The organism is Sulfurimonas lithotrophica, assembly GCF_009258225.1.
Classification (GTDB): Bacteria; Campylobacterota; Campylobacteria; order Campylobacterales; family Sulfurimonadaceae; genus Sulfurimonas; species Sulfurimonas lithotrophica.
Window position 1 is genome coordinate 2,243,001 of sequence record NZ_CP043617.1, and the last position, 57,503, is coordinate 2,300,503.

Here is a 57,503-nt window from a genome sequence, read left to right on the forward strand (position 1 = left end):
CATCTACCTGAGCCCAGGTCTTAGCTTCAAAAACTTTAGTTAATCTTGCTTCATTCTGGTTTGTGGAATCCATAGGAAGTAACAATAGCATCTATTTTACCTTTTTAAGATCTAACTTTAAGTCTTTATTACTCATAATTCCAATTCCTTTTTTAAGGACATTTTTTGCTATCTCTTTGGCATCTGTTAATGAATGCATTTTATAAGTTCCGCACTGATACTTGTTAAGTTCAGGTATATCTTTTTTTCTTTTTACTTTTAAAATATCTTTCATAGACGCTTCCCAAGCCTTAGCAACTCTCTTTTCACTCGGTTTGCCTAATACGGACATATAAAACCCCGTACGGCAACCCATTGGAGATACATCTATAATCTCTACTTTTTTAGAGTTTAAATGCTCACGCATAAAACCTGCAAATAGATGCTCAAGTGTATGAATACCTTCGCTAGATAAAGTAGCTTTGTTCGGTTTTACGAAACGTAAATCAAAAACCGTAATAGCATCTCCGCTTGGACTTTTCATACCCTTTGCTTTACGCACTGCAGGTGCCGGCATTATTGTATGATCTACTGTAAATGAGTCTAATAATGGCATAGTATATTTCCTTAATTTTATTTCTATTTGTTATGGATATTTTATCGTTTTTTTGATTTGTTAATTTTAAAGAAGGAAGTTAATTAAAAAGTTTATATATAGTTAGTTTATAAATATCTAAAAGTTTTAGATTTTATGTAGTTTGTGTTTAACTCAGATAAAGGCTAGACTTAAAGTCTGCCGTATCTGAGTTAGATGCAAAATGCGTGAAAGCTAAAGCTTATACTCTAGCTTCTTCACGACGATTTAGATACGCCCAATTCTCATCAATACGCTCTTGCCACTCTTTTATAAGATATTTATACTCATCTTTAAATAAGTGCTTAAAACGTCCTTGTGCTGCTAAATACTCTTCAACAGGCACAACATTTTTAGGTCTGTAAGTGATGTTTAACTCACGACCGTCAATGATTTCATATAGTGGGAATACTAATGAATCTGTAGCTAAATCAGCTAAGTGCATTGTATCTTTTGGATCAAATTTCCACTCAGTCGTACATGGAGATGCAGCATTTATAAATACTGGACCTTCAACAGAAAAACCGTGTTGAATTTTCTTAACCATGTCTTTCCATTTATTTGGAGCAACTTGTGCAGAATATGGGATATGGTGACTAGCCATAATAGATACCATATCTTTTTTATTTTTCTTCTCTCCGTAAGAGTGAGTTCCTGCTTGAGAAGTCGTAGTATGTCCACCTATTGGAGTAGAGGATGAACGCTGACCACCTGTATTTGCATATACTTCGTTGTCTAATACAACGTGCATGATGTTATGACCACGTTCCATACAACCTGAAATCCACTGAAAACCGATATCGTAAGAAGAACCGTCACCCGCAAAAGATACAAATTTTGGGTTACGATCAGGTTGCTTTAGACGACCTTTTTTCTTTAATGCTTTATGCATAGCTTCAGCACCTGCAACTGCAGTTGAACCGTTCTCAAATCCAATATGAATCCAAGAAGCATCCCATGATGTATATGGGTAAACTGCCGTACAAACTTCTAAACAACCGGTTGATGCAGAAAGTACCATATCATCGTTAGTTGCATTTAAAACTTCACGAACGATAATAGAGTGAGCACAACCTGGACAAAGAAGGTTAGCTCCCTCAAACCTGTCTGCAGAAGTTGAGAACTCTTTTAAATTTTTAATTTTTTTCATTTCACTCATAAGTCACCTTCTTATAAAAATGATAGTTTCGGTCCGCGAACACCGATAAACTGCTGTAGAGGAGTTGTGATTTTTCCTGCATCTACATTTGCTTGTAATTCTGTATAAAGCTCAGTTAAATGAACTTTAGTTAAATCACGTCCACCTAAACCATATACATAACCTGAAATCATCGGACGAGTATCTAAGTTATACATACAACCCGCAATCTCGTTAAATAACATACCTACCGTACCGTTAGGGTTTGAACGGTCAAGTGTAGCTATAGCTTTTATATTTTTTAATGAATCTGCAAGTTTATCAAAAGGGAAAGGACGGATTACACGAATACCTACAACACCTGCTTTAATTCCTTTTGCTCTCATTTCAGTTGCAACTTCACGAGCAGTTTCAACGGATGTACCCATACAAACAACTGCTACATCGGCATCATCTGTATCATACGTCTCAACCATGTTATATTTACGACCTGTAAGTTTTTCAAAATCATCAAATGCAGCTTGAATTTTTGGGAAAACTTTAGTCATAAGATCACTATGTTGGCGTGCTTTATGCTCAAAGTGCCAATCTTCTTCTGTTTGTACACCGTGAGTTACAGGATGGTCAAAATCAAGCATATCATTCATTGGTTGATATTCACCAACAAACCCATATGCAGTATCATCATCTAAAGTATGTACACCTTGAGCAGTGTGAGAAGTCATGAAACCGTCTTGATGCACCATAGCAGGTAAACGAACATCATGGTCTTCTGAAACTTTAAACGCAATAAGGTTTAAATCATACACGTCTTGAGGACAATATGAATCAAACTGTATCCAACCCGAATCACGACCTAGGTACATATCCGAGTGGTCACCGTTAACGTTAAGCGGAGCAGCTAGTGCACGGTTTACAACATTAAGTACAATCGGTAAACGCATACCTGATGCTTGGTAAAGAGTCTCTACCATTAAAGCAAAACCTTGTGAAGATGTTGCAGTAGCTACACGACCACCTGCAGCAGCAGCACCTATACAGCCACTCATTGCAGCATGTTCAGATTCAACCATTACAAATTCACCCTCAATATAGTTGTTTGCTAAAAATCCAGCATAGTTTTCAACTACAGGTGTTGATGGAGTAATCGGGTATGCAGCAACAACATCGATTTGTGCTTGACGCATTGCCTGGCTTGCTGCCATATTCCCGTCCCAAACTTCAACATCTCTTAATTCCATTTTATCAAATGCCATTATTATTTCTCCTCATCTTTCGCAGGCCACTGAGCTATCTCAGTTTCTTCATCTGCTTGTTCAGCGAACATTAAAAGTGATTTAGGGTTTGTAGGACAAACCTCAACACAGATACCACACCCTTTACAGTGATCCATATCCACACCAACCATTTTTTTATCACGTGAAATGATTGATATATCCGGACAATATACCCAACAAAACTGACAATCAATACAGAAGTCTTTGTTAAATACGGGTTTTAAGATTCTCCAGTCAGCAACACTTGCCGTAAATGAATTACTTTGTGAATAACTACGGTCTTCTTGGTGAGTTGTAGCGATTACCTCTGCAGCCTTACCGTCAAATGAGCGAAGCATAGCTCCTATTTCAAATTCATCCCATCCTTTATTTGCCATCATCAGCCCCCTATTTCACTTCATCGTATGCGCGTTGGATTGCAACCATATTCGCATCGATAATTTTTTGTGGTAGTTTTTTAAGGATTCTTTGCATACTCTCTTTAAAGAATTCCATATCATACATACCCGAAATTTTCATAAATGCTCCAAGCATCGGCGTATTTGGAATAGGACGACCAATAGTTTCTTGAGCGATTTTAATACAATCTACCGTATATACTTCTTTACCTTCCAACTTAGGTTGTTGTTTCACCAATTCATCTGTCGATAAATGAGTCGTAACTATGTACTTAGTTGTGTCTTTATGATTGATAGTTACATCAGAAGTAAATACTAAAGCAGGATCAATTACGAAAACATAATCCGGCTCCATATATTTTTCATGATTCATAATAACTTCATCATCAACACGATTATAAGCTGTCATAGCAGCTCCACGTTTTGCAGACCCGTAAAATGCGAATGCTTGAACATGTTTACCGGTTGTTGAAATAACATCTGCCAACCCCTTAGCACCCGTTACAGCACCCTGCCCAGCACGGCTATGCCATCTAATCTCTAGCATAAATTCTCCTTAAATTCTAGGAATTCTCTCTAATTTAGTTTATGTATTTTAGGGAAGTTGGTCTTAAAGTAAGCTTTTTGATTGGGTAGATGGGGATTTTGGAATACAATTTATAAAAATGAGCCCTTTTATAAAATAAAAAATAATTTACCGTTAATAGTTTATAACACAACTTAACTATCAAGGCTTTATTTAGTCCATTTTTCTGACAAATTTTACCCGAAATTACTCAAATATTTCACAGCTTCGTATGAGTTTTCAAAAAAGTTTGACGTGTATTGATTTAAATTTTCTTTAGTTCCGTAACCGCATAAAACCGCCAAAGATTTTACACCGGCATTTTTAGCCGAAAGTAAATCAAGTTCCGTATCGCCTATCATCCATATGTTATCATCTTTTGGCATCGATTCAAGTGCTTTAAGTATAGGTTCTGCATCGGGTTTTGGTTTCTCTACATGTTCGCGACCTATCAAAACTTTAAAGTGATGCATTAATCCAAAATGCTCCATTAATTCTTGTGAATAAAGTCCCGTCTTGGTTGTTACGATGCCAAGAGTTGCAAAAGAGCTTGCCAATTCAACAGCTTCTCTAGCTTTCGGAAGAAGTTCGGTTTTTATTTTTGAGATTATGCGATATCTTTTTTTATATGCATCTACATAATCCCAAACTTTTTCCTCCTCAACTCCAAGCTTTGCAAACATTACATCAAGCGGGTAACCTATAAGAGCCTGTATCTCTGCATCGGCAGGATTTAATCCCCCACAAACATTAAAAGCATGATGAAAAGTGGATGTTATTGCTTCTGTCGATTCTATAAGTGTACCGTCCAAATCAAAAAGTATTATCAATTATTTCTCCCACTTGATGTAGTTATGCCAGATGCCGCTTGGAGAGTTCTCTACGTTTTTTATATTTTTATTTATAACCGTTATTGAGTTTGGTATATATAAAAACAGATACGGATTATCATCAACTATTATTTTAAACATCTTTTTCCACATTTTTGATAACTTATTTTTATCTACTATGCTTTGAGACTCTTCTATTAACCTATCCATTTTTTCATTGTGGTATCCGACTATGTTAAAACCGCCTTTTGTATCGTTATCACTGTGCCAAAGCATATACGGATCCGGTGCAGGCGACAAATTCCAGCCAAGGAGTATGCTATCAAACTTTTTTGGAAAAACTACCATATTTAAAAATGCCTGCCACTCCATTACGCGCAAATTCACTATGACGCCTATTTTTTTTAGTTGATATTGAATTATCTGTACGGCATATGGACGAATTGCAGATGAGTTTGAAGTAACTATTTCAAATGTAAATGGATTAGACTCATCGTAACCTGCTTCTTCTAAAAGCTTTTTTGCTTTTTGCAAATCTTTTTTTGGAACCTTGACATCTTTGTTGTAAGCGATTGAACTTGGATGAAAAGGTCCTGTGCAAACCTCGGCATGTTTAAAAAATAAAATTTTTACTATCTCTTCTCTATCTATTGCACTTGATAGTGCTTCTCTTACTCGCGGGTCTTTAAATTTATCGCGTCTGAGGTTAAACCCGAGATAAGCGTATGAAAGAGATATTTTCTCATAAATATCAAACATATCAAAAAACTCGGGTGTAAGTTGACGTTCATACTGCATAGACTCAATTCCCCCAACATCAAGTTGCCCCGATTTTAACATCAAAAACCGTGTCATCGGGTCTGCTATAACGTGGTAAGATATCTCATCTATTTTCGGTCTGCCTTCAAAGTAATCCTCATTTGCTCTTAATATAATATTTTTAGAATGTTCAAGTTGATGTAGTTTATACGGTCCCGTTCCAATCGGGTTTGTATTGAACTTTGAGTTCATAAGATTTTTTTCATCTTTTAAAATATGTTTTGGGATTATCCCCATCATCCAAGTCTCAACAGCTTTAAAGTAAGGCTTTTTATAGTGAACTTTTAACTTATACTTATTTACTGTTTCTACTTCTTTTACAAATCTAAACCCTGAACTGTAAGGTGACGATATTTTGTCCGAGATAAGAACTTTGTATGTAAAAAGAACATCCTGACTTGTAAACTCCACACCGTCATGCCACTTTACACCTTCTCTTAATTCAAATACCAATGTTTTGTCATTTTCAAAGTAAAACTTTTTAGCCAAGTCCCCTATAATTGTCTGGGCATCTTTATCGTATTTTAAAAGTCCATTGAAAATATGTTCGGATATATCGGCTGAGCCTGAGTCGGTTGCCAAAATAGGATTTAATCTTGCAGGATTTGAACTAGTAGCCAGATGCAAGGTAGAAGCATAAAGGTTAAGAGTTAAAAATACTAAAAAAAATATACGCAAAATCTATCTCACTCTCTTATCGTTTACGCTAATTTTAGAGTTTTTCATTTTTATATTATATACCAAATCGTTTCCCTGCTCTTTTGCATAACCTTGTGAGAGTGCTATTATAGGAGCAGATTGAGTTATAGCTACAAACATAGGTTTTGATATTTGTAAAAATATATCTAAATCTATTTTGTCTAAAAGTTCCATAGGTCTTATAGTGTTTGAATTTAAAGCCATCTGAGGCAATTTTATATTTGCCTTTAAAGTAATGCCTTCTAAATCTTTAGTCTTATTTATCTTCATATTTTTTACTGAAAAATCTTGAACTTTTAAGTCAAATCCTCTACTGATTAACTGTTGAGTAAGTTTTTGTATTTTTAGAGATGTTTTAGCATCTATATCTTGTTTTACCAAACTTAGAAGTTTACTCAACTCTTCAAAACTGTCTTTATCGATATCTTTTAAATCAACATCATAATTGAAACTTGATATCTCCAGTTCTTGTTGTTTTGTTTTCAAGTATAGTTTTTCAAAAGAACTTTTTGAAATAAACTCCGCTTTTATGCCTTTAGTGTCAGATGCAAAATTTAGTACAGGGTTTTGAATATTTAACTTGCTCTTACCTGTCTTATCATCATCTATATCAAAACTAAATGAGTCCATTTTCATATTTGTTTGATAAGTCGTTCGAGATTCAAAAGAAGATAAAAGATTAATATTTTGAAAATCTACTTTGATATGATTAGTTTTGTTAGTAATATCCAAATATATACTTTTTGTTTTTGAATCTATTTGTTCGGGTGCTACCAAAAGACCTTTTCCGCTAAAGACAGAACCTTGAAGTCTGGCATCTAGCTTTTGTCCGGATGCGAAGGTGTAACTTTCCTCTATATCTTTGATATGACCGTTAAATTCTTGATTTACCACGTTATAATCTATATGATATTCTAATCCGCCGTTTTTTAAAAATTTTTCCAAATACAAAGCAAAATCTGCATCGTCATTTTTTATCTCATCCATAGCTTTTTTTGAAAGTGAGATTGGACGGATATCTACAGAAATCGCTTTGCTAATAGGGATATTAGAGTACTTTAAATCCACACCTAAAGTTGTTCCGTCTAAAAATTTATTTATATATGGAGCTATTTGAGCGTTTGAGAATTTTGAGAGGTACTCTATAAACTTGTCCGCATCTGAGACTACAAACTCATAATGCTTTTTTGTATCAAGATATTTAAAATGAGTTATCTCTTTTTTTGTTTGAACTCCGTATGAGTTTAATGTTTTAAGTTTAGTACTTAGTTCAGATTCTACTATTTTGTTTCCGATAAGCGGTAAAGAAGCAAGTGCGACTAAAACCACAGATGCAATAATGATAAGTTTTTTCATGAAATGTATTATATATAAATAAGTTTAATGTGGAGTTTTTAAAAAAGTAGAATATTTTACCAATGCCAAAGGCACTGATAAAAGAGTACAGTAACGATTAACGTTTTCTCGAAGAGAAGCTTAACGCTTGCTAAATTGGCGAGAACGACGAGCTTTACGCTTACCTGGTTTCTTACGCTCAACAACACGTGAATCACGAGTCATCATACCCTCAGGTTTAAGGATAGCTTTTAATTCCGGGTTGAATTTTACTAGTGCACGGCTGATTCCGTGACGTAGTGCATCAGCTTGACCACCGAAACCACCACCTAAAGTAGTAGCTACGATATCAACTGAAGTATCTTGTTTAGTTAAAACAAGTGGTTGCTTAACACGAAGTTTCTTAGCTTCAAGTCCACCAAGCCAAGCATCGATAGAAAGACCGTTTACAGTTATGTTACCAGATCCTGGAGTTAACCATACTTTTGCGATTGACGCTTTACGACGTCCTGTTGCATATGTTTTGTTTGCCATCTATCTATCCTTACTTAGCTATTTGTGCAGTGTGAGGGTGTTCAGCACCTGCATATACTTTTAATTTTTTAAGCATTTTAGCACCAAGCTTAGTTTTAGGAAGCATACCGCGAGTAGCTAATTTGTATAGTTTCTCCGGGTTTTTCTCTAAAAGCTCAGTCATTTTAACACTCTTAGTTGAACCGAAGTAACCTGAGTGTGAAAAATACTCTTTATTGTTAATTTTACCAAGACCGTTAAACTTAGCCTTAGAAGCATTGATGATAACTACGTAGTCACCACAGTCAATATTTGGAGTAAAACAAGCTTTGTTTTTACCGCGTAGAGCTGTAGCTACTTCAGTAATCATACGACCGAAAGTTTTACCTTCTGCATCGATTAGAATCCATTTTCTATCGATTTGTTCTTCAGTTGCAATTTTAGTAAATTTCATTGAACGAACCTTTCTGTATATTTAAGTGGTGGAAGTATAGTCACATAAACTTATAAACGACTTAATTTAAGTCATTTTTAATTAAACTTTACTGAATTTATGTTTTCTTTAAGGTTTTAAAATGCCAGAAGATTTATAAACATCATTATACCAAAACCAAACAGTAAAAAAGCAGAAATTACACTAATCCAATAAGATACGTTTTGAGATATTTTATGCTTAGCTTTATGAACTAAATAAGGCATGACGGTTATCCATAAAAGTATAGCACCAAGCATCCCAAATATCGTAAAAAAAGTATCTAACTCTTTAGCTGCAACATAACCGGATGCACTTAACCAAAAACCTATAGTGTATGGATTTATAAGCGTTAGAGTAAAGCCCTTTAAATAAAGCGTAGAATTTTTGGGATGTTTTATTGTCTCCTGCGGAGTCTGTATTTTTGCATCTTTGTTTTTAAATATTAAGTAAGCAAGATAGATTAAAAAACTACCTCCGAAAATAGACAAAGCATCTAAGACTATCGGTTGATTTACGAAACTGATTAATCCAAAAACTATAAAAAGCAGGTACAGCATATCTGCACTCATTGCACCAAGACCTATAAGTACACCGTTTTTGTATCTTTTTACAGCCTCGTTCATTATAAGAATATTTATGGGACCAAGTGGAACAGCCGCTCCAAGACCTAGTAAAAACCCTTCTACAAAAGATAAAGCTATCATTTAAACCTTAACGATCTTAACTTCATTTTTTAGTAAGTAACACAGATACCCTTCAGCCGTCTCCCCTGTAATCTCTTCAACTGCGTCTATATAGCTTAAAACTTGTTCAACATGATGTTCAGAGTATTTTGTAGAACTTTTATAGTCTATGATTTTCCAAATACCGTCTTCATGTTTTATAAGCAAGTCTATATACTTCAGGTTATTGTTATGTCTAAGAGATTGTTCTTTAAAACACTCACCTCTGCTTAGGTCTAAGAACTCTTTGTTTTGTACCAATAAACTTATACGGGATACGATATCTTCTATCTCATCATCTTCCAATATATGACCGAATTTGTTTAACATCATATCTTTTGCGTCAGATACATACTCGTTTGAGAACTCGCTTAGCATCTCCAACATAAAGTGAAGTGCCGTACCGAAATTTTGAGCTTTTATATCTGCTTCTATCTCTTCTTCTACTTTGACTATGTCACTTTGTGCCCCGTAAAACTCCTCTTCATACTTGAGCGTGTTTAAATCTTTTTTAACTATCTGCTCTTTTTCTTTTTCTACTTTTAAAGAGCCAAAACTTCCTACAGATAAGTCCAATATATCAAATGTAGAATCTTTTGATTTTTTTATAACAAACAGATTCTCTCTTGCTCTTGTAAAAGCAACGTATAGTGCATTCAGCGAGTCTTCTAGTACAAGCTTTTTCTCTTTTTTAAGTGCATTTGCATAGTTTGCGTCCAAATCGTCTCTGCCTTTTATGCGAAGATATATATTTTGCAGTCTGATGCCCTCATACTCGTAGATGATTGCATCTTTATTCGGCGGTGCCTTTTTAAGTCTGTCCATAACTATAACGTGTTCATATTCAAGGCCTTTAGACTTGTGTACCGTAAGGACTCTCACACCGCTTAGCTCACTTGCGGCAGCCGAAGTGTCGATGCGTTCATATTCAAAAAGAAGTGCTTCAATATCTTTGCATCTATCAACCGTAGTTAAAAAACGAAGCAGATTTGCATCTGAGTCAAAAAGTGAATATTTTTTTATAACATTTTTAACTATATCCAAAAGACTTAACTTGTTAAAATCAACAGCATCGATTTTTTCTACATCTCTCTCTATCAGGGCAAAAAAATTATAACGATATATATCTTCATTAAAATAAAGATATTTTAAATACTCCAAAACAGCTTTTATACTTCTTTGGTTTATAAGCTTTGTAGTAGTCTCTGTCACGACCTCTAAACCAGCGTGTTCAAGGTGAAGTTTAACTTCTTCTCCGTCACCGTTTGTGGCACAAAGTATAGCTATCTCATCTGCGACTGCGCCTAAACTCAGTAGCTTTTGAACCTGTTTTAACACCTCATCCAAAAGCATATCGCTTTGTATAACTTCAACATAACCCGCATCTGCTTCAGGGCGTACAAGTTGGGCTTTATAGTCTTTTATTTTATGCTCAAACACCCTATTTACAAACTCTATCACCTCTTTTTGGGAGCGGTAGTTTGTAAGAAGCGGCTGGGTCAAAGTTCCATTTTCATGTGCGACTTCACCAAAAAGAGCACTAACACCACCGCGAAAACGATAGATGGATTGTTTAACATCCCCAACAAAGAAAAAACTTCCGTTCTCAAAAACACCTTTACCCGATGTTATCTCATTTATTAACGGTTTTAAAATCTCATACTGCATTATTGAAGTGTCCTGAAACTCATCTAAAAGCATATGTTCTATTTGGGAATCCAAACGAAAATATAAAAATTCACTGTCTATTCGTTCTTTTAAAAGATAATGTACAAGCACTGTAACATCGTTAAAGCTAAGCTCACTATCATCCATATAAAGTGCTTTTTTACTCTTCTCATATATATCTACAAGCTCGTTTAACGAGTAAAAAAAGTTTTGCTCACGTGCACGGTTATACCCTTTTATAGCATCTTGTATAGTAGTTAGATGCCTGTCCATCTCTGGTGTAAAACACTTTTTAAAAGTGGAATACTCCATAGTCTCACGACCTATCCAAGCTTTGGATGCCACATCTTCAAAACTCTCACCCGCCACACCTTTTAGTGCAGTGCTCGATGCAGCTTCACACGAGTTAACTATGTTTTGCAACTCCAAAAATGCTTCAAGTGCTACTTGTTCATACTCATCAAGCGGTTGTTTTCTAAAAGAGATGTGTGAGAGTTCCTGACGTTTTGTATAGAACTGATCTAAAAGTAAAAATATATCGCTTAGTCTTTTTTTTGACTGTAAAGATAGCGTTATAAGCGTCTCTTTTTTTCCTGAGACCTCTACCTCTTTTAAAAAGCGTGATAATAATTTCAGCTCATGCTGGCTACTCATAGTAGAGAAGTCTGGCATAAGAGATGCATAGAGTGAGAACTTGCGAAGTATCTGAGTAAAAAATGCATCTATGGTCATAATCTTTGTATTTGAGTTTAAAAACTCCGTCAAGATTTTACTACGCTCACTCAGTAGATGCTCTTTTGAATAACCGGTAATATCGACAATAACATCCAACTCTCCGCGAGATTCCAACTCCTCCAGAGTTAAGACTACACGCTCTTGCATCTCAGCTGCGGCTTTGTTTGTAAAGGTAAGTGCAAGTATCTTAGATGCAGATGCACCCGAAAACAAAAGGCTCAGATAACGAACGACAAGCATAAATGTCTTACCGCTTCCCGCCGATGCTTCGTATGCTAGGTTGTTTATAAATTTACTCATTTGTCACTTTTACCTATTCTTGTTATAATTGTTCCATTGGATTGCGGATTCGCGATCGGCACTAAGCTCTGGCGGATTCGCCGGGGCTTTTTTGCTTTTATGGGTATATTTTAAGCCCAATATTATAAACTTTATTCTTTTTTTAAGCAAACTTATTTTTCAAATCATTATTTATATTCATACAACTTGCTTCTAAGAACTTATTTCTTTTTTCAAAATAGAGAGCAATTTGTGACTTCTTATTTGTATAAGGCATTTCAAAATATTCAATAATTTTTTCAAATGGATTGTGAATCATAATTTCGTAATCAACAACAGAAAGAATCATAACATTGTCTAAAAAATCATACTTACTTTTATGTTTAAAAAGTCTTATAAAGTTTTCCAATAATGGCATATGTGTATGAATAACTATCACAGCATATTTATTTTGAACATCTATTTTTTTAAAGCATGAATCTATCTGCTCAAGAGCAGAGAATATTGTGTTTTTAAACTTTTTTTCCAAATCAATAGCACTTGCATGTAGTATTATGTTTTCATCTATATGTAATAGCTTGGACTCTATTAGTATGCTAGTGTTATCTTGCACAATATAAAACTCTGCTTTTCTATTTCCTTCTTCCTTAACAAGATCATCACATTCATAAAAATATTCACTATGTGAAGATTTTGTTAAATTTCTCAAATAATTTTCAAATGTATTTCCAAAACTTTGTTTGAAATTTTCTGAGTTTTTCACCTCTTTATGTAAAATTGTAAATATTTTATAACTTAAAGCTTCTAACAATATATTTTTAGATGCTATCAGATAATAATCGTTATTTAGTTTTATAATTGGATATTGCTCTATTAAGCGTATAGATTTCATAGTGTTCTTTGTTATTCCAAGATCTCTAGCTTCCAAACGATAATCTTTAATACTTTTAGAAAAAGTATCAAGAAACTTTTTTAATTGAGTCTCTGTTATTTTATTGTCATAATCTTTTATCAATCTAAGCATATTAGTAAAATCAAATGGTTCATATATATTGTGCTTTGCATTATTCAAAGTAAAAAAATATAATATTTGTTTTGGAGTTAATCCAAAAAATTCTCTAAATAATGGTTCTTTTGTGCTGTATAGTTCTATCAATCGACCCATACTATTTACAGGAGGGGCATAATGTTTATTTTGTTCATATAAATATTTTGTGAATGCTAAATCTAAAGAGTAATCTAAATCTGCTTTAAAATTTGATTCACTGTCATAGCTTTCCAAGTATAATTTTATAAATTTTCTATAGTCTTGTGTTTTTGGTAACCTATCAAGTATTACCCTTGTTTTTTCATAATCTGATAATCTTAAAGCTAAATCTAATAACTTTGAATACCAATTAGAATTCTGTAGATTATATCTTTCCATCTGATTTGGTTCTATCTTTAATAACTCTTCATCTGATGTATTTTCTAATGCTTTGATAAATACTAACCATTCAAAGGTTGTATATTTTTTAATATGTTCAATTAGTAATTTATTAGATTTAGGTTTCATATTTTTAACGATTCTGTCTATGTAAATTCTCTAAATTCATAAAGCTTATAGTTCATACATACTTTTTTCAAAACCTTTGTTATTTTACTTTCCCATTTCCATAATGTTTAAACAGGTACTCGACTATAGCTTCTTCATCGGCTTTTGTTATAGGTGCTTTATACACATCACGCATCTTTACTACAGATGCCCTCCAAAACTCTTGGGATTGCTTTCCTTGGTTTGTTATATATCCAAAAGAGTGACACCACTGGCAGTTTCTCTGCATAACCCTAAAGTTTTTATCATATTCCAACGGGTAGGTGATGCTTGGAACTTTTACGGGTTTTGAATACTCCGCATTTAAAGTGGAAAACATAACTGCCGTTACTAACAATGTTTTTAAAATTATACTTTTCATTTTACCGCCTCAAATGTCACACTATCGATGCCGTTGTATTTATAGCCGCCTTTATTCCACAGCATCTGATGTGCAAAAGGCTGTTCTTCTCCCAAGTTATTTACCGCTTTTGCCATAAGCGTAAATTTTCCGCTTTGTTTTGCTTGGAAGTTGTATTCGAACTCTCTAAAGGCAAATTTTGAAAGCTCTTTGCCTAGTGTAGATTTCTTCCATGTTTTACCTTTGTCTGCTGAGATTAAAACCTCTTTTATACCGCTTCCGCCATCAAACGCCACACCCTTTAGTGTTACATTTTCATTGACTTTTATTTTAGTATCACGAGTAGGAAAACCTATGTAAGATTTTATGTTCATCGTGGTTATAGGTTTTCTTTTTTTGGCAGGTTTGTCAGGTGTTTCACTCTCTGTTTCATTATCTGCAACCGTATAAGCACTGTCCATATAGTAAAGAGGACGGTACTCTTTTGTTACCCTTATCTCAGTAAGCATCTTTATCCAACTATCGGAGTACCAACCCGGGACAACAAGACGAACGGGATAACCGTTTAGGTAAGGCAAATCTTCACCGTTCATCTCATAAGCTATGATAATGTCATCTTCTATCTCATCTATTTTTAACTCGCGAATAAGTCTTGGGGCTTTATGAAAAGCAGCCTCATCACTACCGTTAAAGTTTATCCATTTAGCATCTTTGTTAAGTCCTGCCTGTTTTAAAACATCTTTTAGTCTTGCACCCTTCCATTTTGCACAACCCATAGCTCCGCTTCCCCATTGGATGCCGCTAGTTGTCGGAATAAATGCACTTCTTGAGTTTCCGCCGCATTGTAGAACTGCCGTAATCTCAACAGGCTCAAAATCCTCTTTTAAACTCTTAAGTGATAAGTATAACGGCTCGTTGACTTCACCTGTTATGGCTATTCTATATCCTGATATAAAAGTATGAGTTTTTATCTTTGGCGAGTGCCATCTTACAAAAAAATCTTTGTTTGAAGTTATAGCGGATGTAAAAACATTACGCGGAGACTCCAGCAGAGGCGGTCTGTCAGAATGTGCTATGAGTGGGTTTTTCTCAGGAAAAGCATACTTACTTACCTTGTAGTAATCTAAGGGTTGTCGTATCTGCGATGCACTAAGTGGCAGTCCAAGCAGTACCGTAGATGCGACTAAAGAGGTTTTTAAAAATTCTCTTCTTTGCATGGTAAATTGACCTTTTTTATAAATTTTTTTTATTATAGCCTAATCTCTTGAGCAAATTATTTTGTAATCGCAATATATACAATTTTTCTCATCTTCACATTTTTCAAAGTTAAATTCATCGCGTGCAAGTATATCTTTTATGTTTGATTCAAGTACACCTAGTTTTTCTTCCAAAAAAGGCTCATTTACAAGTTTGTTTTCATTTAAATCATAATAAGCACACTTAATTTTTTCTGCTTTATCTTTAACTAAAAGGTAGTAAAACTCTAACTGAAAATCCGTTGCTTGGGTAAAATTATTTTTGTTATATATAGGGTAATTACCTGTTTTATAGTCAATAACGTAGAGTTCATTATTTTTTGCATCGAGTCTATCTATCTGACCGACAAGATTCATTCCTGCAAACTCACAAGTCATACTTTTTTCACATTCCTTTACTACCCAGCCTTCGTTAAATCTTTCAATTTCAAGACTGACAAACTCCTTCATTTTAGCTTTTTGTAGAGCTATGAAATACCTTTGTATTTCACTGTTTTTATCTATTTTATCATCCAGTGCTTTTTCTATATCGGCTTGCAACTCTTTTGCATCCGTATAACTTGATTTGCTTGTATATACATCATATAGTGCGGTATGGACAATATTTCCTATTTCATACTGTTCTATCATATCAGTTGGAATATCATGAGAGAACAGATGCACTATATATTTGTAGTAAAACTTCCTTTTACACGTTAAAAATGTCTTTAGTCTGGATGCAGACATAGGAGTTGTTTTGAAATCATACTTTAGAATTATCTCTTTTTCTTCTCTATCTTGTTTTTTTTGTATTTTTTCAAAAAGTATATTTGAGAGTTCTTTTTCATCATAGATGCTTTGCTCTTTTATGCCAAGCTGTTTTAAAAACCTCGAAGCTGAACTATCCTCAGAACTTACATAGGAGATGGCTACCTCTTTAGAGTTGTTTATAAGCATCTCGTAGTAATGTTTTTGCAGATTTTGCCTGTCTATGGTAGTTGGCAGATTTGCCATCTCTCTTATGTGAGTATTTAAAAACATATCTTTTTGGCTTTTTTTAGGCACGTTTGAATCATCAAAATCAACTATTATAACAGCATCAAACTCTATGCTTCTGCTCTCTAAAACTCCCATAACCGTTATTTTACCGCCACGTACATCATCTATGCTTCTACTTGATAGACGTTGTATAAATACGGATAAAACAGACTTTACGTTCATATCTTGCATAACAGATATCACTCTGCTAAAATGGAACAATTCGTCTTCATATATTTTTAAAGCTTCACAATCGTCGATATAATCTTTTAGTCCCTCTAAATACTTTATTAAATCAACTTCTGAAGCTTTTTTGTAAAATATTTTGTGTAAGTCTGCATATAGTTCTTCACCTATGCGTTTGAGCCTTGCAAAGTTCTCTTTTGAATCCTGTTCTATATAATCTATAGTAGCTTCAAGTTTTTTATAAAAAGCACTTTTAGAAAACCCGTAACCCATAGCAAAGTTAAAGTTACCTATGTTGTCAAAACTCTCTAGCATTGTGGCAAAATTTTCATCAGGGACTATGACAGCTACATTCTCTGCTTCATAACCTTTTGATATAAACTCGTAAATTTTTTGTTTTACAAAAGCAACCTGCAGAACCTGCTCACTAAAAGATTGACAGCTTATGTTTTTGTTGTTAATAACTTTTTCTTTTGATACGACTTTATTTTCATTTATAGATATTTCATATTCATATCCCACTTCCAACTCTATCCCCAATTCTGCAAACTTATTTTGCATCTTGGAGTTAAATCTTGTAGTTGTAAATATTATATTTATTTCACAAAACTCTTTTGCCTGATTTAAAAGTTCAAACTCAAAGTTAGTCAGATGCCCGTCTATTTTTATATCTATTTTTTTTAGAGACTTTGCATAATTTTGATTAAAAGTATATATTTTTGGTAAAAATATCTTATCAAGTATCTTTGCATCTAGACATAACTTTTCATAACGCTCATATAACAATGTCAATATCTCTATATGCTCTTCATATTCAGCATATATATCGTTAGATGCAAGACTGTTTATGTCATATCTTTCTGCACTTAATTCTTCAAAAAATTTAAATATATATGAGCTGTTTTTTGTAAAAGTAAAAAAGTTTCTCTCTATTTGTAAGTTCTCAAAAGTTTTAAAATCAGCCGCCTTTAACAAAAGAAGGACACGTGTATCATCATCTATGGGTTTAAAGTCTTTTACAATAGTTAGTTTGGATATAAACTCGCCCATTGTTACATAGTTTGGCAAGAACAATGTCTTGTTTTGTATTTTAAGTCTGGTCTCTCTTATGGCACGAGATGTTGGCAGGATTATGGTTGATTTTTTCATTAGCGTTATTATAACACTTTGGGATATAATTTCATCATGACATACGATTTTTTGATTATAGGAGCCGGAGCTGCCGGAGCTAACTGTGCATATACCCTAAAGCAAGCGGGTAAAAGTGTAGCTGTTGTAGATAAAGAGGGCATCGCAAAAGGTGCAAGCGGAGCTGCGGGTGCTTTTCTATCACCGCTTCCGGGTAAAAAAAACTCCTATAATTCACTGGTCAATGATGCCCTTGCTTATTCTATAGATTTTTACGAAAAACTAATGCCGAAACTTATAACTAAAAAAGGTGTGTTAAGAGTATCAAACGATAATTTTGACAAGACAAAACTAGATGGTAATGCACTAAAACATAAGGTCTTAAAGTTTAAAAATATCGAGGGTTATTACTATGCAGATGCAGCTATAGTAAACCCTGTTGATATTTGTAATTATCTACTTAAAAACTGCGATTTTTATCAAGAAGATATACAAGAGTTAAACTTTAAAGACGGGTATTATATTTTTAAGAACTTTAAAGCTAAAAATATCATCTTGGCTCAAGGTGTAAACAGTCCCTTAGTTAACTACCCTTATATAAATATATCTCCTATGTTTGGAGTTAAAATAGATGTTAAAACATCTACAGAGATTCCTTTTAACATACACAAATCCATATCCATATCTACAAACAAAGCGGACGGCACGGTAGCAATAGGTGCTACACAGCAAAACCACTCAATGACACAAGGCGAGTGTAATACTACTTGCGACAAATGTCCTTTTTATATAAATACGGACGAAGAAGATGTTAAATCACTTCTAAAGCAAGCAAACGAGCTTATAGACTTAGATGATTTAGAAGTTATAAAAGTCTCAAAAGGTGCGAGGGCTACTATAAAGAGTTATTTTCCCGTACTTGGAAAAATTATAGATTATGAAAAGTCTTTAAAAAAATATCCATCAATAAAAAAAGGAACAAAGATACCAAGCGATTTACTAGAATATTATCAAAATATTTATAGCATAAATGCCTTGGGATCAAGAGGGTTTGTTTTTGCTCCGTATTTGGCAAAAAAATTAAAAGAAAATATTTTAGATGGAGTTGCTATCCCTAAAGAGATATCCTTAGAGAAGCTTTTTTACAAATATGCCAGAACTAAAGGAGTTTAATACTCGTAAGCCTCTTTAGCTCTAGTATCGGCTTTTACGTTATAGTATCTTTGTAGCTTATCAACATTTACTTTAGCCATAATATCCCATCTGCCTGCTAATTCAAGTTTTATAGGTTTAAAAACATAAATACCGTTATCATATTTGTAGTCCATAAGTTCTTGATCATATTTACGTGAATTCGGACGAGTTACGATAACTTTTAATTTAGCATTTTCTATAGTTTTTCCTGCTAAATCCGTAACTTTATACTTTAATATAGACTTATCTTGAGATAATCCATCCGTTACGTACTCGATTTTGTATTTTTTATCAAACTCAATACGTGCATTAATCAAATCATTTGCATTGGCATCCGCTTGATGATAATCCATCATATAAGTATCGCTTTTTTCAACAGGCAATTTAGAAGCGACAACTATAGTTGCTACACAAGCTCCAAATATAAGTATAATTGATATACCTATAGCATAAGGCCAAATTTTACCGCTAGCTAGAATTTTATTCATTATTTGCCTGCCTTTTTAAATGTAATTTTCTTTTGATATACATATATATACCTATCAGGATGATACCGTAAAAGAGTGTCTTAACGATTAATATAGAAGTTTGGTTAGCACTCCCTACTGCATGTTCAAGTTCAATACCTTTAGATTTTGCGATTTGTTCTGCTATATCTGCATAACCGTTAAACATAGCACCGCTATACTTTCCTAAAACTTCACCTTTTTTAGCCTTTTGTGCCAGTAAAGGTAAAATTGTTCCTCCACTACTCATATCTGAAAAATCAAAATTAAGCAATGCTATAACAAAAGCTTGCACAGGAGAAGATATAGGACTTAGTACTTGTCTTTTGTCAAAGTATTCATATAAAGATGTCGGATACGCTAATATATCGACTTGTGAGTCCATCTCAGAAAAAGTTAGTAAAACCGTAGGCGTAGAAAAATTTTTCATAACCTCTTTTTCGTACTCAACTATATTTTTTTTATCATGCGGTAACTCTTTTAACATCAAAAGTCTTAAAGATATACCTGTTTTTTGATAAAGTTCAGCTCCTAATTCTTCGACAGATTCATTGAATTTAGGATTAAAAATAACTTCATCTTTATATAAATACTCTGCAGATAGAGTGTTTGCAAATAATACCGAAAGGATGAGGGCATAAAGCCCTCTGTGTAAAAATTTCAAGAAAACCTAACCTATAAATAAATGATTAGGTGTGAGAACTGCATAAGCAGTATAAATAGCCGAGATTATTAAACCAATTGTTATTAATTTATCCACCATATACTCCTTAGTTCACGTTATGCCAATGTTTAGCATTATCCTTGCTAAACATTTTTATCTGTTTTTCGTCTTTAATTTCATAAAACTTTGTCATATTAGCATTTTGTACACCAATACCCCATACCGTTAAACCGGCAAGGATAACAAGTAAAAGTACTGTAGCTACTAACATACCAGTAATACCATCAAGAGCAAATACGCTTCTATTTTCATTCATACCTGACTCCTTCTTAGTTAGCTAAACTGCTAATATATGCAGCGACAGCTTCTTTTTGTTTAGCATTTAATCTATCAAATGCAGGCATAGTTCCTATACCGCCTTTTTTACCATGCTTAAGAACATTAGTAACAAGTGCAGTATCAAATGCTTTTAGGTTTGGAGCTACCATTTCCATACCCGCACCGTCCGGTCCGTGACATGAAGCACAAGTTCCGGCAAATATATCCGCACCTTCGCCGGTCATACCGTTTGCAACATAAGCAGAAACAGTATTAATTTCAGCATCTGTAATTAAAGCACCAGTATTAGCATTAAACAAACCGTTACGATCAGGCATTGGCATTTCCATACCTAATAAGCTATTGTTAGAACCGTTAATTACAGCATGTTTAACTGCAACTTCATCAATTCTTTTGTTTAAGTTAGCAGCTTTACCGTCAATACCGTCAGCAGTAAGACCGTGACATACTTTACATTCAGCTAAAAATACAGACTCACCCATCTCTACTAATCTGTCACCAGTGATAGACGCATATTGAGCATTATATTTTGCATTGTGTGCAGCCGTATCTTCATTATACTCACCGATTTGAGAGTATGCGTTTACCGGATAACCGGCTATAAAATACCACATACCCCATACGATTAGTAAAAAGAATGACACTGCCCAACCAAAAGGCAACTCATTGTTATACTCACCGACACCGTCCCAGTTCTCTTCCATAAGATCACCAGTAGCCGTGTCAGTTTGCATTTGACGAACATACTTGATTACAACAAATACTGTAATAAGTACAAGTGCGATTGCACCTGCAACACCAAGTATATTTACGATATCACCATTAAGACCACCCTCAGAACCACCAATCGACAGATACGTTAGTAGTAGCATAAGAGCAACAAAGATAATACCACCAAGATAAAGCTTATTCATATATCTCTCCTATTTCTCTTTATCATCAGATATAGCCGATACCGGAGTATCAGTCACATCATCTTTAAGTGCTAAATTGCCGTAATCCTCATAATCATGCCCATCAGAATCTTTTCTTTTTGTATATAGATGATAAATATACCCATATAAAATAACTACCAATGTAGTTGTCAAGATAAAATAACCATAAGCTTGAAGTTGTGCAATTTCCACTATAAACCTTTACTATTTAAGACTGTTCATGTATGCAATAATAGCTACGATTTCAGGAATCTTGCCATTTGCAACTGCATCTTTAACACTCTGATCTTTCATATCTGCCGCGATTTCTTTTGCCTCAGCTAAAGCTAAAGCGTGAGCATCTGCAACACTTGAACCCATTTTAACTACTGCAGTTGACCCATCTTTCATAGGTACCGGTTTGTTATATGGAACAGAAAAGAACTGAGCAACTGTTAATTGTTCTGCATAAGCAGTTTCTATATCAGCTTCGTTTGTGAACATCCATCTGTAAGCAGGCATAATAGAACCCGGAACAACACCAGCTGGATCTTTCATATGATTTTCATGCCAATCGGTAGTACGATAGTTACCTACACGCATTAAATCCGGACCTGTTCTTTTAGAACCCCATAAAAATGGACGATCATATGCATACTCACCACTTAAAGAGTAGTGACCGTAACGGTCAGTTTCTGATTTAAACGGACGAATTAACTGAGAATGACACGCATTACAAGAGTTCTTGATATATACGTGACGACCGGCTAATTCAAGAGTTGAATAAGGCTTAGTACCAACTAAAGGCTGAGAAGCTTGAGCAAAGTTTGGAAGAATTTCAACTAAACCGGCAAAAGCGATTGTAACAAATACACCTACTGAGAAAAAGAACGGGTGTTTTTCTAACCAATGAAACATAATATTAACCTCCCTTTCTTAAGCGCCCATAGGCGATGCAGATTGTAGCTCAGACTCTTCAACAGGACGAGCAGACATAGTTTTGTAAATGTTATAAGCAAACATAAAGAAACCAACTAAGTATAGTAAACCACCGATTCCACGAATAGTGTAATAAGGGTGAAGAACTGTAACAGTATCGATAAATGAGTAAGCTAAGTTACCAAACTCATCGTGAGCACGCCACATCATACCTTGAGTGATACCTGAAATCCACATAGAAGTGAAGTATAAAACAACACCTACAGTTTGAATCCAGAATTGTGCAGCCATTAAGCTTTTTGAGTAAATTTCACGCTTAAATACACGTGGAGCCATATGGAAAAGTGAAGCCATAATCATGAATCCAACCCAACCAAGTACACCGTCATGTACGTGACCAACAATCCAGTCAGTAAAGTGTGCAATAGCGTTAACCGATTTAATCGCTTGAATAGGACCTTCTAATGTTGAGAACATATAGAATGTAGATCCAAGAACCATAAACTTAATTAACGGGGATGCCGCAACTTGTTGCCATTCACCCTTCATTGTAAGTAGCATATTGATTGCTGAACCCCATGATGGAAGAATTAATATTACAGAGAAAATTGAACCCATAGTCTGCATCCAATCAGGAACAGTTGAATAAAGAAGGTGGTGACCACCAGCCCATAGGTAAACAAACATTAATCCCCAGAAAGAAAGTAACGATAATTTATAAGAATAGATTGCTTGACCAGATTCTTTTGGTAAAAAGTAATAAATCATAGCAACAATAGGTACTGTAAAACCAAATGCAACTGCATTGTGTCCGTACCACCATTCAACTAATGCATCGTTAGTACCGGCATACATAGATACTGAGTGATACCAAGCACCGATACTACTCTCACCTGCAGGTGATGTAGCTAACATTGTAGGAACTTCCATATTATTGAATAAGTAAAGCATAGCTATACCTAAGAAAGTAGCAATATAGTACCAAATTGAAATATACAATGCTTTTTCACGACGGATACCGATTAAACCGAAAATACTTAAACCAAAAATTACCCATACAACAACAACAGCGATGTCGATTGGCCATTCAAATTCAGCATACTCTTTTGATGTAGTTACACCTGCAAATAGTGATACAACAACTGCAACAACTACTACCAAGTATAACCAAAAGTGTAATTTTCCTAAAAACATCAAAAAACCTGACTCTGCCATTGATACTTTTAAAACACGCTGACCAACATAATACCAAGTAGCGAAAATACCACTTAGCGTAAAACCAAAGATTACTGCATCTGTGTGCAGCGGACGAAGACGACTAAAGTTAGTGTATTCTGCAAGACCTTCTCCTAGAACCAAGTTAAGTTCAGGAAATGCCATCTGAAATGCCAAAATTACACCGATTAACATACCGACAGCACCTAAAAGAACTGTAGTTAGCATGAACATCTTTGCAACTGTATAGTCGTACTCTAATGGACGATTCTCCATATATAGCCTCCTTAAAGATTCAAAGCAATTAAGCCCAATTAAATATACTCTCAGATAATTAGACCAATTAACACTATTACTATATCCATAGAAAAGTTTAAAACATCTTAAAATTTGACTATTTTATGACAATTTTGCATAAATATTAGTTTTTTGTTTACTTTTGTAATTTTATATTTATTTAAGTAAGATTAGATACATAAGTAGAACTTATCTTTTGATAAGTTCTAAAAAACTTGAAAATATATATCTGCTCTCTTTTGGTCCGGGTGAAGACTCAGGATGATGTTGCACGGAAAAGATAGGGCTGTCGTTATACTTAAGTCCCTCAATCGTATTATCAAAAAGATTAGAGTGCGTAACTTCTGCAATCTCCACTATATTATCAGGAACATTATAGTTGTGATTTTGTGCAGTTATTTCTACTAAACCTGTTTTTTCATTTTTTACGGGATGATTTCCACCGTGATGACCGAATTTCAATTTATACGTATCATAGCCGTGTGAAATCGATAAAAGTTGATGCCCTAAACAAATTCCAAACATCGGAACTTTTGCGGCAATTAATTTTTTAATCTGCTCCTGTTCATATTTGAGTACAAGAGGATCACCGGGACCGTTTGATAAAAACACACCGTCTATCTCTTTGTTATTGTATTTTTCAATCAAATCTTCAGCATCAAAATTATTTGGAACTACTTCAACTTCTATACCTGCACTTACAATCTCATTTAATATGTTTTGCTTAACACCAAAATCAATAGCTACAATTTTAGCTTGTGCTTTTGGAGCTTGATCATATTCAAACTTAGTTTTTGAATATGTAGATTGGGTATGTTTATATGCTTTTTTTGTACTAACTTGTTCTATATAGTTTACATCTTCGATGCGAGGAGAACTCTCAAGAACTTTTTTAAGTTCATCTCTATCACTAATCTCTGTTGATGCTACCATCATCATAGCACCTTCGGCTCTTAACATTTTAGTTAAGTATCTGGTATCGATATCGCAGATTCCCATAACATTGTATTTTTTTAAAAAATCATCAAGTGCACCTTCTGAACGAAAGTTAGAATGACGTTTTTGAAACTTGCGAACAATCATACCTTTTGCATGGGCAGAAGAGCTTTCCATATCTTGGCTGTTTACACCTACATTTCCAATCTCGGGCATAGTAAATGTTACAAATTGACCAGCATAAGACGGATCGCTCATAATCTCCTGATACCCTGTAAGTGACGTATTAAATACAATCTCACCGACACTCGTCGTATCGGCTCCAAAACTATTTGCTTCTAAAAAAGTGCCATTTTCAAGATAAATATATACTTTTTTCATTTCAGCCATTACTGCATCCCTCTCTTAGTCATCTCTTCGCGGTAAATTTTTTCATAAAGAATTTCAAACTCGTCTGTACCAGGTATATAGTGTTTTTTGTATGAGCGTATCTTGTCCATTACGGCATCATCTACTTCACTTGCATCTGCGATAAATGATGTGATTGAATTGTAGATAATATTTTTAATACGGTTTTCCGATACCTCAAAATGAATCAAGTCTTCTTCATATAACTCATCTAAAATTTTGTGAGATATATCAGAATAACGCTCTTCATAATTTAAAATCACATCATATTCAGGTGCAAGCTTTTTCTTTATCATAAAAAAAAGTTGACGTTCATCCACAAGATTAAACTCAATCTCTTCTTCATTTTCTTCACAAATCTCACGCACTTTTTCATCAAGTGACATCTCTTTTTTTACACTTGATGTTAATATTTTTTCAGCCTCGGCACTTACGGCTTCAAGCCCTTTTGTCATGGTAACAACACCGCTTTTATTTAAATCAACCGCAATTTTCGAGCATATATGGGGGATAGTTTTTAGTGAAATCTTCATGACTTTTAGCCTCAAAATAAATTAAATTCACGCATTTTACAATAAATTAGGTAAAAGTATGATTATACCAACTTCAACTATGTCAGATTAATGTCTTTTATCTTTCTGACTTTAGATAATATCCTCTGTTAACAATATTTATTATGGAATTTGGAGGTAATTTTTTTCTGATACGTTTAATCAATCCTCTTAAGGCATCAAAAGTCAAGTCGTTATTCCCGTCATTTTCCCAAAAAAACTCCATTATCTCTTGTGAACTAAATACGCGTTCCTTTTCCGAACATAAAAATTCCATAAGTAAAGTTTCATTTTTTGTTAGAGTTATAGCGTTTGAATCATATATTAATATCTTTTTTGTTTTCTCCCAGATATAATCTTCAGGTAAATAAAAATAATTATTTGTTTGGTGTTTTTTTTCTAACTCACATATTATCTTATGAAGTACTTCGGCAAGTTTTATTTTTTCAATGGGTTTATGTATATACTCTAAAGGACAAAGCTCGACTGCTTCAAATAAAATTTTTTCATCTAAAAATGATATTAAAAGTATTATTTTAATGTTAATATCCTGTTGACGCACTTTAGATGCTATTTCGAATCCGTTAAAGTGTGAAATATTATCGTCTAAAATGATAATATCAACTTTTTTATTTTTATAAAATTCAAGTGCTTCCCTTCCATCATCGGTTATATAAACTTTTTCAAACTTTTCTTCTAAGTATTCTTTGCAAATATTGCTTGTACATTTATTTTCTTGTGCATACAAAACAGTATATTTACTCGTATCAAACTTCATATTCATATTAAATTAATATATCTCCCCTATTTCTTTTTGATAAGCAATGCGATCTCTACCGTCATTCTTTGCTTTATATAAAGCTTTATCGGCTTTGGTAAAAAGCAGTTCTGCCGTATCATCATTAGCTGCCAAGGCTATTCCTATACTTATAGTTATATTTTTAACTTTATTAAAATTATGATTTTTAACAGCTTCATGTATTTTTTTTGCAACACTGATGCTACTTTGAAAATTTGCATTTTGCAAAAGAACCACAAACTCTTCCCCTCCCCATCTTGCAAATGTATCACCTTGTCTTATATATTTTTTTGTAACCTCAACCAATTCTTTTAAAACACTGTCACCTACATTATGACCGAATGAATCGTTTATTTTTTTAAAGTTGTCTATATCATATATTAAAAGTGCTAGCTTTTTATCATCAGTTCTTCTGTTTTTTGCCAAATGATATTTTAGTGTCTCATCAAACTTATAACGATTTGATATACCGGTTAAACTATCGGTATTTACCAACATTTCAAGTTCTTTATTGAGTTTAATTATTTCTTCTTTATCTTTTTTCTTAGATATATCTTTAACAGATGCTATAAAGTACTCTCTGTCCTTGTAAATAATATAGTTTGCTATTACCTCAACATTAATAAAGTCGTTATCTTTGTTTATATACTTTGTTTTAAATTTAATATGACCTTTATCTTTTAAATCATGTATATTTAAATTTAAAAAATCTTTAATATCATAAGCAAAATTTTCTTCTTTATTTTTATTCAGCCGATAAAAACCCCCATTTTTATTTAATAAAAAAATAGCTTCGTAAGATTTATCAAGCGAATACTCAAGTAAAAGCTTGTATTCCAAATGTTCATAATAAATTTTTGAAAATATATATCCAAATATTATACATATTCCTAAGACCAGTGTTCTGGCATATGCTTCAGGAGTCGGTACGTTAAAGATTAAAAAATCTAAAAAAGAGCCCAATCCCACGTAAAAAAAGTGCATATCAATATGTGCGTTTAATACCCCCAGTAAAACACCTGTTAAAAAAAATAGAAGAAAAATTTTATTAAAAATATATTTCTTTTCAAATTGTAAACTCATAATTCAACTTTAAAAATAATATATATTTCATTATAGCCCCATCAACATAAATAAATCTGTTATTTATAGTTCATAATATGTTTTATTATATGTTATTATATCTTTTAGGTGTGTCAGGGATGTGTCAAAACTGCTAAATATGTTTTACTTTGCGAGAAGAAGGGTTAATTCACTACCTTTTTTAGCATCCATCTTTGTCAGAATTTTGCCAACCGTTTTAGGCTTCAAAGATGACAGAATTTTCGCGGCATCGTTAGCATCCATATCGGAGAGTATTTTTGCAGCGGCGGCAGCTTTCATTTTTGCAAAAGTTTGGGCTACTTTATCCATTTTGATTTTTTTCAGCTCTGCCAGTACTGCTTTGTTTTCCTCAAGCATAGCTTTTATATTTGCCTCTTTAGCAGCTATTTCAGCTCTTTTGTTTTCTACTACCTCAGCCTCATAATCAACTTTTTTTTGTTTATCTTTTAGTAAATCTTCGGTAGCATTTTTAAGTGCTTCCAAAGCTTGTTTTTGTTCATCTATTCTTTCTAACTCTATTAAGAGTTCACTTTTTCTGGCTTTAAAAATTTCACTACATTCAAATAATCTTTCACTTGTTTCGATTGAAAAAAGATGAGTAGATATAAATAAAAAAATTATTAGTAATCTCATAGTAAAATCTCCGCTATTTGTAGTCTTTACCAAAAGTCATTAAAGCAATCTCGTCTAAATCTTTTGTCTCTTTTACTTTTAATTCTTTTTGGTATTTTTTTATCTCTTGGACTTCCAAGTATTTAAACTTTTCAAACTCTATCATATCTTTTTTGAATTGTAGCTTTGCAGCTTCAAGCTGCTTGTTGGCATAACTTACCCAACTTTTATTATGTTCTATCAAATCTCTTTGGGAAGAGAGTAAACTTCTTGAGGCTAAAAGATTGTTGATATTTCCCGAAGTCGGTTGGGAAATATCGTCTAAAGAGTTATATGAACTCTCTAATGCTTTTTTGGCATTGTTTAAGTCTGCATTTTTTTGCTGAACTTGTCGCTCGCTTTTATCCATTGTGCTTTTTTTTAGTTTTACAAGTGGAGAGTAGCGAGTCTTCATCTCAATATAGTCCTTTTATAGGATTATTGTATCATCTCTTTCAGGCGATGTAGAAATTATACCAACTTTTGTTTTACTTATTTCTTCAATAGTTTTTACAAAGTCCTGTGCATCTTTTGGAAGTTTATCAAATTCTCTTACACCTGCAGAATTTGTCCAACCTTTAAAAGTTTTATAAATTGGTTTTACCGCATCTAAATCAGCAGGCATATAATCTATCTCTTCACCGTTGTATTCATAAGCTACACATAGTTTTACTTCATCAAAACCGTCTAACACGTCAAGTTTCATAAGTGAAAGTTCATCTACACCGTTAAGACGACATGCGTGACGAGTTGCAACCGCATCAAACCAACCACAACGTCTAGCACGACCGGTTGTAGTTCCAAACTCATGACCCTGCTCACCTAGACGTTTACCATCTTCACCAAAATCCTCAGAAGGGAACGGTCCGTTTCCAACACGTGTACAATAGGCTTTTACAATACCGATAACTTTACCTATATCTTTAGGATTTATTCCAAGACCGGTACATGCACCTGCAGATACAGTCGAGCTTGAAGTTACATACGGATATGTACCGTGGTCGATATCAAGTAGTGTACCCTGAGCACCTTCAAGAAGAACTTTTTTATTCTCCTCATCTAAAGCTTTCCATACCATCTGTGTAGTATCAGTAATAAAAGGAGCAAGCTTTGATTTAAAACCTTCTAACTCTGCTAAAAGTTCAGCTTTGTTTGGTGTTGCAATCTCAAAAACGTCAAATATAGCACGATTTTGTTCAAAATATTCAATAATCGAGTTAGTTAATCTCTCAGGGTCTAAAAGTTCGCCAACACGAACACCGCCACGGTTAATTTTGTCGGCATATGATGGTCCGATACCTTTTCCCGTAGTACCGATAGCTTTATCACCTTTTAGTCTCTCACGAGCTTGATCTATCAAAGAGTGGTATGAAAGATTTAAGTGAGCTTTATCCGATATAAATAAACGACCTTCTAAATTATCAAATTGCTCCATCTCTTTTATGATAGACTCAGGAGATAAAACAACACCGTTTCCTACTACGTTTATAGCTTTAGGATTAAGTACACCGGACGGTATTAAGTGAAGTGCGTATTTAACACCCTCAACCCAAATAGTGTGACCTGCATTATGTCCACCTTGACTTCTACAAACCATATCGTATTTAGATGCCAATGCATCTACTATTTTACCTTTACCTTCGTCTCCCCATTGGATACCGACTATTAAATCTGCTTTTGTTGCCATTAATTCACTTTCTCTTCTATTATAGTATCTGTATATATTGCAAAACCAACCGAAGTTGTATCTTCATTTTTATATCTGCCACCACGTGCATATACCTCATTACCTTTTATAACTCTAAAAAACAACTCATCATAGTAAAGCATCTTAGCGTAATACATAGGAGCTAAAACTCCGTTATTACATGCTGAATCACTACATAGTTCTTTCATTTTTACAAGTTCTGCTTTTAAAATATCCGGAACGATATCTAAAAGTTCATCTACTTGTTCTACATGTTGAAGATAAACAAGTTTAGTTAGCCAATCTACTTTAAGATTTAAAAACTTTTCTATATTTAGATGTCTAAAATCTTCAAGAGTTAATTCATCAAACATATTAACCAAAATATGAGGTATTTTCATATTACTTATTTGCACAAGTGCCGATACTTCTAACTTTTTAAATATATCGTTTGCAATATTTAAAACATAAGATAAGTTTGTCTCACCCATATATTCAACACCGATTTGATATTGCTCAGTCGTCGGGTATTTATAAACAGGTTGTATATAGAACCATTTTCTCTCATCAGTATTTCGACCAAGACGTTTTTCGATTATACGAACAACATCTATTGTAGAGTCTGCTCTTAGCGATACAGAATTATTTTTCTCATCGTTTGCACGGATAAGTTCTCTCTCGTTTGCAATACTCAGGTGCTGATGATATGAAAAAACAGGAGTTAAAATCTCTTCAAAGCCTTCAGCAACCAATACTTCGCTCGCTTTGTACTCTATCTCTCTTTTAACTTTTGCACTTTTTCCAAAATAAAGTTTTGAGCCGTTTGGTATCTCATGCTCTAAAATCATCTCTTAATCCACTCCAAGAAAACAGCCGTTAAACACTCTGTTTGCTGTTCCGTCATATTTTCTTTTTCCAATTTTATCAAGTGCCAATTCAATTGCATTTACAACCCATGCCATCTCATAAGGTTGAATTAAACCCATCTGATTTACTCTAAATATCTTACCTTTTAAATGGTCTTGCCCGCCTGCTACGTTTACTTGGTAGTCTTCTTTTAAAACTTTTCTAATCTCGTTTGCACTCTCATCATCTATAGTTATCATAGATTTAGCAGGTACTTTTGGATAAACATGAAGTCCTATAGCCTCTAATGCACGTCTTACTGATTTAGCTCGACAAGCCGTGTCTGCATAAAGTTTTGCTAACCCACCGTCTTTTTCTATAGTCTCTAGTACTTCTAAAAGTCCGATTATTAAGGTAGTAGCAGCCGTATAAGCCGTAGTGTTTTGACGCTGCTTTTTAATCTCGCTTGCTAAGTTAAGATAATATCCTTTACCCCCGCCTATTTTTTCTATAGCTGCATTTGAGAGACCGATTATAGATAAACCCGGAGGAAGCATTAAAGCTTTTTGGCTACCTGCTATAAGTGCGTCTATATTTGTAACATCTATCTTCTCGACACCTACTGCCGTAATACCGTCTGCTATTATCATAATACTTGGATTAACTTCTTTAATCGCTGCTGCTATTTCCTCTACAGGATGGCGAAGTCCACCTGCAGATTCACTAATTTGCACAGCTATTGCATCTATATCAGAATTATTTTTAACAGCTTCTACAATTTCTTCAATACTGACAGGTGTATCCCACTCATTTTTAACCTCAACAGAGCCTAAGCCGTTAGCTTTGGCAATCTTTCCAAAACGCTCACCGAATTTTCCGCTGTTTACGTTTAAAAGTGTATTATGGCAAAGGTTTATAACTGCTGCTTCCATTGCACCTGTTCCGCTAGATGCAATCATAACTACTTCATCAGTATTAAATAGTTTAAAAAGATGCTTGCGAGTTTTTTCAAAAATCGCTTCAAATTCCGGTGTACGGTGATGCATAGTCTCATCGGCCATAGCATTACGAACATTTTGAGGTACCGGAGTCGGTCCAGGTGTAAAAAGTAACATGTATTTTTCCTACAAAGTTTAATATAATAAAAAAACCTCGTATTATATCAAAATATGTTTAAGCGACGATTATTGTGTTAAAATAGCAAAAAAATTAAGTGGTGTAAGAGTAGTTAATGACAATAATAGATTCTATAATTTTAGGAATAATTGAGGGTTTTACCGAATTTCTTCCAATCTCATCAACAGGACATTTAATAGTAGCAAGTAAATTTTTAGGGCTTGAGCAAACAAATATTACAAAAGCATATGAAGTTATTATTCAATTTGCAGCAATTCTTGCAGTATTTTTCAACTATCGCGATAAATTTCACATTAGCAAAATTCCACTTTGGACAAAAGTTTTTATAGCTTTTTTACCGATTGGTTCTGTAGGATATATATTCTCAGACCAAATAAAAGAACTTTTTAGCCTTGAAGTTGTAGCTATTATGTTTATAGTAGGCGGTGTTATATTTTTACTGGTTGAAAAGTTTTTTATACCACATGAGACAACTATGCTTGATGATATTGAAAAAATAAGTATGAAACAGACTCTGTGGATTGGTTTTGCACAGGTTTTTGCACTTATTCCCGGAACCAGCCGTGCAGGTTCTACAATTATAGGCGCACTGCTGACAGGCTTAAGTCGCCGTGCAAGTGCAGAATTTAGTTTTTTACTTGCATTTCCCGTAATGTGTGCCGTAACAGGCTATGATTTACTAAAGCACTATGAAGATTTTACAGAAGAATCTGTTATAGCTTTGGGTGTTGGATTTGTAGTTTCGTTTATAGTAGCGTACTTGACTATAAAACTATTTTTAGTTTTTTTGGAAAAATTTACCTTCGTAGCTTTTGGTATTTATAGAATTATTTTTGGAATATCACTTTTAATATTTTTTAACTAAAATAGAATCTGTGGAATATAACTTGCTTTAAATCCTCTGACAATTGTCAAATAGTGAGCTCTTTACGGGCTTTCACAACAAAGGGGGATATCATGCAAACACTTAGCAGATATAACAACCGGTTGCAAATTTTTATGGAAAGATTGGAAAATTCTTTCTATAATCTAAGTCGCAAATTCTTGTAATAAAAGCCTCATTTAAAAGGACTTATGACGGCTATAACTCCAGGGACGGAGTTTTATTACAAAGTATTTATAATTTTTTTTGCCAGTGTTAACGCTTTTGAGCGGTGTGATAATTTTTTCTTTATCTCATCATCTAATTCACCTAAGGTCTTATCAAATCCAAGCGGAATAAACATCGGATCATATCCAAAACCACCATCGCCTATTGCTTTTGTTAAAGCTGTACCGTACATCCAACCGTGTACCGTATATTCTGCATTTTTAGTTACTACTGCAATTGCCGCCGTATAATAAGCGGGACTTGATTCAACTCCCTTAGCCTTTATATCATCTATCAGTTTATATAGGTTGTCTTTATCACTTGCATCAGCACCTGCATATCTGGCACTGTAGATGCCGGGAGCTCCATCAAGTGCATCTACGCTTATTCCGCTATCATCCGCAAGTACTATAACATCTTCATTATCTAAAGCCTTAAAAACTGCTCTGGCTTTTATAAGTGCATTTTCTTTGAAAGTATCCCCGTCTTCCACTATTTCAAATTCATCTATCAAATCACTGTACGGAACTACTTCATAATCTTTACAAAGAGCTTTTATCTCTCTAACTTTACCTTTATTCCCTGTTGCTAAAACTAATTTCAAATTAAAGCCTTTATTCAAATCTTTTTATTATAATTTTGAAATTATACACAAATATAGGGATCCTTAATGTTTAAAAAAGTAATGCCTCTTTCTATAATTCTCTCACTTAGATTTTTAGGTTTGTTCTTAGTTCTTCCGATAATTTCCGTTTATGCATTAACACTTGAGGGTGCTACACCACTGCTTGTAGGTATAGTGGTTGGTGGATATGCTCTGACTCAAGCTATTTTTCAAGTACCGTTTGGAAACATGAGTGATAAGATAGGTCGTAAACCTACACTTTTAGTCGGTCTGCTTATATTTTTAGTAGGTTCACTAATCGCTGCATATGCTACCGATATATATACACTTATGCTTGGACGTTTCTTGCAAGGTGCGGGAGCAATCGGTGCAGTTATAACAGCTATGATATCAGACCTTGTAGAAGAAGAGAAACGTGCAAAAGCTATGGCTATAATGGGCGCATCTATTGCACTTAGTTTTGCGGTATCTATGGGTGCCGGTCCAATTATCGGTGCAAAATACGGAGTTGATACATTATTTATAATCACTGCCGTTTTATCGGTTTTAGCGATTATTTTACTTTTTACAAAAGTCCCTACACCTCCAAAAATCAAACATACTTATCATGCTAAAGCAAAAACAAGCGATATATTAAAAGACTCAAACCTTTTAAATATGATAGTAATAAATGCTATGCAAAAAGGTCTTATGACTGTTGCTTTTGTACTTATACCTATTATACTTACAAGCGATGCCTTCGGATGGAAAAATTCCGACTTATATATGGCATATCTGCCTGCTATGGTTCTTGGTCTTATCGCTATGGGACCTGCTGCCGTATTTGGAGAAAAGAAAAATAAGCCTCGTGAAATATTTTTGCTATCTATTATATTGTTTATTGCATCGTTTTTAATCATGGGTTTAACAAACTCTAGTACAGTTTTTATAATAGGCGTAGTTGCATTTTTTATCGCATTTAATATGATGGAACCTCTTGTTCAATCTATGATAAGTAAATTCGCGAAAGTTCATCAAAAAGGTGCAGCACTTGGTATATCAAACTCTGTTGCATATTTTACGACTTTTATAGGCGGTACGAGTGCAGGTTTACTTTTAGATATATCAGACAGGGGTACTATCGGTATCTCTATGGCTGTTTTAGCATTTTTATGGTTACTATGGACGTTTAAACTACAAAATCCTACTAAATATTCACATCTTTTTATTAATCATGATGATATAGATGAAGATAAACTAAATACTCTAGAGCATGAACATATAGCCGAATGGTATATTAACGATACTGAAAATATTGTAGTAGTTAAATACGTTAGCGAAGCTATTGATGAGGATGAATTAAAGGCTAAGATAGCCAAATAATTCATTTTACATTTTTTTCACACTTTTTTATCCTAGAGTAATAGACTTCAATTCATAGGAGTTTATGATGGACTGGATAGAAAAACAGATACATTTTCCAAATAAAAAAGATAAATATGAAAATAAAAAAGCTAAGGCGTTTGACAGCCTTAGCGTAACTTGTGAAGACGGTTTAGATTATCACTATCTAACTAAAACTACTTCTGAGGAACCACGTACATATTGTAATAACGCCCCTCAAACTTAGGTGCTTTTTCCATAACGGCAATATCTTCAACCATAGGCCAAACACGTAGAAGCACCTCTTTAGCAGCTTCTGGGTGAGCCATTTCACGTCCTTTTAAAAATACGCGAAACTTAACGTGTTTACCTTTTTCTAAAAATTCACGGGCATGTTTAACTTTATAGGCAATATCATTTTCAGCAATTTTAACAGATAGTTTAATCTCTTTTACATCGATTTTAACTTGTTTTTTTCTCTGCTCTTTTAGCTGTTTCTCTTTTTGGTATTTGTATTTACCGTAGTCCATAATTTTTGCAACTGGCGGCTTAGCATCCGGTGCTATTAAAACCAAATCTAAATTAAGCTCATTTGCTTTTTCCATAGCTTCATCTATCGATATTACACCTAAAGATTCTTCACCATCTACGTTACATCTTACCTCAGGAACCCTGATATCGTCATTCATTATGACACGGTCTTTTTTACTACTCAAAAATTTACCTCATTAATTTTAGTTTGTATAAGCTTCACAAAATCTTCCAAGCTTAAGTTATATTGCTCGCGAGAACGTCTATCACGAACTGCCACAGTTTTACCGTTAACTTCTTCATCACCGATTACTATTAGCATAGGTACACGGCTTTTTTCAGCTGTACGGATTCTTTTGTTTAAAGAATCGTTTTTATCGTATATACTACTATCGGCACCAATGTCGATAAGTTTATCTTGAATTTCCTTAGCATACTCTTTATGAGTATCTGCAATCGGAATTATTGCTACCTGTGTAGGAGCTATAAACATCGGGAACTCACCTGCATAATGTTCTGTTAAAATTCCTACAAAACGCTCAAATGAACCTAAGATTGCACGGTGTATCATAACCGGTTGAATTTTTTCATTATCGTCCGCATTATATTCAAGTTCAAAACGCTCAGGCAGGTTAAAGTCCAACTGGATTGTTCCACATTGCCATTCACGACCGATTGCATCTGTAATCTTGATATCGATTTTTGGACCGTAAAAAGCTCCACCGCCCTCATCAATCTCATAAGCAAGTTCATGTTTATCCATAGCAGTTTTTAGTGCATTTGTAGATACTTCCCAAACTTCGTCGCTTCCAACTGCTTTTTCAGGTTTTGTAGAAACCATCATTTTATAATCAAACTCGAAAGTAGTCATAATCTTATCAACAAAATCAACAACTTCTATAATTTGCTCTTCTATCTGGTCAGCCGTACAAAAGATGTGCGCATCATCCTGAGTAAACTCACGTACACGGAAAAGCCCGTGAAGTGCACCGGTAAATTCGTGGCGGTGAACTACACCGTACTCAAAATACTTAATAGGCAAATCACGGTATGAGTGAAGTTCATCTTCATAAACTTTTATATGACCTACACAGTTCATAGGTTTTACACCGAACTCCACTTCATCAATCTCTGTAAAGTACATGTTCTCGCCGTAGTTTTGGTAGTGACCCGATGTCTTCCATAAATCGCTTCTTAGCATTTCAGGTCCGCGAACAGGTTCATAACCACGTTTACGGTGGGCTTTGAAAAGTAGATCCTCTAGGCGTGAGCGAAGACGTGCTCCAGCTGGTAGCCATAGTGGGAAACCAGCCCCTATCTCTTCACGGAAAGTGAAAAGTTTCATCTCGTTACCTATTTTTCTGTGGTCGCGTTTTTCTGCTTCACGAAGCATATCCATATGAGCTGTTAGAGATTCTTTATCTGCGAATGCGATTCCGTAAACACGAGTCAGCATCTCATTTTTAGAATCTCCTCCAAGGTAAGCTCCTGCGATTTTTAGAAGTTTAAAGTAGCGGATTAGTCCAACATTTGGAAGGTGTGGTCCACGACATAAATCTTCAAACTCACCTTGTTTGTAGATGCTTACCGTATCGCCAGGGATACGTTTCATAACTTCAAGTTTAAGATAGTCATCTTTAAATTTTTCACGAGCTTCATCCATCGAAATCGAGTATTTTTCTATCTCTGCTTTTTTCTTAGCAAGTTTAATCATCTCTTTTTCGATACGTTTTAAGTCGCCTTCACCTATCTCTTGGCTAGTTTTAAAGTCATAGTAAAATCCCTCTTTTACAGTCGGCCCTACGTAAAACATAGCATCCGGATATAAGTTTTTAATAGCTTGAGCCATTAGGTGTGCAGTCGAGTGACGAAGTACGTCCAGAGCTTCCGGCGAATTGTCCAACTCTATAGCTTCACCTTCGAAACCAATCTCTCTTGCTGTTTGAAGATCTATAATTTCGTTGTTGTGTCTTAGTGCAATAGCATCCAAATCAATTTATCCCTATATAAAAATTTTTGCTATAATAACTAAAAATCACTTCAAAGTCGATAAATGCTGTGCAAACTCTGTAACAATCCAGTAACAAAAATCTCCGATACACGCAATAATTGGGAGTTTCTTCACTGTGAAAATTGTGAATTTATTTTTAAAAATCCTTCCTATTATGTAAGCAGTGAAGACGAGTTAAAACAGTATAATAATCATAATAACACCATGGACTCACCCGGTTATGTTGAGATGTTTGAAAAGTTTATGGAAGATACTTTTTTAGAATATATTGAGAGTATAAAAAATGTTTTGGAATTTGGAAGCGGTCCGGGTCCCGTTTTAAGTGAACTTCTTAAACAACGGGCTTTAAATGTAGATATATATGACAAATATTTTTCTCCTCAAAAGGTTTACGAGGGTAAAGAGTACGATTTGATTACATCAACCGAAGTTATTGAACACATTGAAAATCCAAAAGAGATATTTAAGTTTTTTGCCTCTCATATAAAAAGCGGCGGATACTTAGCACTGATGACTCAATTTCACACTAACGTGCCAGATGAATTTAAAAAATGGTGGTACAAAAATGACCCTACCCATATATGTTTTTTTCGTCCATATACTTTTGAAGTACTAGCACGAGAAAACGGTTTTAAAGTATTAAAACATGATTCTAAAAAAAGCGTGCTATTAAAAAAAGTTTGACAATATATCCAAATAGATATATAATTTTATATATAAGGAGATATAATGGCTACTGTAAAAAAACTGCTTTCACTTGATGAGGGGATAGCAAAAGAGCTTGAGAATGTTGCAGATGCACTTCACAAGTCTCAAAAAGAAATTGTTGAAAATGCACTTGATTTTTACTTTGACTATACAGATACAGTCGTAGCTGACAAGATTACCAAAGATATAAAATCAGGTAACATGAGAGTCTTAGATGCAGAGGATGTTTATAACGAGCTGGGAATTGAGATTTGAATATAAAATATTCAGAAAAATCTTTAAAAGATTTAAAATCCTTCTCGCATCCAGATAGGATTCTCATAGTTAAAAAGATTCATTACTTGGCTGAAAATTTTGATGCTTTAAAAACATCAAAAAAAGTAACAGAACTAAAGGGAAGTGAATTTGAAAATCAATACCGTTTCGTAGTGGCTAAAAAAATACGTGTTTTATTTAGAATAGAAGAAGACGAAATTATTTTACTGGTTTTAAGAGTTGGTTTTAGAAAAAGTATATATTAACAAGGAAAAAGAATGCTCATACCACAAGATTCAAGTGTAATAACCACCGTTTCATCTTTAATACAACTCTCTGTAGCCCCCGTTTTTTTACTGGCAGGTGTTGCAGGGCTTTTAAATGTTTTTACTAACAGACTTACTAGAATTATAGATAAACTTGAGGGTTTGGATGATTATGTGCATCAAAAAGAACTTAAAGATTCAAACTATCATCCATCATCTGCCGTAACAAGAAGAAGAAACAATCTTCTTAAGCGTATGCAAAACACCAACTTGGCTATATTTTTTGCAACTGCTACAGGGCTGATGGTAGCATTAGTAATTATCAGTGTATTTTTCAGTTCACTGATGTCTTTTAATGCAGAGACTTTTATATCTATACTTTTTGTATTGGCAATGGTATTTTTGATTATAGCTCTCTTAGTGTTCGTCAAAGAAATCTATTTTACAATCTCTTACATAAGAGATAAGAGGGAACATATATTTATAGAGTAAAACGGTAGCTTAAAGCTCCGTTTTTAAAGTTGCACCGTTAGATGCATTTGAAACTAGAAGTTGATAACGTTTTAACCATTTAGATTTTACTTCGTTTTTATAAGGTTTGAAGTGAAGTCTTCTTTGTTCTAAAATTTCATAATCAACATTTAACTGCAGTAAGTGTGCATCTACGTCTAACTCAATCTCGTCACCGTCTTCGATTAGAGCTATTAAACCACCCTCGGCAGCTTCAGGAGATACGTGACCTATAGAAGCTCCGCGTGTAGCACCAGAAAATCTACCGTCCGTGATAAGTGCAACACTTTGACCAAGCCCCATACCCATGATAAGTGAAGTAGGTGCTAACATCTCTTGCATACCCGGTCCGCCTTTTGGACCTTCATAACGGATAACTACGACATCACCAGCTTTTACTTTGTGACCCATAATACCTGCAATAGCCTCAGGCTGAGAGTTAAAACAGATAGCCTTACCTTTGAACTGACGCATAGACGGATCAATACCTGCAGTTTTTACAACAGCACCCTCTTCTGCCAAGTTACCAAAAAGGATTGAAAGTCCGCCAACAGGACTGTAAGCATTTTCATTTGTGTGAATAATATTTTCATCTAATATCTTGGCATCAGCTATACGCTCGCCTATAGTCTCACCCGTAACTGTCGGGTTATCCAGATGCAACATACCGCCACGTTTAGATACTTCATTCATAACTGCATTTACACCACCTGCCTTGTTAATGTCATCCATATGAACAGTTGTTAATGATGGTGAGATTTTTGCGATGTGTGCTACGTTTTTAGCTATTTCGTTGATTTTAGTGATATCAAAATCAACTTCAGCCTCTTTTGCAATAGCCAACATATGTAAAACAGTGTTTGAGCTTCCACCCATTGCCATGTCAACTACAAATGCGTTGTGAACGGCTTTTTCGTTTAGAATATTGCGAAGATTGTTTTTAGAAGGATTATCTTCTTTTGCCAGTTCAACTATACGTTTAGCAGCTTTTTTAACCATAGCTATACGCTCAGGTGTCATAGCTAAAACCGTACCGTTTCCAGGAAGTGCGATACCCATAGCTTCACATAAAGTATTCATAGAATTTGCAGTAAACATACCTGAACAGCTACCGCCAGAAGGACAAGCATTACACTCGATGTCGTATAACTCTTCATCAGTGATATTTCCTTCAGCGTGTTCTCCAACAGCCTCAAAAGCAGTAGCAAGGTCAATTGGCGTACCATCTTTTTTATGTCCTGCAGCCATCGGTCCACCTGATACAAATACAGTTGGAACGTTGATACGTAATGCACCCATTATCATACCCGGAACGATTTTGTCACAGTTAGGGATACAGATCATAGCATCTAGTTGATGAGCGTTCATAACTGTCTCCATAGAATCTGCAATAATCTCACGTGATGGAAGTGAATAAAGCATACCCTCATGTCCCATAGCTATACCGTCATCAACACCTATAGTGTTAAAAACAAACGGCACACCACCCGCTTCACGGATAGCTTCTTTTACAATCTCACCATACTCATGCAGGAAAAAGTGTCCCGGAATGATGTCTATGTAAGAGTTTGCAATCCCGATAAACGGCTTGTCAAAGTCTTCATCTTTTAAACCGGTTGCACGAAGCAGTGAGCGATGCGGAGCTTTATCAAACCCTTTTTTGATGATGTCACTTCTCATAAAAATCCTTATACTATATAATTAATTATTGCGATTATATCATTATTTTCTAACTTTTTTAAAATTTTTCACAAAAACTCTTTACAAAGCAAAAAAAAATAGATATAATTCCGCCTCACTTATGAAAATAAGATGAAAAAATGCGGGAATAGCTCAGTGGTAGAGCACAACCTTGCCAAGGTTGGGGTCGCGAGTTCGAACCTCGTTTCCCGCTCCATTTAAAAATTGTTAAACTGTGAAATCACTCACGATGCCCAGGTGGCGAAATTGGTAGACGCAGGGGACTTAAAATCCCCCGGTAGCAATACTGTGCCGGTTCGAGTCCGGCCTTGGGCACCACTGATTGAAAATTGTGACTGGTGCCATCGCCAAGTGGTAAGGCCGCAGCCTGCAAAGCTGCTATCCCCAGTTCAAATCTGGGTGGCACCTCCAGTTTATGATTTTTTATCAACACAACGCGTGGATCTTTGGCAGAGTTGGTCGAATGCACCGGTCTTGAAAACCGGCGAGGGTCACACCTCCCTGAGTTCGAATCTCAGAGGGTCCACCATTTTTCTTAAGCAATCAAAATATTTATTATCATTTTAACAATTTAGTTTATTCGAATATAATGTCATATAACAAAAATAAGGTTATTTATGGCTAATGATATAGGCTTTTTACTAGGTGCTGGTGCTTCCTATGAATTAGGTATGCCGTTAGTTGATGAATTAACCGTTGAATTTAAAAAAGCAATACTTCGTGTATGGAATATGCCTTATTATCGCTTACCAAAAGAAATTGATACGATTTTATCTCCATTATTTAATAATAACACTCTCAATTATGAAGATATAATCGGACGAATTGAAGTTGAAATTAATAGAAATAGGAACCAAGCTCTGCACCAAGAATGGCATGCCGTGCTAAGCAGATACTTAGAAGTAATTTTTGTTTTATTACTGGAAAGACATAGCAAAAATCAAATCTATATTAATGAACGTCTTCAATTTTTAGAACCAATACAAAATTATTGTAAAAATAGTCCCTTATGGATTTTTAGTCTTAATCATGACCTAATAATAGAGATGCTTACAAAATATCTAGATTTACCTTTAAAAAATGGTTTTAAAGAACTTATAGATATTAATGGAATCAAATTTGAACAATTAAGCCGTGAGAATATGGAAAAAAGCCAGTTTGATTTTATATATAATGAAAGTGGCATTAATCTAATAAAATTGCATGGGGCATTAGATATATATGTGCATCGTGATGAAAATAACTATCTAAAAATCTTCAACGGCTCAAAAGATACAAATGAAACTATTAATAATATCAATCATCTTATAAAAAATGACGCTACGGTAAAAAATGGAGTAAAGTGTACAAATGAGATAACATATTATGATAAAGATAATATTTTACAGTTTTTAAGAATGACTATTATGTCTGGGAAACATAAATACTCTTCTAAAGTATCACATAATATGGATGATTGGTTTTTCAAAATATTTAAAGGTCATATAAATTATGTATCTGAACTATACTGTATTGGAATTAGCTTTCAAGATAAACATGTTAATACTGTGATATATGATTGGTTGAGTTTTTCTAAAGAAAGAAAAATGTTTATTGTCAATCCTTATATAGAAAATATACCAAATGAATTTAATCATATATCTGACCAAATAGAAATTATAAAAAAAGGTTTTTTGGACTTCCTAAATCAGGATGAAAAAAAGAATTTATTAAAAATAAAATTTAATCAACAGATGCGAAATTTAAGCCGAAAAAATTTATTAAAATGAAGTATTTATAATACTTTGATAAAATTATCCAACTAACTCAACATGTATTTTTTTACCTAACACTCCAGCCGCAGCTTCTAAAGTGTGAAGAGTCATAGAGTCCACATGTGGATCCAAAAGTCTATCTACAGAGCTTCTACTTGTATGCATTTTTCTAGCCATAGCAGCCTTTGATATATTTTGAGCTTTCATTAGTTGTTCTATCTGATATGCAATTACTCTTTTAGTTGCATTTTTTTCCGTTTGAGCAAGATGACCTTCTTCACTAAGAAAGTCATCAAAGCTACTACCGATATTCTTATTTTTCATCACAATCTCCTTTGTTAAATTTCTTACTTCTCTCAATAGCAAGTTCTTTATCTTTTTGTGGAAGTTTTTGACTTTTTTTAATAAAACCGTGTAGCAAAATCATACAATCTTTATATATTGTAAATATTACTCTGGCTATCCTGTTTCCGTTTAAATTAGTTCTAACTTCCCACAGTTTGTATTTACTATCAATTTTTTTTATAAGAGGCATACCGACTGGCCAACCAAATTCAGCAGTTTTTATATCCTCCCCAATAACTTTTCTATCTTCAATATCCATTGACTTCAACCATTCTCTAACAGGCTCATTACCAGAGTCGGTCTTATAAAAGTTGACATCAATGATTTTATTTTCCAAAAGTTACTCCTAATACTAAAAGTGTACCAAAATTAGTACACAAAGTCAATAACGTTATTTATGATGAAACACATTTCAATCTTCCGTATTAAAAAGAAGCCTGTAGCTTGTACTACGTCCGCCTTTTCCTGCTATCTCTTTTATACAACCATGTTCAAGTAATTTTTTAATATGTCTATTGGCTGTCATTGGGATTGTACCTGTAATCTCTCTATAGTCAGCGTTTGAGAATTCATTCTTATTTCCTTGTGAGAGCTTGTCAATAAAAGTACTAAGAAATACACCATGCTCTTTACTTAGTTTTACTGTTTTGCATCTATCCCAGAATTTTGTCTTTTTGATAATAAACATCACATCTTCATGAGATTTTTCTAAAGCACTTATCAAAATATCAAGATTCCACTCTATCCAACGCGTAAACTTAAAATGTCTGTTCTTATGCAGATTGGTAGTCATATCCAGTGTCTCATAATACGCCCCACGTTTGGTATAAATAGTCGTTGACATAGAATAGATTTTATGCGCCTCTTTCATATCTCTAGAGAGTATGAAATCTGCTATTGCCCTAGAGATTCTTCCATTTCCATCATCATAAGGGTGGATAGAGACAAACCATAGATGCGCCAATGCGCTTTTAATATACGGATCATCATCACTCTCATTACAATACTTGATAAGAGAGTCTATATCTTTTTCTATCAAATCATGTGGTGGTGCAACATACTTTACCTTTGTTCCTTCTCTACTAAATGCATTTTCAACCACTTTCATATCATCATAATCTCTAAATTGACCGATATTTATTTTTTTAATACCTTCATAACCGCTATTGTTTGCAAACAAGGCATTATGCCAACCATGTAGTCTCTCTATAGATAATGATTCGTTATTTCTATGACTATCTAGCATAAGAGCTACGAGATTATCAGTATGTCTTGTTGACATATCTTCTGACGAGATATAAGCTTGATTTATTGCTTTGGCTACAGAGTCTCTTACAGATTCTCTGCGTAGGTGTTCACCTTCTATTTGAGAGGTATTGACTATCTCATTGGTAAGATTGGCTATTTCAAGTTCATCAATATCTTTTTTATTTGCAAAAGCAAGAATACCGGAAATCAAACCTCTAAGGTATTCTACTCGTTTTAATTTCTCTGCTAGTTTCTCTTTATCATATGGAAAGTTTGGATAATCTTCATGTTCCCATATCCACTTTTTGGTACTATTTGTCATAATATTCTCACTTTTGTTATGAATAGTTTAGATAATTATAACATAAAATGTTATGAATACTTACTTTATTTGCAACATAAAGTGTTACGAATATAACTTTTATTCATAACATATTAGTTTTCATTTTTACGTTTAAATTTCTTATCGTGAAACTTATACCATTTACATCTTTTTTTATTTTTTATCGAGTATATATTGTAGGTAAATCTTCTTGAGCAATCTTGACACTCAAAGGTAGCACGGTTTTTAGCTTTGTTGTATTTTACAAACAGGAAGTTGCCGACTTGCTGTCCGGCTTTATACGTCAACTTTTCATTTTTTAGGTAAGCCTCTTCCGTGAGTTTTGCATCTTCTCTTTGTTTGACGAGCCAAGTCGGCTCTTCATCCTCTTCAAACGGCTCTGCATCTACAGTATATTTATCCATAAAACCAACACCTAAAGTGACTTTATCAACTCAAACCCGTCTTCACATCCGCCTAAATAACCATGTCCAAAGAGGTTGTAATGGTTTAGATAATGGTATAGATTGTAGATTATTTTTTTAGTATTGTAATGTTTTGATTTTGGATACTCTTTTTCGTAAGAGTCGTAAAACTCTCTATCAAACCCGCCAAACATTTCTGTCATTGCTATATCTACTTCCCTGTCACCGTAGTATGCAGCCGGATCTATAAGGTATATATACTCATTATCAAACATCACGTTACCGCTCCATAAATCGCCGTGTAACAAACTCGGATGCTTTGTAGTATCGTTTAAAAAAGATTCCAACTTTTTTTTATTTGCATCCAAGATGCTTTGAAATCTACTTTGAATTGCTTTATCTTGAATTAAAGAGAGTTGATAATTAAGTCTGTATATTATAAAAAATTCACCCCAATTTTTTGAGAGAATATTTTTTTGAAGGCTTAAACCTATGTGGTTATCTTCAGCGTAACCGTAAAACTCATAAACTCTTTTGTGCATCTTTGCAAGTTCTTTACCAAGTGTTAAGTACTGCTCTTTAGAAGGAGATGCAGAATATATTTTTTCCAGATGCATGGAGTTTTCATCTACTTCGTATATTTTTGGGGTAATCACTTTAGCATCCGGGCTTAAAGCATCCGATAATGCTTTTAATCCATCTGCTTCTTTTAGTAAGCTGTCTTCAAATTGTGTGTGGTTGTGTTTTATAAAAATACTTGACATTTTATATATTAGCATATATATCCTGTATGAGCAATTTTTAGTTTAGATATAATTACTCCAAAGGATAAAATATGAACGGAACAATAACGGTAACATATAAAATACTTTGTGACTCTGATCTAAACAAAAAGATCTCGATGCAAGAGTTACTCTCTAACGAAAAAGTAGCTAAAGCAATAAAAAGCGAATTTGCAAAAGGTTTTAGAGATATCTCTCTTTTTTCAAACGACGACGAAGCATCCATGTATATAGAAACAGAAAAAAAACTTCATACCTTTGAAGTAAGTAAAGATGACTTTGCAGACATTTTAGTTCTTGCGGAAGAAGATGCAAGTTCAAAAAAACTACTCAAAAAAGATTGTGAAAGAGTTGAGTTAGTTGATATAAAAACTATTTAGCATAGCTTTGATTTAAGTCAAGCTTCATATTTGGGTTTTTACGATATATTGTTAGCGTTATTTTGTAACAAAAAAAGGGCTAAATAAATTAAGATGCATAAAGATAAACTCTCAAAAAAAATAGTAATAGCTCTCTTTCTTACAATAACTTTTGTTACCTTCATTACACTTACTACGGTATATACTCTACAGGAGAAACATATAAATGAAATCTCTATAGAAGAATTTGAAGATGTATCAAATATACTGATGCAGACAATAAAAAAAGACACTCAGTTATTTAAAGGGCTGAATGAACTTTTACAAAAAGATGAAAATACAATCTCTTTAGTTCAAGAAAAAAACAGAGAATGGCTTTTCTTGTACCTTTTCCAAACATATCAAAGTTTTGAAGAGAAGTATGATATTACACATTTTTATATACACAATACGGATAAAACCAACCTTGTAAGAATACATGACAGAGAGATGTATTCTGACAGGATAAAACGTTTGACACTCGACAAAGCATCCGAGACACTTTTAACAACTTCTGGTATTGAGTTTTCTATGAACCATAACTTTACTCTTCGTGTTGTATCTCCTTTTTTTGATAGAGGAGATTTAATAGGGTATATAGAACTCGGTGAAGAAATTGACAACATAACAAACCAAATAGCGGATATACACGGTTTAAACATCATACTTACTATAAACAAAAATATTTTTAGCAAAAAAGATTACGATATATGGAGAGATGATAATTTAAATAATGAAAAATATACAGAACTCAATAACTTCTATATTGCAAATTCAACACTTGCTAAAATATCATTAAATAAAAAACTAAAAAATGTACTTGACAGTAAAAAAAGTGTTAAAAATATCCGTGTTTATAACGATGAAATAGCTTATAACGTAAACTCTAAACCTTTTTATGATTTTGCCGGTAAAGAGGTCGGCAAACTATATGTTATAAATAATGTAACAAATGATATACAAGAGTTACGCGTAGTTATATTTCGTACACTCTCTATACTTATCATCATTATAATAATCACTGTTTACTTCTTCTACAGATATATAAATAAAATTAACTCTACAATTGATAAATACATGAATAAAATAGAGTTTAACTATAAATTTGAACAATATATAAATCATATATCTAAATATCTAATATACAACACCGATATCGATATAGGAATCAATAAAGCTCTTGAAGAACTTGGAATAACATTAGGAGCACATCGCGCATATCTTTTTAAGTTTAAAGATAACTATAAAATTATGGACAATACCCATGAATGGTGTGCTCCTGGAGTAAATTCAGAACTAAAAAACTTACATAACGAACCGACAAAAGATTTTCAGTGGTGGCTTCAAAAATGTAAGGATTTAAAACCAATAGTCGTTGAAGACATTAATAACCTTCCAAAAGAGGCACAAAACGAAAAACAATCACTGGTTGAACAAAATATTCGTTCCCTACTTGTATATCCTATTGCTTTTGAAGATAAAACAATAGGTTTTGTAGGGGTTGACATGGTATTGCATCAGCAGAAATGGAGCAAAACACACCATTCTTTTGTAAAAATAACAGCTAAATCTATCGCCGATATGTTTGAGAGAAGACTATTTGAAAATGAATTACAACTATCTGCCAAAGTATTTGAAAACAGTTTAGACGGAATTATCATTACGGATGCAGATACAAATATTATTAAAACAAACGACTCTTTTTCAAAAATAACAGGTTACTCTAAAAATGACTTAGTAGGTAAAAAACCATCGATTTTAAAGTCCAATTGGCATGATAAAGAGTTTTATGAAAATATGTGGAAAGAACTAAAAGACAAGTCTGTCTGGGAAGGAGAGATAAAAGACCGCAGAGAAAACGGTGAATTGTATGTGAGTTTCTTGACTATAATTATGATTCAAAACAGTGACGGACATATTACAAACTACATTGGAATAAGCAGAGATATAACAGATTTGAAAAAAACTGAAGAACATATAAGATCTTTAGCTTTTTATGATCCTTTGACAAGCCTTCCAAACAGGACTTTATTTTATGACCGTTTAGAACAAAGTATTCAACTATGTGATAGAAATAAAGGAAAAATGGCACTTCTTTTTATCGACCTTGATAGTTTTAAAGCTACAAATGACACTCACGGACACCACATGGGAGACGTACTTCTTCAGAGTGTTGCAAAAATACTTACCGGATGCATAAGAAAAAGTGACACGGTTAGCAGGTTAGGTGGAGATGAATTCACTGTTATTTTAAGAAAGATACATAATAAAGACGATGTGACAAATATTGCAAATAAAATAATAACAGAGTTGTCAAAAACTATAACGATAAACAATATCTCTATAAATATAGGCTGTAGTATAGGTGCTGCAATATACCCCAATGATACACAAAATGCTCAAGAGCTTATTAAAATGGCTGACAATGCAATGTATAAAGCCAAAACAAATGGAAAAAACCATCTAAGGTTTTATGAATAAAAGTAAGCTGTAACATATATAAAAAATGATAATATAAATAATGCTGTTTTTGGCATTAAATCAACCTGGCTTAAGAGAATAGATATGTTTAATTCATTAAAATCAAAATTTATAGTATCTTTTGTATCTGTGGAGATTGTATTTTTACTATTAATCTCTCTGATAAATTTTGATTCGCTTGATAAAGCAGCCAAAACTCTTACGGACGAAAAAATAGACGTCTCAAGTCAACTTTTGACAAAGCTGTTAACAACACCACTTATAACATATGATTTAGCCACGCTCGATGATGTCCTTTTAAATTTTTCAAGTATAAAAAACGTTGTTGCGGTCAGTGTTGAGAATGACAACAAAGCGATACTGTCAAGCTTTATAAAAGAAGAATACATAAGCAAAAAAGTTTTTGACGATATAGTAAATAACAATAAAACCGTATATAAAAATAAAAACAATACTTATATATATACAACAAAAGATATTTCGGCAGGTTCAAAAAATATAGGTCGAATACATTTTATTTTTAACTCTACGGAGAGTTTAAACTCTATAAACAATACAAAGACGCTAACTCTTGTTTTAATAGCAGCCGCACTTATTATAGGTTACTTTATAGTTTACGTAATAGGAAATAATTTAGGAAACTCTATAAAACAACTTATTAGCATCTCCAACTTACTAAGTAAAGGAAAAGACGTCAAAATTCCTTATAATAAAAATAGTAAAGATGAAGTAGATTTACTGTTTAATTCTATGTATAAGATGCAAAATATCATCAACGAAAGAACTCTCGCTTTTAAAAATTCAATCAACGATTTGGAACACTTTATAGAAGCTTTAAATGCAAGTGCCATAGTTTCTAAAACCGATAAAGACGGTATCATCACATTCGTAAACGATAAATTTTTAAAAGTTAGCGGTTATACACAAGACGAAGTTATCGGCAAAACCCACAGCATACTCAGAGACCCTGAAGAAGACGACAGTTTTTATGCACAGATGTGGAAGACAATCAGTTCAAAAAATATTTTTCATAATACTTTTAAATATATCAAAAAAAACGGCGATTCGTTTTACGTAGATGCTACGATAGTACCTTTGCTCGACAATAATGAAAATATCAAAGAGTACATAGCTATAAGTTATGAAGTAACAGAAATTATAGATGCAAAAGACAAAGCGCTTGAAGCAAAAAAAATCAAAGAAGATTTTTTAGCAAATATGAGCCATGAGATACGTACGCCTATGAATGCCATAATAGGTTTTACGGAGATTTTAAAAAATAACCTCCATGAAGAGAAAAATGTAAAACACATTAAAATCATACAGGAGAGTTCAAACTCGCTTTTACATATTATAAACGATATACTAGATTTTTCTAAAATAGAAAAAGATAAACTGAATATATATGAACATCCATTTAACCCTAAAGATAAATTTACAAAAGCTATAGAGTGTTTTAGTCTTGAATCTAAAGAAAAAGACATAAAGATTATAACCGATATAGACACTAATCTACCAAAGTGTCTTAACGGAGATGCACTTAGAATATCACAAATACTAAACAATTTTTTAAGCAATGCACTAAAATTTACAAAAAGCGGAAAAAGTATATATGTAAATATTAACTACGACAAAAACTCTTCTATTTTAAATATTATCGTAAAAGATGAGGGTATCGGAATCGGAAAAAAACTTCAAGATAAAATTTTTAACGCTTTTGAGCAAGCCGACAGTTCTACAACAAGAAAATTCGGCGGAACGGGACTTGGACTTTCTATATCAAACAAACTAGCCAAACTTATGAATGGAAATATAACCTTAGAGAGTACTGAGGATAAAGGAAGTTCGTTTCATCTGTCCATACCCGTATCTGTATGTCAACAAAAAAATTTAAACCAAAACATACTTTTTGATAAAGAACTTGACTATATAAACTTTTCTGGAAATATTTTGGTAGCAGAAGATAACAAAACAAATCAAACCCTTATAAAAATTATACTAGAAGATTTTGGTTTAACTTTTGAAGTAGTTAATGACGGGTTACAAGCTCTAGATGCAATCAAAAAATCCGAATTTGATTTAATCTTGATGGATGAGAGTATGCCAAATATGACGGGAACTCAGGCATATACTGAAATCCGCAAGTACGAAGAACAAAACAACCTTCCAAAAACACCTATAGTCGCACTAACGGCTAACGTACTTGAAGATGATAAAAATAAATTTTTAGAACTTGGGATGGACGGCTTTTTGGCAAAACCTATTGACAAAAAAGAATTGGTATCCGTTTTATCAAAATTTTTATAAAAAAAAGTTTATCAAATATGTAAATAATATACGATTTCATAGCTATAATATCGTTATGAAAAACAAACCAATATCTTTAAAGTCAATCTTTCAACTCATTTTAAATGATAAAAAAACACTTATTTACGGTCAGATACTAACAATTTTGGCTATTTTAGTCAGTGTGCCGATTCCTCTTATGCTTCCGATGCTTATAGATGAGGTGCTTTTAGAAAAACCTGCTCATTTCGTCAACTTTATCGACTATTTTTTTACGGGGGCAAACCCTTTTATATATATAGCTATTGTAACTTTAGCCGTTATATTTTTACGTTTTATATATTATTTTTTTACCGTACTTATCACTAAGATATTCACACAAATTGCAAAATATGTTACTTTTAAAATCAGAGAACGTCTTTTAGAACACCTAAAAATTTCATCTATGAATGAGTATGAAACTCTTGGAAGCGGTGCGATTACGGCTAACCTTGTTACAGATGTGAATACTCTTGATAGTTTTATTATGAATGTGGCAAGTAAACTTGTATCGTCTATTTTAATGCTTTTGGCAGTCGGTGCGGTTATGATAGTGATTGACCCTATAATGGGTGTACTTATACTTATAATCCAGCCTGTTATTATGCTTCTTAGTAAAAACATGAGTAAAAAAGTAGGTGTGCTTAAAAAAAAGGAAAACTCGGCAATAGAGAACTTTCAAGATAATATCGGTGAGACTTTGGAGCTTTACGGACAAATCAAAGCTTCAAATAAAGAAAACTACTTTTTTTCCGAGGCTATAAAACACGCCGATGAAGTCCAAAAAAGCTCTAATGAGTTCGGGTTTAAAAATATAGCTTACGAGAGGATGTCATATACAATCTTTTTAACCATGTATGAAGTTTTAAGGGCATCGGGATTGTTACTCGTAGCATATAGCGACCTTAGCATCGGTATGATGTTTGCGATGTTTGGATACATCTGGTTTATAATGACTCCCGTTCAGGATATACTCGGGATGCAGTATTCATACTCGGCTGCAATGGCAGCACTCGATAGACTTAACAAAATCCTGACGCTTAAAACTGAAAAATCATCAACTACACAACTTGATGGCGAGGGTGTAGAGATTACACTTAAAGACCTCAACTTCTCGTACATACAAAATAAACCGACACTTCAAAATATATCTATGGATATACCGTACGGTTCAAAAATAGCACTTATCGGGGCAAGCGGAAGTGGTAAAACCACTTTGGCTCAGATAATATCGGGATTTTATGAAAGAGACAGCGGTAAGCTAAGTTACAACGGTATAAATATAGACGAACTGGATAAACACTCACTTCGCTCAAAAATATTTTTAATCCTGCAGATGCCTATACTTTTTAATGAAACCCTTCGTTTTAACATAACCATGGGTGATGAGAGTATAAGTGATGAGCAGATATATAAAGCTTTAGAGATTGCTCAGCTATCTCAGATGCTGGAGAATATGGATAAAGGACTTGAAACTATTGTAGGAAGACACGGCATCAGACTCTCAGGCGGTCAGCGTCAGCGTTTAAGCATCGCACGTATGATTATTGCTAATCCCGATGTGGTGATATTTGACGAATCAACCTCGGCTTTGGATGTTCACACTGAAGTAAAACTATATGCAACCTTGGAGCCTATACTAAAAAATAAAACAGTTATTACCATAGCACACCGTCTCAGCACCGTCAAAGGTGCCGATATGATCTATGTTTTAGATGAAGGCAAAATAGTTCAAGCCGGAACCCATAACGAGCTTGAAGCCGAAGAGGGGCATTATATGGAGTTTATAAAAAAACAACTACTTTAAATCTCTTTTTGGTCCTGTTCTGACGTGTGTAGAATATAGTGTAAGTCCCGTAAATGCAAGCCCGCCTATAAGGTTTCCAAGTACGGTCGGAAGTTCATTCCAAATTAAATAATCCATAACGGTAAAATCACCGCCGAGTATCATTGAAAAAGGGAATAGGAACATATTAACAATAGAGTGCTCAAAACCCATAAAAAAGAAAAGCATAATAGGCATCCACATAGCTATAGCTTTTCCGCTTACGGTAGTAGATATCATAGCACCGACAACACCCATAGACACCATCCAGTTACAAAGCATTCCACGTATAAATATTGTCAGCCAACCAGCTACTCCGTGTTCTTTATATCCAAGTGTTCTTGCTTCACCTATAGATGCAACTTTTTCTCCTATAGTTCCTGCTTCCACAGAATAACCGTAGGTAAAAATAAACGACATCATAAAAGCAACAACAAGCGCACCTGCAAAGTTACCGATAAATACCAGTCCCCAGTTTCTAAGCACTTGGTTGACTGTCACTCCTTTTCTTTTATCAAGCAGGGCTAATGGGACTAACACAAACACACCTGTTAGTAAGTCAAAGCCCATAAGGTAAAGCATAATAAAACCAACGGGAAAAAGCATAGCCCCAATCAAAGATGAACCTGTCTGTATTGAAACCGTTATTGCAAATACTGCGGCAAGTCCAAGGATTGCACCCGCCATAAAAGCTCTTATTACAGTGTCTCTTGTTGACATATATACTTTTGATTCACCCGAATCAACCATCTTTTTTACAAACTCGTTTGGAAGCAAGTAAGACATACTAAAACCCTATATTTAAAATAAAGCTATATTATATGTAAAAACTACTGATTTAAATACTAAAAAGGGAGTTTTCCCATAATAACATCTTCCTTACTTACATATTTTCCACAGTTTATACCGCCTAATTTTACACATGCCTCTCTCCACTGAGCTGAATGTCCGTCAGTGTTTTTGGAAATATGTCCGAGTTTAAACATAAGTGCATGTGCATATTCATGTGCTATTACGCTATCTACCATATAATCAATACTCTCTTGCATAACTTTTTTATTTAAATAGATGCTGACTTCACCATCTTTATATACACACAAACCGTATAGTCTGCCTTTAAATTTGTCCGTTATAATAAGTGGGACTTTATATGCATAACCATAATGTTTTTGCATCAAGTTTAAAACTTCTTTCTCTTTTTGGATTATTCTGTTTTTATATTCATTGGGAATATCATTGTGTTTAAACTGGTAACTCTCATAATAATTTTTTGCCAAATAAATAACTGCTAAAATTGAAAGAATTATAAATGAATACTCCAACTTTTTTTTAAACATAAACAAATCCTCTTTTTTATATTTTATTATCTCATATATTAACCCAAAACTTGTTATATTTGCAATATGAATAATAATGAAGATATAAATTACAAAATCGGCGGACAGATTTGGGTTCAAAAAGACGGTGAGAACTTTATGGGTCCGGGTAGAATTACAATACTTGAGCTTCTTGCAGAGGGTTATACCTTAGAAGAGGTTGCAATTAAAATGAAAATGAAGCTAGAAACTGCTATAAATAATATCAATGCCATAAACAAAACCGCAAAAAGACCTTTAACTCTGACAAAAGATAAAAACCATTACGAAGTAACATCTTACGGAATAGATATCATTTCCAAATATAAAGAGTTAAAAGAAGAACACGATAAAATGTTAGAAGAGTTAAATAAAAAATTTTCTATTAACTTATAGGAGGGCATAAACCCTCCGACTTTTGTACAAAACTTTTAGACGAAAGGATCAGCCTCCTCCATCGTCAAACATATTCATTATTCTCACCATAGTTAAAAATTCTTTGTTGTAATCTTGTACATGTTTCATAACAAATCCTTACTTTTTAAAGCAACAAATGCTTAAAGGTTAATAACGAAGTCTGAATACAAAATATTTGAAGCAATCGGCATACCAAAGCCGATTTACTTTTTACTTTAGAACTTTACGTGCATTGATAGGCTGAACAGGTCTGTTATTTGCGTGTTCAAACAGATTTAAAAATTCATCTACCTGAGCTTTAGAAACATGGGAATAACCTTTCATAACCATCCATTTAACACCTTCTGAACATGGTGGAGTTGTGAGTGAACCGTTAAAACTGTAATACTCTTTATTTTTTGGCAACATTGTAATAAACATCTCTCCAAGCATTTTACACTTACTAGCCCAGCCTGAATTATGCGGCATTCTTGACCACAGTTTTTTTAGTATTTTATTCTCGGCTCCCTCTTCATACATTAAAGCAACAACGGCTAAAGAACCGTCTTGTGCCATATGGACAAAGTGAGCTTCAAGCGGAAAGTTTTTACCCTCTATTTGATTCTCACTTGGTGTATGAAAATGAAACTGTTTTAAAGCAAAATTTTTACCATCTATCTCGATAGAGCTACCCTCTTTTACGTTTACTTGGATGGTATGTCCGTTATTTACAATTTCTACGGCTTTTGTAACGTAGTTAAAGTTAATCTTTGGAAGATTTTTTGTGCTTATAGTTACCTTATCGGATATGTTGATTGGGGATTGATTTTTACCCTCTTTACACATTGTAAATTTTGGACTCAAATCTCCCCAATGCTCTGGACCTTCATGTCCGGTATATCCCCAATGTGCGGCAAATAAAGAAGCGGATGCTATAAAAGTAGCTATTAGTAGTTTAATCATGTTATTTCCTTTTGTAATAATTCTAAAATATTGTAACAGAATTATGACAATTTTAATAACTCTCTTTTATCATCCTGTCAAACTCATTAACTTTAACCATAGCTTGAGTTATAATCCGATTTGTATCATCTTTATTGAGATTATATTTTTTTATATACTCATTTATGTGTGCAGCATCCGCATTTTCTATATAACGAGTAAATACAAGTAGCTGTCCAAAAAAACCTTTCGCTTCAAACATAGCTTCTTCTACTTCGTCCGATACACGCAGTTTATGCAAAAATTCCCTGTGTTCCATCTGAAACAACAGATGAATAAGCGATAGCATCCCTACCAAATACGCAGTAGATCTCTCTTCCATCGAAGATGAGGGTTTTACAAGTTTTAAAAGGTTTACCATAACTTCTGTTCTGTTTATTACCATCAAAAGTAAAGGGTGGTTGACCGGTCCGTTTTTATTTTTTTCAGAGACCATAAATATTAAAAGCCAGTTTGCCAAGGCATCTCTGCCTAAAAGATTTATTATTTGACTCATAGAAGATATCTGTGTGCGAAAGGAAAAGAACGATGAGTTTATAAACTGCATTAGCTTCAAAGTAAGTGCATGATTTTTTTCTAATTCGGAAACAATCTCTTTTGTGCTGGCATTATTTTTAATTAATTTCCAAAGTTCTAAAATTTGAGTCTGAGATGCGTTAAAAGCGGTTGTTTTTATAATATTTGGTCGTTTTAGATAATATCCCTGAAAATAATCAACACCTTTTTCTTTATATATGTCATATACTTCGTGTGTTTCAATTTTTGAGGCTATTATTTTCTTGTTCTTTGATTTTAAATATTCTATTAGTTTATTTACATATACTTCATCCGAGTTTAAAACATCTATTTTTACAAAGCTAACATACTTAAGCAAAGTGACAACGGCATTAATCGTAGAACTGTTTATAACTGAATCGTTTAATCCGAATTTAAAGCCTTTTTTAACCAGTTTCTGAAGTTTCGGGACAAGACTTTTGTCCAAAAAAGAAGATTGCAAAATCATTAAAGTAAATTGTTCTTTTGAGAGTGTATTCATAATGCTGTTGGATAAAAATTCGGTATCTACTCTTAAAAAGCCTTTATAGTGACCGACAACATTTTCCAGTCCAAAATCATTAAGAACCGTCGCAACCGAAGATGCAGAAATCGAGAGGTCGTTTGAATCTATATCCTCACCCTCACTTCTATACAGTATGTCATATGCATATATTTCGTAAGATGAGTTATTAACAACTTGTCTGCCTAAAACACTCATTACTATCCCCTTAAGAGTATTTTATCATAAAAAACATATTTAAGTTATAATTATATATCTATAAATAAAATATGAGGGAAAAATGGGTTGGACTTGCCAGCATGATCACGGTGGATACTGCAAACTTTTAAAAAAAGATTGTATTCCCGGTACTAAAGGTTGCATACTTAAAAAAAGCGAGTATATATTTTCAAGCGGTAACTATGAAGAAGATAAAAAACGTGATGATGAAAATAAAAAAGAGGAGATTGACTTCGCTAAATTAGCTAAGAAGTCGTGATTTTTTCTATAACAACCCCGTTATCTTTTATAAATTTTGAAATAATCTCTGAATGGTTGTGCTCATATGCTTTTTCATAAACGATTCGCTTTATTCCACTTGCAATAATGTTTTTTGAACAGTCCGCACACGGCTCAAGCGTTACGTATATAGTAGCGTCTTCTATACTTATACCTTTTCGTGCTGCCCAAATAATAGCATTCATCTCGGCATGTATCTCATATGTCTTTGACCACTCGTGATGCTCACTCGTATATTCGTTATCCCAATGCTCCGAACAGTTTGTATATCCTGCCGGTGTACCGTTATAACCGGTACTGAGGATGCGACCTTCTTTTACTATAACCGCACCTACTTTTTTTGACACGCATTTAGATGCACTCGATATTTCCTTTGCAATGTTTATAAAATTTTTGTCATTTAACATTTTTTATTCCGGCATTCTTATTTTTTGAATATCTGCATTTAACTTAACTC

At 33.7% G+C, this 57,503-nt stretch carries 63 protein-coding genes and 4 tRNA genes (2 of these 67 cut by a window edge); 19 read left to right on the forward strand and 48 right to left on the reverse strand.

All coding sequences use genetic code 11. The features are described from left to right. The 17 genes from FJR48_RS11195 to FJR48_RS11275 all read right to left on the reverse strand — a co-directional run. Positions 1-91: the 5' end (the start) of a hypothetical protein gene (locus tag FJR48_RS11195; RefSeq protein WP_152308212.1), read on the reverse strand. It extends 212 nt beyond the left edge of the window; the window shows 91 of its 303 coding nt (coding positions 1-91); the start codon lies at positions 89-91; its stop codon lies beyond the left edge, outside the window. Continuing rightward, positions 92-595, reverse strand: coding sequence for an S-ribosylhomocysteine lyase (gene luxS / locus FJR48_RS11200; protein ID WP_152308213.1), 504 nt, complete (start codon positions 593-595; stop codon positions 92-94). It abuts the gene before it with no gap. Positions 596-815: 220 nt separating this feature from the next. Then, the gene (locus FJR48_RS11205) at positions 816-1,772 is read right to left on the reverse strand and encodes a thiamine pyrophosphate-dependent enzyme (RefSeq protein ID WP_152308214.1); all 957 of its coding nucleotides are present in this window, start codon (positions 1,770-1,772) and stop codon (positions 816-818) included. An 11-nt stretch (positions 1,773-1,783) separates the two neighbouring features. After that, positions 1,784-3,007 (reverse strand): 2-oxoacid:ferredoxin oxidoreductase subunit alpha, encoded by a 1,224-nt coding sequence (locus FJR48_RS11210; protein ID WP_152308215.1) that lies wholly within the window; start codon positions 3,005-3,007, stop codon positions 1,784-1,786. A gap of 2 nt (positions 3,008-3,009) precedes the next feature. Continuing rightward, a complete protein-coding gene (locus FJR48_RS11215) occupies positions 3,010-3,405 on the reverse strand; it encodes a 4Fe-4S dicluster-binding protein (RefSeq protein WP_152308445.1) in 396 nt (131 codons plus the stop codon). Between the two features lie 10 nt (positions 3,406-3,415). Further along, positions 3,416-3,973, reverse strand: coding sequence for a pyruvate flavodoxin oxidoreductase subunit gamma (locus FJR48_RS11220; protein ID WP_152308216.1), 558 nt, complete (start codon positions 3,971-3,973; stop codon positions 3,416-3,418). Positions 3,974-4,188: 215 nt separating this feature from the next. Then, positions 4,189-4,821 carry an HAD family hydrolase gene (locus FJR48_RS11225; protein WP_152308217.1) on the reverse strand — a complete coding sequence of 211 codons (633 nt, stop codon included), beginning with the start codon at positions 4,819-4,821 and terminating at the stop codon, positions 4,189-4,191. Next, positions 4,822-6,318 carry a peptide-binding protein gene (locus FJR48_RS11230; protein ID WP_152308218.1) on the reverse strand — a complete coding sequence of 499 codons (1,497 nt, stop codon included), beginning with the start codon at positions 6,316-6,318 and terminating at the stop codon, positions 4,822-4,824. A gap of 3 nt (positions 6,319-6,321) precedes the next feature. Continuing rightward, a complete protein-coding gene (locus FJR48_RS11235; protein WP_152308219.1) occupies positions 6,322-7,695 on the reverse strand; it encodes a YdgA family protein in 1,374 nt (457 codons plus the stop codon). A 120-nt stretch (positions 7,696-7,815) separates the two neighbouring features. Next, positions 7,816-8,208 (reverse strand): 30S ribosomal protein S9, encoded by a 393-nt coding sequence (gene rpsI / locus FJR48_RS11240; RefSeq protein WP_152308220.1) that lies wholly within the window; start codon positions 8,206-8,208, stop codon positions 7,816-7,818. A 10-nt stretch (positions 8,209-8,218) separates the two neighbouring features. After that, on the reverse strand, positions 8,219-8,641 hold the full coding sequence (gene rplM, locus FJR48_RS11245; RefSeq protein ID WP_152308221.1) for a 50S ribosomal protein L13: 423 nt from the start codon (positions 8,639-8,641) through the stop codon (positions 8,219-8,221). 116 nt (positions 8,642-8,757) lie between these two features. Further along, positions 8,758-9,366, reverse strand: coding sequence for a LysE family translocator (locus tag FJR48_RS11250; RefSeq protein WP_241856069.1), 609 nt, complete (start codon positions 9,364-9,366; stop codon positions 8,758-8,760). After that, the gene (locus FJR48_RS11255; RefSeq protein WP_152308222.1) at positions 9,367-12,087 is read right to left on the reverse strand and encodes a RecB-like helicase; all 2,721 of its coding nucleotides are present in this window, start codon (positions 12,085-12,087) and stop codon (positions 9,367-9,369) included. A gap of 142 nt (positions 12,088-12,229) precedes the next feature. Beyond that, positions 12,230-13,621: a hypothetical protein gene (locus tag FJR48_RS11260; RefSeq protein ID WP_152308223.1), complete on the reverse strand. Its 1,392-nt coding sequence runs from the start codon at positions 13,619-13,621 to the stop codon at positions 12,230-12,232. Positions 13,622-13,700: 79 nt separating this feature from the next. Next, positions 13,701-14,021, reverse strand: coding sequence for a sulfite:cytochrome C oxidoreductase subunit B (locus tag FJR48_RS11265; RefSeq protein WP_241856070.1), 321 nt, complete (start codon positions 14,019-14,021; stop codon positions 13,701-13,703). After that, entirely contained in the window at positions 14,018-15,217 is a 1,200-nt protein-coding gene (locus FJR48_RS11270; RefSeq protein ID WP_152308224.1) for a molybdopterin-dependent oxidoreductase, read from the reverse strand. Before FJR48_RS11270 ends, FJR48_RS11265 begins: the two co-directional genes overlap by 4 nt. Before the next feature lie 39 nt (positions 15,218-15,256). Further along, on the reverse strand, positions 15,257-17,608 hold the full coding sequence (locus tag FJR48_RS11275; RefSeq protein ID WP_152308225.1) for a PD-(D/E)XK nuclease family protein: 2,352 nt from the start codon (positions 17,606-17,608) through the stop codon (positions 15,257-15,259). A 36-nt stretch (positions 17,609-17,644) separates the two neighbouring features. On the opposite strand from FJR48_RS11275, the gene FJR48_RS11280 reads away from it, so the two are divergent. Beyond that, positions 17,645-18,760, forward strand: coding sequence for an FAD-dependent oxidoreductase (locus tag FJR48_RS11280; protein ID WP_152308226.1), 1,116 nt, complete (start codon positions 17,645-17,647; stop codon positions 18,758-18,760). On the opposite strand, the gene FJR48_RS11285 is transcribed toward FJR48_RS11280, so the two are convergent. From FJR48_RS11285 to FJR48_RS11360, 16 genes are all read right to left on the reverse strand, one after another. Continuing rightward, positions 18,757-19,269 carry a FixH family protein gene (locus FJR48_RS11285; protein WP_152308227.1) on the reverse strand — a complete coding sequence of 171 codons (513 nt, stop codon included), beginning with the start codon at positions 19,267-19,269 and terminating at the stop codon, positions 18,757-18,759. The genes FJR48_RS11280 and FJR48_RS11285 overlap by 4 nt on opposite strands. Next, positions 19,262-19,951, reverse strand: a complete 690-nt coding sequence (locus FJR48_RS11290) for a 3-dehydroquinate dehydratase (protein WP_152308228.1) — start codon at positions 19,949-19,951, stop codon at positions 19,262-19,264. Before FJR48_RS11290 ends, FJR48_RS11285 begins: the two co-directional genes overlap by 8 nt. A 106-nt stretch (positions 19,952-20,057) precedes the next feature. Then, the gene (locus tag FJR48_RS11295) at positions 20,058-20,267 is read right to left on the reverse strand and encodes a DUF4006 family protein (protein WP_152308229.1); all 210 of its coding nucleotides are present in this window, start codon (positions 20,265-20,267) and stop codon (positions 20,058-20,060) included. Between the two features lie 13 nt (positions 20,268-20,280). After that, complete coding sequence (locus FJR48_RS11300) at positions 20,281-21,204, reverse strand: c-type cytochrome (RefSeq protein WP_152308230.1); 924 nt, start codon at positions 21,202-21,204, stop codon at positions 20,281-20,283. A gap of 9 nt (positions 21,205-21,213) precedes the next feature. Beyond that, the gene (locus tag FJR48_RS11305) at positions 21,214-21,417 is read right to left on the reverse strand and encodes a cytochrome c oxidase, cbb3-type, CcoQ subunit (protein WP_152308231.1); all 204 of its coding nucleotides are present in this window, start codon (positions 21,415-21,417) and stop codon (positions 21,214-21,216) included. 12 nt (positions 21,418-21,429) lie between these two features. After that, positions 21,430-22,122, reverse strand: coding sequence for a cytochrome-c oxidase, cbb3-type subunit II (gene ccoO / locus FJR48_RS11310; protein WP_152308232.1), 693 nt, complete (start codon positions 22,120-22,122; stop codon positions 21,430-21,432). A gap of 18 nt (positions 22,123-22,140) precedes the next feature. Continuing rightward, complete coding sequence (gene ccoN, locus FJR48_RS11315) at positions 22,141-23,634, reverse strand: cytochrome-c oxidase, cbb3-type subunit I (RefSeq protein ID WP_152308233.1); 1,494 nt, start codon at positions 23,632-23,634, stop codon at positions 22,141-22,143. Positions 23,635-23,844: 210 nt separating this feature from the next. Then, on the reverse strand, positions 23,845-24,972 hold the full coding sequence (gene carA, locus FJR48_RS11320; RefSeq protein WP_152308448.1) for a glutamine-hydrolyzing carbamoyl-phosphate synthase small subunit: 1,128 nt from the start codon (positions 24,970-24,972) through the stop codon (positions 23,845-23,847). 8 nt (positions 24,973-24,980) lie between these two features. Beyond that, a complete protein-coding gene (locus FJR48_RS11325; RefSeq protein WP_152308234.1) occupies positions 24,981-25,532 on the reverse strand; it encodes a DUF507 family protein in 552 nt (183 codons plus the stop codon). Positions 25,533-25,629: 97 nt separating this feature from the next. After that, positions 25,630-26,328: a response regulator transcription factor gene (locus tag FJR48_RS11330; protein WP_188108583.1), complete on the reverse strand. Its 699-nt coding sequence runs from the start codon at positions 26,326-26,328 to the stop codon at positions 25,630-25,632. A 12-nt stretch (positions 26,329-26,340) separates the two neighbouring features. After that, on the reverse strand, positions 26,341-27,432 hold the full coding sequence (locus FJR48_RS11335) for a GGDEF domain-containing protein (protein WP_152308236.1): 1,092 nt from the start codon (positions 27,430-27,432) through the stop codon (positions 26,341-26,343). Positions 27,433-27,576: 144 nt separating this feature from the next. Next, complete coding sequence (locus tag FJR48_RS11340) at positions 27,577-28,086, reverse strand: magnesium transporter MgtE N-terminal domain-containing protein (protein WP_152308237.1); 510 nt, start codon at positions 28,084-28,086, stop codon at positions 27,577-27,579. Between the two features lie 13 nt (positions 28,087-28,099). After that, a complete protein-coding gene (locus tag FJR48_RS11345; protein WP_152308238.1) occupies positions 28,100-28,519 on the reverse strand; it encodes a flagellar export protein FliJ in 420 nt (139 codons plus the stop codon). A 15-nt stretch (positions 28,520-28,534) separates the two neighbouring features. Further along, entirely contained in the window at positions 28,535-29,791 is a 1,257-nt protein-coding gene (locus tag FJR48_RS11350; protein ID WP_152308239.1) for an adenylosuccinate synthase, read from the reverse strand. Next, a complete protein-coding gene (locus FJR48_RS11355; protein WP_152308240.1) occupies positions 29,791-30,639 on the reverse strand; it encodes an ATP phosphoribosyltransferase regulatory subunit in 849 nt (282 codons plus the stop codon). The genes FJR48_RS11350 and FJR48_RS11355 overlap by 1 nt, the downstream gene beginning before the upstream one ends. A 3-nt stretch (positions 30,640-30,642) precedes the next feature. After that, entirely contained in the window at positions 30,643-31,752 is a 1,110-nt protein-coding gene (locus FJR48_RS11360; RefSeq protein ID WP_152308241.1) for a pyridoxal-phosphate-dependent aminotransferase family protein, read from the reverse strand. Between the two features lie 116 nt (positions 31,753-31,868). Here FJR48_RS11360 and FJR48_RS11365 point away from each other — a divergent pair, with 116 nt between their 5' ends. Beyond that, positions 31,869-32,639 (forward strand): undecaprenyl-diphosphate phosphatase, encoded by a 771-nt coding sequence (locus tag FJR48_RS11365; RefSeq protein ID WP_152308242.1) that lies wholly within the window; start codon positions 31,869-31,871, stop codon positions 32,637-32,639. Positions 32,640-32,880: 241 nt separating this feature from the next. On the opposite strand, the gene rdgB is transcribed toward FJR48_RS11365, so the two are convergent. Then, positions 32,881-33,468, reverse strand: a complete 588-nt coding sequence (rdgB, locus tag FJR48_RS11370; protein WP_152308243.1) for an RdgB/HAM1 family non-canonical purine NTP pyrophosphatase — start codon at positions 33,466-33,468, stop codon at positions 32,881-32,883. Positions 33,469-33,534: 66 nt separating this feature from the next. Between rdgB and FJR48_RS11375 the strand changes: the two genes are divergently transcribed. Both FJR48_RS11375 and FJR48_RS11380 read left to right on the forward strand, forming a co-directional pair. Further along, positions 33,535-34,851 (forward strand): MFS transporter, encoded by a 1,317-nt coding sequence (locus tag FJR48_RS11375; protein WP_152308244.1) that lies wholly within the window; start codon positions 33,535-33,537, stop codon positions 34,849-34,851. A gap of 67 nt (positions 34,852-34,918) precedes the next feature. Beyond that, positions 34,919-35,098, forward strand: coding sequence for a hypothetical protein (locus FJR48_RS11380; protein WP_152308245.1), 180 nt, complete (start codon positions 34,919-34,921; stop codon positions 35,096-35,098). Here FJR48_RS11380 and infC read toward each other — a convergent pair. Next, on the reverse strand, positions 35,049-35,540 hold the full coding sequence (gene infC, locus FJR48_RS11385; protein ID WP_152308449.1) for a translation initiation factor IF-3: 492 nt from the start codon (positions 35,538-35,540) through the stop codon (positions 35,049-35,051). The genes FJR48_RS11380 and infC overlap by 50 nt on opposite strands. Positions 35,541-35,563: 23 nt before the next feature. Then, the gene (thrS, locus tag FJR48_RS11390; RefSeq protein WP_430739325.1) at positions 35,564-37,378 is read right to left on the reverse strand and encodes a threonine--tRNA ligase; all 1,815 of its coding nucleotides are present in this window, start codon (positions 37,376-37,378) and stop codon (positions 35,564-35,566) included. A 57-nt stretch (positions 37,379-37,435) separates the two neighbouring features. Here thrS and FJR48_RS11395 point away from each other — a divergent pair, with 57 nt between their 5' ends. From FJR48_RS11395 to FJR48_RS11410, 4 genes are read left to right on the forward strand one after another with little or no spacing between them, the layout of a single operon-like run. Continuing rightward, positions 37,436-38,077 carry a class I SAM-dependent methyltransferase gene (locus FJR48_RS11395; RefSeq protein WP_152308247.1) on the forward strand — a complete coding sequence of 214 codons (642 nt, stop codon included), beginning with the start codon at positions 37,436-37,438 and terminating at the stop codon, positions 38,075-38,077. Between the two features lie 45 nt (positions 38,078-38,122). Next, the gene (locus tag FJR48_RS11400; protein WP_152308248.1) at positions 38,123-38,356 is read left to right on the forward strand and encodes a ribbon-helix-helix domain-containing protein; all 234 of its coding nucleotides are present in this window, start codon (positions 38,123-38,125) and stop codon (positions 38,354-38,356) included. Continuing rightward, positions 38,353-38,622 carry a type II toxin-antitoxin system RelE family toxin gene (locus FJR48_RS11405; RefSeq protein ID WP_152308249.1) on the forward strand — a complete coding sequence of 90 codons (270 nt, stop codon included), beginning with the start codon at positions 38,353-38,355 and terminating at the stop codon, positions 38,620-38,622. The genes FJR48_RS11400 and FJR48_RS11405 overlap by 4 nt, the downstream gene beginning before the upstream one ends. Before the next feature lie 12 nt (positions 38,623-38,634). Next, complete coding sequence (locus tag FJR48_RS11410) at positions 38,635-39,114, forward strand: DUF2721 domain-containing protein (RefSeq protein ID WP_152308250.1); 480 nt, start codon at positions 38,635-38,637, stop codon at positions 39,112-39,114. Positions 39,115-39,123: 9 nt separating this feature from the next. On the opposite strand, the gene ilvD is transcribed toward FJR48_RS11410, so the two are convergent. Continuing rightward, entirely contained in the window at positions 39,124-40,812 is a 1,689-nt protein-coding gene (ilvD, locus tag FJR48_RS11415) for a dihydroxy-acid dehydratase (protein ID WP_152308251.1), read from the reverse strand. A gap of 142 nt (positions 40,813-40,954) precedes the next feature. Between ilvD and FJR48_RS11420 the strand changes: the two genes are divergently transcribed. The 5 genes from FJR48_RS11420 to FJR48_RS11440 all read left to right on the forward strand — a co-directional run bounded on the left by FJR48_RS11420 (position 40,955) and on the right by FJR48_RS11440 (position 42,602). Further along, a tRNA-Gly gene (locus tag FJR48_RS11420) sits at positions 40,955-41,029 on the forward strand. Positions 41,030-41,064: 35 nt separating this feature from the next. Next, positions 41,065-41,151, forward strand: a tRNA-Leu gene (locus FJR48_RS11425). 19 nt (positions 41,152-41,170) lie between these two features. Beyond that, positions 41,171-41,244 (forward strand) — tRNA-Cys (locus FJR48_RS11430). 29 nt (positions 41,245-41,273) lie between these two features. After that, positions 41,274-41,362: transfer RNA gene (locus FJR48_RS11435), tRNA-Ser, on the forward strand. A gap of 88 nt (positions 41,363-41,450) precedes the next feature. Then, positions 41,451-42,602, forward strand: coding sequence for a hypothetical protein (locus FJR48_RS11440; RefSeq protein ID WP_152308252.1), 1,152 nt, complete (start codon positions 41,451-41,453; stop codon positions 42,600-42,602). A gap of 24 nt (positions 42,603-42,626) precedes the next feature. Here the strand turns inward: FJR48_RS11440 and FJR48_RS11445 are convergent, their stop codons facing one another. The 5 genes from FJR48_RS11445 to FJR48_RS11465 form a co-directional block, all read right to left on the reverse strand. Further along, positions 42,627-42,911, reverse strand: a complete 285-nt coding sequence (locus FJR48_RS11445) for a helix-turn-helix domain-containing protein (RefSeq protein WP_152308253.1) — start codon at positions 42,909-42,911, stop codon at positions 42,627-42,629. Continuing rightward, positions 42,901-43,269, reverse strand: coding sequence for a type II toxin-antitoxin system RelE/ParE family toxin (locus FJR48_RS11450; protein WP_223176125.1), 369 nt, complete (start codon positions 43,267-43,269; stop codon positions 42,901-42,903). Before FJR48_RS11450 ends, FJR48_RS11445 begins: the two co-directional genes overlap by 11 nt. Positions 43,270-43,344: 75 nt before the next feature. Next, positions 43,345-44,502, reverse strand: a complete 1,158-nt coding sequence (locus tag FJR48_RS11455; RefSeq protein WP_152308254.1) for a Fic family protein — start codon at positions 44,500-44,502, stop codon at positions 43,345-43,347. Positions 44,503-44,615: 113 nt separating this feature from the next. Next, on the reverse strand, positions 44,616-44,927 hold the full coding sequence (locus tag FJR48_RS11460; RefSeq protein ID WP_152308255.1) for a hypothetical protein: 312 nt from the start codon (positions 44,925-44,927) through the stop codon (positions 44,616-44,618). Between the two features lie 11 nt (positions 44,928-44,938). Continuing rightward, positions 44,939-45,706, reverse strand: coding sequence for a fructosamine kinase family protein (locus FJR48_RS11465; protein ID WP_152308256.1), 768 nt, complete (start codon positions 45,704-45,706; stop codon positions 44,939-44,941). A gap of 56 nt (positions 45,707-45,762) precedes the next feature. Here FJR48_RS11465 and FJR48_RS11470 point away from each other — a divergent pair, with 56 nt between their 5' ends. The 4 genes from FJR48_RS11470 (at position 45,763) to FJR48_RS11485 (ending at position 52,720) form a co-directional block, all read left to right on the forward strand. After that, complete coding sequence (locus FJR48_RS11470) at positions 45,763-46,089, forward strand: hypothetical protein (RefSeq protein ID WP_152308257.1); 327 nt, start codon at positions 45,763-45,765, stop codon at positions 46,087-46,089. A gap of 93 nt (positions 46,090-46,182) precedes the next feature. Beyond that, complete coding sequence (locus tag FJR48_RS11475; RefSeq protein WP_152308258.1) at positions 46,183-48,588, forward strand: diguanylate cyclase domain-containing protein; 2,406 nt, start codon at positions 46,183-46,185, stop codon at positions 48,586-48,588. An 84-nt stretch (positions 48,589-48,672) separates the two neighbouring features. Further along, the gene (locus FJR48_RS11480; protein ID WP_152308259.1) at positions 48,673-50,895 is read left to right on the forward strand and encodes an ATP-binding protein; all 2,223 of its coding nucleotides are present in this window, start codon (positions 48,673-48,675) and stop codon (positions 50,893-50,895) included. 55 nt (positions 50,896-50,950) lie between these two features. Beyond that, positions 50,951-52,720: an ABC transporter ATP-binding protein gene (locus FJR48_RS11485; protein WP_152308260.1), complete on the forward strand. Its 1,770-nt coding sequence runs from the start codon at positions 50,951-50,953 to the stop codon at positions 52,718-52,720. On the opposite strand, the gene FJR48_RS11490 is transcribed toward FJR48_RS11485, so the two are convergent. After that, a complete protein-coding gene (locus tag FJR48_RS11490; protein ID WP_152308261.1) occupies positions 52,712-53,524 on the reverse strand; it encodes a formate/nitrite transporter family protein in 813 nt (270 codons plus the stop codon). The genes FJR48_RS11485 and FJR48_RS11490 overlap by 9 nt on opposite strands. A gap of 59 nt (positions 53,525-53,583) precedes the next feature. Next, positions 53,584-54,075 (reverse strand): SprT-like domain-containing protein, encoded by a 492-nt coding sequence (locus tag FJR48_RS11495; protein WP_152308262.1) that lies wholly within the window; start codon positions 54,073-54,075, stop codon positions 53,584-53,586. A gap of 66 nt (positions 54,076-54,141) precedes the next feature. Between FJR48_RS11495 and FJR48_RS11500 the strand changes: the two genes are divergently transcribed. Continuing rightward, positions 54,142-54,489: a hypothetical protein gene (locus FJR48_RS11500; protein ID WP_152308263.1), complete on the forward strand. Its 348-nt coding sequence runs from the start codon at positions 54,142-54,144 to the stop codon at positions 54,487-54,489. 231 nt (positions 54,490-54,720) lie between these two features. Here the strand turns inward: FJR48_RS11500 and FJR48_RS11505 are convergent, their stop codons facing one another. Together FJR48_RS11505 and FJR48_RS11510 are read right to left on the reverse strand one after the other, a co-directional pair. Further along, positions 54,721-55,452, reverse strand: a complete 732-nt coding sequence (locus tag FJR48_RS11505; RefSeq protein WP_152308264.1) for a carbonic anhydrase — start codon at positions 55,450-55,452, stop codon at positions 54,721-54,723. 52 nt (positions 55,453-55,504) lie between these two features. After that, positions 55,505-56,746 (reverse strand): EAL and HDOD domain-containing protein, encoded by a 1,242-nt coding sequence (locus FJR48_RS11510; RefSeq protein ID WP_152308265.1) that lies wholly within the window; start codon positions 56,744-56,746, stop codon positions 55,505-55,507. Positions 56,747-56,828: 82 nt separating this feature from the next. Here FJR48_RS11510 and FJR48_RS11515 point away from each other — a divergent pair, with 82 nt between their 5' ends. Next, the gene (locus tag FJR48_RS11515; RefSeq protein ID WP_152308266.1) at positions 56,829-57,026 is read left to right on the forward strand and encodes a hypothetical protein; all 198 of its coding nucleotides are present in this window, start codon (positions 56,829-56,831) and stop codon (positions 57,024-57,026) included. Here FJR48_RS11515 and FJR48_RS11520 read toward each other — a convergent pair. Both FJR48_RS11520 and FJR48_RS11525 read right to left on the reverse strand, forming a co-directional pair. After that, complete coding sequence (locus tag FJR48_RS11520) at positions 57,013-57,453, reverse strand: deoxycytidylate deaminase (protein ID WP_152308267.1); 441 nt, start codon at positions 57,451-57,453, stop codon at positions 57,013-57,015. The genes FJR48_RS11515 and FJR48_RS11520 overlap by 14 nt on opposite strands. 3 nt (positions 57,454-57,456) lie before the next feature. Continuing rightward, positions 57,457-57,503 carry the end of a peptidylprolyl isomerase gene (locus FJR48_RS11525; RefSeq protein WP_152308268.1) on the reverse strand. 790 nt of this gene lie beyond the right edge of the window, so the window shows 47 of its 837 coding nt (coding positions 791-837); its start codon lies off the right edge, out of view — the gene reads right to left on this strand; the stop codon is at positions 57,457-57,459.

What these genes read in the sequence shown, in the direction of transcription:
- FJR48_RS11490 (WP_152308261.1), bottom strand. Translation starts at nt 53,524, where the DNA reads ATGTCTTACTTGCTTCCAAACGAGTTTGTAAAAAAGATGGTTGATTCG.
- FJR48_RS11220 (WP_152308216.1), bottom strand. Translation starts at nt 3,973, where the DNA reads ATGCTAGAGATTAGATGGCATAGCCGTGCTGGGCAGGGTGCTGTAACG.
- FJR48_RS11275 (WP_152308225.1), bottom strand. Translation starts at nt 17,608, where the DNA reads ATGAAAAAATCAACCATAATCCTGCCAACATCTCGTGCCATAAGAGAG.
- FJR48_RS11340 (WP_152308237.1), bottom strand. Translation starts at nt 28,086, where the DNA reads ATGAGATTACTAATAATTTTTTTATTTATATCTACTCATCTTTTTTCA.
- FJR48_RS11505 (WP_152308264.1), bottom strand. Translation starts at nt 55,452, where the DNA reads ATGATTAAACTACTAATAGCTACTTTTATAGCATCCGCTTCTTTATTT.
- FJR48_RS11455 (WP_152308254.1), bottom strand. Translation starts at nt 44,502, where the DNA reads ATGACAAATAGTACCAAAAAGTGGATATGGGAACATGAAGATTATCCA.
- FJR48_RS11360 (WP_152308241.1), bottom strand. Translation starts at nt 31,752, where the DNA reads ATGTTACTTTTTACACCTGGACCGACTCCGGTACCTCAAAATGTTCGT.
- FJR48_RS11470 (WP_152308257.1), top strand. Translation starts at nt 45,763, where the DNA reads ATGAACGGAACAATAACGGTAACATATAAAATACTTTGTGACTCTGAT.
- infC (WP_152308449.1), bottom strand. Translation starts at nt 35,540, where the DNA reads ATGAATGACGATATCAGGGTTCCTGAGGTAAGATGTAACGTAGATGGT.
- rpsI (WP_152308220.1), bottom strand. Translation starts at nt 8,208, where the DNA reads ATGGCAAACAAAACATATGCAACAGGACGTCGTAAAGCGTCAATCGCA.
- FJR48_RS11485 (WP_152308260.1), top strand. Translation starts at nt 50,951, where the DNA reads ATGAAAAACAAACCAATATCTTTAAAGTCAATCTTTCAACTCATTTTA.
- FJR48_RS11495 (WP_152308262.1), bottom strand. Translation starts at nt 54,075, where the DNA reads ATGTTTAAAAAAAAGTTGGAGTATTCATTTATAATTCTTTCAATTTTA.
- FJR48_RS11255 (WP_152308222.1), bottom strand. Translation starts at nt 12,087, where the DNA reads ATGAGTAAATTTATAAACAACCTAGCATACGAAGCATCGGCGGGAAGC.
- FJR48_RS11395 (WP_152308247.1), top strand. Translation starts at nt 37,436, where the DNA reads ATGCTGTGCAAACTCTGTAACAATCCAGTAACAAAAATCTCCGATACA.
- FJR48_RS11215 (WP_152308445.1), bottom strand. Translation starts at nt 3,405, where the DNA reads ATGGCAAATAAAGGATGGGATGAATTTGAAATAGGAGCTATGCTTCGC.
- FJR48_RS11475 (WP_152308258.1), top strand. Translation starts at nt 46,183, where the DNA reads ATGCATAAAGATAAACTCTCAAAAAAAATAGTAATAGCTCTCTTTCTT.
- FJR48_RS11325 (WP_152308234.1), bottom strand. Translation starts at nt 25,532, where the DNA reads ATGAAGATTTCACTAAAAACTATCCCCCATATATGCTCGAAAATTGCG.
- FJR48_RS11285 (WP_152308227.1), bottom strand. Translation starts at nt 19,269, where the DNA reads ATGAATAAAATTCTAGCTAGCGGTAAAATTTGGCCTTATGCTATAGGT.
- FJR48_RS11205 (WP_152308214.1), bottom strand. Translation starts at nt 1,772, where the DNA reads ATGAGTGAAATGAAAAAAATTAAAAATTTAAAAGAGTTCTCAACTTCT.
- FJR48_RS11300 (WP_152308230.1), bottom strand. Translation starts at nt 21,204, where the DNA reads ATGAATAAGCTTTATCTTGGTGGTATTATCTTTGTTGCTCTTATGCTA.
- FJR48_RS11210 (WP_152308215.1), bottom strand. Translation starts at nt 3,007, where the DNA reads ATGGCATTTGATAAAATGGAATTAAGAGATGTTGAAGTTTGGGACGGG.
- FJR48_RS11330 (WP_188108583.1), bottom strand. Translation starts at nt 26,328, where the DNA reads ATGAAGTTTGATACGAGTAAATATACTGTTTTGTATGCACAAGAAAAT.
- FJR48_RS11350 (WP_152308239.1), bottom strand. Translation starts at nt 29,791, where the DNA reads ATGGCAACAAAAGCAGATTTAATAGTCGGTATCCAATGGGGAGACGAA.
- FJR48_RS11345 (WP_152308238.1), bottom strand. Translation starts at nt 28,519, where the DNA reads ATGAAGACTCGCTACTCTCCACTTGTAAAACTAAAAAAAAGCACAATG.
- FJR48_RS11515 (WP_152308266.1), top strand. Translation starts at nt 56,829, where the DNA reads ATGGGTTGGACTTGCCAGCATGATCACGGTGGATACTGCAAACTTTTA.
- FJR48_RS11280 (WP_152308226.1), top strand. Translation starts at nt 17,645, where the DNA reads ATGACATACGATTTTTTGATTATAGGAGCCGGAGCTGCCGGAGCTAAC.
- luxS (WP_152308213.1), bottom strand. Translation starts at nt 595, where the DNA reads ATGCCATTATTAGACTCATTTACAGTAGATCATACAATAATGCCGGCA.
- FJR48_RS11270 (WP_152308224.1), bottom strand. Translation starts at nt 15,217, where the DNA reads ATGCAAAGAAGAGAATTTTTAAAAACCTCTTTAGTCGCATCTACGGTA.
- FJR48_RS11460 (WP_152308255.1), bottom strand. Translation starts at nt 44,927, where the DNA reads ATGGATAAATATACTGTAGATGCAGAGCCGTTTGAAGAGGATGAAGAG.
- FJR48_RS11410 (WP_152308250.1), top strand. Translation starts at nt 38,635, where the DNA reads ATGCTCATACCACAAGATTCAAGTGTAATAACCACCGTTTCATCTTTA.
- ilvD (WP_152308251.1), bottom strand. Translation starts at nt 40,812, where the DNA reads ATGAGAAGTGACATCATCAAAAAAGGGTTTGATAAAGCTCCGCATCGC.
- FJR48_RS11355 (WP_152308240.1), bottom strand. Translation starts at nt 30,639, where the DNA reads ATGATTTTAGAGCATGAGATACCAAACGGCTCAAAACTTTATTTTGGA.
- FJR48_RS11480 (WP_152308259.1), top strand. Translation starts at nt 48,673, where the DNA reads ATGTTTAATTCATTAAAATCAAAATTTATAGTATCTTTTGTATCTGTG.
- ccoN (WP_152308233.1), bottom strand. Translation starts at nt 23,634, where the DNA reads ATGGAGAATCGTCCATTAGAGTACGACTATACAGTTGCAAAGATGTTC.
- FJR48_RS11265 (WP_241856070.1), bottom strand. Translation starts at nt 14,021, where the DNA reads ATGAAAAGTATAATTTTAAAAACATTGTTAGTAACGGCAGTTATGTTT.
- FJR48_RS11335 (WP_152308236.1), bottom strand. Translation starts at nt 27,432, where the DNA reads ATGAGTTTACAATTTGAAAAGAAATATATTTTTAATAAAATTTTTCTT.
- FJR48_RS11465 (WP_152308256.1), bottom strand. Translation starts at nt 45,706, where the DNA reads ATGCTAATATATAAAATGTCAAGTATTTTTATAAAACACAACCACACA.
- FJR48_RS11375 (WP_152308244.1), top strand. Translation starts at nt 33,535, where the DNA reads ATGTTTAAAAAAGTAATGCCTCTTTCTATAATTCTCTCACTTAGATTT.
- FJR48_RS11400 (WP_152308248.1), top strand. Translation starts at nt 38,123, where the DNA reads ATGGCTACTGTAAAAAAACTGCTTTCACTTGATGAGGGGATAGCAAAA.
- FJR48_RS11445 (WP_152308253.1), bottom strand. Translation starts at nt 42,911, where the DNA reads ATGAAAAATAAGAATATCGGTAGTAGCTTTGATGACTTTCTTAGTGAA.
- rplM (WP_152308221.1), bottom strand. Translation starts at nt 8,641, where the DNA reads ATGAAATTTACTAAAATTGCAACTGAAGAACAAATCGATAGAAAATGG.
- FJR48_RS11365 (WP_152308242.1), top strand. Translation starts at nt 31,869, where the DNA reads ATGACAATAATAGATTCTATAATTTTAGGAATAATTGAGGGTTTTACC.
- carA (WP_152308448.1), bottom strand. Translation starts at nt 24,972, where the DNA reads ATGAAAAAAGTATATATTTATCTTGAAAATGGCACTTTTTTAGAAGCA.
- FJR48_RS11500 (WP_152308263.1), top strand. Translation starts at nt 54,142, where the DNA reads ATGAATAATAATGAAGATATAAATTACAAAATCGGCGGACAGATTTGG.
- FJR48_RS11510 (WP_152308265.1), bottom strand. Translation starts at nt 56,746, where the DNA reads ATGAGTGTTTTAGGCAGACAAGTTGTTAATAACTCATCTTACGAAATA.
- FJR48_RS11380 (WP_152308245.1), top strand. Translation starts at nt 34,919, where the DNA reads ATGGACTGGATAGAAAAACAGATACATTTTCCAAATAAAAAAGATAAA.
- ccoO (WP_152308232.1), bottom strand. Translation starts at nt 22,122, where the DNA reads ATGTTTCATTGGTTAGAAAAACACCCGTTCTTTTTCTCAGTAGGTGTA.
- FJR48_RS11295 (WP_152308229.1), bottom strand. Translation starts at nt 20,267, where the DNA reads ATGAATGAAAATAGAAGCGTATTTGCTCTTGATGGTATTACTGGTATG.
- FJR48_RS11235 (WP_152308219.1), bottom strand. Translation starts at nt 7,695, where the DNA reads ATGAAAAAACTTATCATTATTGCATCTGTGGTTTTAGTCGCACTTGCT.
- FJR48_RS11260 (WP_152308223.1), bottom strand. Translation starts at nt 13,621, where the DNA reads ATGAAACCTAAATCTAATAAATTACTAATTGAACATATTAAAAAATAT.
- FJR48_RS11440 (WP_152308252.1), top strand. Translation starts at nt 41,451, where the DNA reads ATGGCTAATGATATAGGCTTTTTACTAGGTGCTGGTGCTTCCTATGAA.
- FJR48_RS11250 (WP_241856069.1), bottom strand. Translation starts at nt 9,366, where the DNA reads ATGATAGCTTTATCTTTTGTAGAAGGGTTTTTACTAGGTCTTGGAGCG.
- FJR48_RS11520 (WP_152308267.1), bottom strand. Translation starts at nt 57,453, where the DNA reads ATGTTAAATGACAAAAATTTTATAAACATTGCAAAGGAAATATCGAGT.